The sequence below is a fragment of the Providencia sp. PROV116 genome (assembly GCF_028482485.1).
Classification (GTDB): Bacteria; Pseudomonadota; Gammaproteobacteria; order Enterobacterales; family Enterobacteriaceae; genus Providencia; species Providencia rettgeri.
Genome location: NZ_JAMPQO010000005.1, coordinates 173,015 through 230,685, shown reverse-complemented (window position 1 = coordinate 230,685; position 57,671 = coordinate 173,015). Strand labels below are relative to the sequence as shown.

Annotated in this window: 56 protein-coding genes and 1 other annotated feature (2 of these 57 running past the window's edge); of the genes, 27 read left to right on the top strand and 29 right to left on the bottom strand. The window is 39.7% G+C overall.

What is annotated here, in order from left to right:
- From rlmC to PSE72_RS05300, 3 genes are all read right to left on the bottom strand, one after another.
- Nucleotides 1-258, bottom strand: partial view of a 23S rRNA (uracil(747)-C(5))-methyltransferase RlmC gene (gene rlmC, locus PSE72_RS05310; RefSeq protein WP_115167667.1) — the beginning only. Its footprint begins 876 nt before the window's first position; only the first 258 of its 1,134 coding nucleotides appear in the window; the start codon lies at nucleotides 256-258; its stop codon lies off the left edge, out of view.
- 9 nt (nucleotides 259-267) lie between these two features.
- The gene (locus PSE72_RS05305; RefSeq protein WP_004909366.1) at nucleotides 268-783 is read right to left on the bottom strand and encodes a YbjN domain-containing protein; all 516 of its coding nucleotides are present in this window, start codon (nucleotides 781-783) and stop codon (nucleotides 268-270) included.
- Between the two features lie 139 nt (nucleotides 784-922).
- Nucleotides 923-1,249, bottom strand: coding sequence for a YbjC family protein (locus PSE72_RS05300; RefSeq protein ID WP_115167668.1), 327 nt, complete (start codon nucleotides 1,247-1,249; stop codon nucleotides 923-925).
- 160 nt (nucleotides 1,250-1,409) lie between these two features.
- On the opposite strand from PSE72_RS05300, the gene PSE72_RS05295 reads away from it, so the two are divergent.
- Nucleotides 1,410-1,673 carry a GrxA family glutaredoxin gene (locus PSE72_RS05295; protein ID WP_004256424.1) on the top strand — a complete coding sequence of 88 codons (264 nt, stop codon included), beginning with the start codon at nucleotides 1,410-1,412 and terminating at the stop codon, nucleotides 1,671-1,673.
- 247 nt (nucleotides 1,674-1,920) lie between these two features.
- On the opposite strand, the gene PSE72_RS05290 is transcribed toward PSE72_RS05295, so the two are convergent.
- Nucleotides 1,921-2,349, bottom strand: a complete 429-nt coding sequence (locus tag PSE72_RS05290; protein ID WP_004909357.1) for a secondary thiamine-phosphate synthase enzyme YjbQ — start codon at nucleotides 2,347-2,349, stop codon at nucleotides 1,921-1,923.
- Between the two features lie 200 nt (nucleotides 2,350-2,549).
- Here PSE72_RS05290 and ybjG point away from each other — a divergent pair, with 200 nt between their 5' ends.
- From ybjG to PSE72_RS05275, 3 genes are all read left to right on the top strand, one after another.
- Nucleotides 2,550-3,158: an undecaprenyl-diphosphate phosphatase gene (ybjG, locus tag PSE72_RS05285; RefSeq protein WP_115167669.1), complete on the top strand. Its 609-nt coding sequence runs from the start codon at nucleotides 2,550-2,552 to the stop codon at nucleotides 3,156-3,158.
- A gap of 851 nt (nucleotides 3,159-4,009) precedes the next feature.
- Nucleotides 4,010-5,326 carry a serine/threonine transporter gene (locus PSE72_RS05280; RefSeq protein WP_115167670.1) on the top strand — a complete coding sequence of 439 codons (1,317 nt, stop codon included), beginning with the start codon at nucleotides 4,010-4,012 and terminating at the stop codon, nucleotides 5,324-5,326.
- Nucleotides 5,327-5,401: 75 nt separating this feature from the next.
- On the top strand, nucleotides 5,402-6,769 hold the full coding sequence (locus tag PSE72_RS05275) for an L-serine ammonia-lyase (RefSeq protein WP_115167671.1): 1,368 nt from the start codon (nucleotides 5,402-5,404) through the stop codon (nucleotides 6,767-6,769).
- An 81-nt stretch (nucleotides 6,770-6,850) separates the two neighbouring features.
- On the opposite strand, the gene PSE72_RS05270 is transcribed toward PSE72_RS05275, so the two are convergent.
- A complete protein-coding gene (locus PSE72_RS05270) occupies nucleotides 6,851-8,056 on the bottom strand; it encodes a serine hydrolase (protein WP_115167672.1) in 1,206 nt (401 codons plus the stop codon).
- Nucleotides 8,057-8,273: 217 nt separating this feature from the next.
- Here PSE72_RS05270 and PSE72_RS05265 point away from each other — a divergent pair, with 217 nt between their 5' ends.
- Nucleotides 8,274-8,897, top strand: a complete 624-nt coding sequence (locus PSE72_RS05265; protein ID WP_198641813.1) for a glutathione S-transferase family protein — start codon at nucleotides 8,274-8,276, stop codon at nucleotides 8,895-8,897.
- On the opposite strand, the gene PSE72_RS05260 is transcribed toward PSE72_RS05265, so the two are convergent.
- Nucleotides 8,898-9,725, bottom strand: coding sequence for an SDR family oxidoreductase (locus PSE72_RS05260; protein WP_115167673.1), 828 nt, complete (start codon nucleotides 9,723-9,725; stop codon nucleotides 8,898-8,900). It lies immediately after the preceding gene.
- Between the two features lie 268 nt (nucleotides 9,726-9,993).
- Nucleotides 9,994-10,121 (top strand) — a sequence feature (His leader region).
- A gap of 53 nt (nucleotides 10,122-10,174) precedes the next feature.
- Here PSE72_RS05260 and hisG point away from each other — a divergent pair.
- The 9 genes from hisG (at nucleotide 10,175) to PSE72_RS05215 (ending at nucleotide 17,988) form a co-directional block, all read left to right on the top strand.
- Nucleotides 10,175-11,074, top strand: coding sequence for an ATP phosphoribosyltransferase (gene hisG, locus PSE72_RS05255; RefSeq protein WP_109911005.1), 900 nt, complete (start codon nucleotides 10,175-10,177; stop codon nucleotides 11,072-11,074).
- A gap of 6 nt (nucleotides 11,075-11,080) precedes the next feature.
- Nucleotides 11,081-12,397, top strand: coding sequence for a histidinol dehydrogenase (gene hisD, locus PSE72_RS05250; protein WP_217007777.1), 1,317 nt, complete (start codon nucleotides 11,081-11,083; stop codon nucleotides 12,395-12,397).
- A gap of 3 nt (nucleotides 12,398-12,400) precedes the next feature.
- Nucleotides 12,401-13,471 (top strand): histidinol-phosphate transaminase, encoded by a 1,071-nt coding sequence (gene hisC / locus PSE72_RS05245; RefSeq protein ID WP_217007778.1) that lies wholly within the window; start codon nucleotides 12,401-12,403, stop codon nucleotides 13,469-13,471.
- A gap of 13 nt (nucleotides 13,472-13,484) precedes the next feature.
- Nucleotides 13,485-14,552, top strand: coding sequence for a bifunctional histidinol-phosphatase/imidazoleglycerol-phosphate dehydratase HisB (hisB, locus tag PSE72_RS05240; protein ID WP_115167674.1), 1,068 nt, complete (start codon nucleotides 13,485-13,487; stop codon nucleotides 14,550-14,552).
- Nucleotides 14,552-15,145 (top strand): imidazole glycerol phosphate synthase subunit HisH, encoded by a 594-nt coding sequence (gene hisH / locus PSE72_RS05235; protein WP_115167675.1) that lies wholly within the window; start codon nucleotides 14,552-14,554, stop codon nucleotides 15,143-15,145. Before hisB ends, hisH begins: the two co-directional genes overlap by 1 nt.
- 5 nt (nucleotides 15,146-15,150) lie before the next feature.
- Nucleotides 15,151-15,888 carry a 1-(5-phosphoribosyl)-5-[(5-phosphoribosylamino)methylideneamino]imidazole-4-carboxamide isomerase gene (gene hisA / locus PSE72_RS05230; protein WP_198641808.1) on the top strand — a complete coding sequence of 246 codons (738 nt, stop codon included), beginning with the start codon at nucleotides 15,151-15,153 and terminating at the stop codon, nucleotides 15,886-15,888.
- Complete coding sequence (hisF, locus tag PSE72_RS05225) at nucleotides 15,870-16,646, top strand: imidazole glycerol phosphate synthase subunit HisF (protein ID WP_115167677.1); 777 nt, start codon at nucleotides 15,870-15,872, stop codon at nucleotides 16,644-16,646. Before hisA ends, hisF begins: the two co-directional genes overlap by 19 nt.
- Nucleotides 16,640-17,251 carry a bifunctional phosphoribosyl-AMP cyclohydrolase/phosphoribosyl-ATP diphosphatase HisIE gene (gene hisIE, locus PSE72_RS05220; protein ID WP_115167678.1) on the top strand — a complete coding sequence of 204 codons (612 nt, stop codon included), beginning with the start codon at nucleotides 16,640-16,642 and terminating at the stop codon, nucleotides 17,249-17,251. The genes hisF and hisIE overlap by 7 nt, the downstream gene beginning before the upstream one ends.
- A 260-nt stretch (nucleotides 17,252-17,511) precedes the next feature.
- Nucleotides 17,512-17,988, top strand: coding sequence for a YbaK/prolyl-tRNA synthetase associated domain-containing protein (locus tag PSE72_RS05215; protein WP_109911324.1), 477 nt, complete (start codon nucleotides 17,512-17,514; stop codon nucleotides 17,986-17,988).
- Between the two features lie 54 nt (nucleotides 17,989-18,042).
- Here PSE72_RS05215 and PSE72_RS05210 read toward each other — a convergent pair whose 3' ends face one another.
- Nucleotides 18,043-18,684, bottom strand: coding sequence for a CatB-related O-acetyltransferase (locus PSE72_RS05210; protein ID WP_115167679.1), 642 nt, complete (start codon nucleotides 18,682-18,684; stop codon nucleotides 18,043-18,045).
- Between the two features lie 332 nt (nucleotides 18,685-19,016).
- On the opposite strand from PSE72_RS05210, the gene PSE72_RS05205 reads away from it, so the two are divergent.
- Entirely contained in the window at nucleotides 19,017-22,244 is a 3,228-nt protein-coding gene (locus PSE72_RS05205) for a M66 family metalloprotease (protein ID WP_272690918.1), read from the top strand.
- A 44-nt stretch (nucleotides 22,245-22,288) separates the two neighbouring features.
- Here the strand turns inward: PSE72_RS05205 and PSE72_RS05200 are convergent, their stop codons facing one another.
- Nucleotides 22,289-23,470, bottom strand: a complete 1,182-nt coding sequence (locus tag PSE72_RS05200) for a multidrug effflux MFS transporter (RefSeq protein WP_115167682.1) — start codon at nucleotides 23,468-23,470, stop codon at nucleotides 22,289-22,291.
- A gap of 136 nt (nucleotides 23,471-23,606) precedes the next feature.
- On the bottom strand, nucleotides 23,607-25,013 hold the full coding sequence (gene gndA, locus PSE72_RS05195) for an NADP-dependent phosphogluconate dehydrogenase (RefSeq protein ID WP_004909277.1): 1,407 nt from the start codon (nucleotides 25,011-25,013) through the stop codon (nucleotides 23,607-23,609).
- Between the two features lie 242 nt (nucleotides 25,014-25,255).
- On the opposite strand from gndA, the gene PSE72_RS05190 reads away from it, so the two are divergent.
- The gene (locus tag PSE72_RS05190; RefSeq protein ID WP_115167683.1) at nucleotides 25,256-26,839 is read left to right on the top strand and encodes a TerC family protein; all 1,584 of its coding nucleotides are present in this window, start codon (nucleotides 25,256-25,258) and stop codon (nucleotides 26,837-26,839) included.
- Nucleotides 26,840-27,022: 183 nt separating this feature from the next.
- Nucleotides 27,023-27,688 (top strand): hypothetical protein, encoded by a 666-nt coding sequence (locus PSE72_RS05185; RefSeq protein WP_115167684.1) that lies wholly within the window; start codon nucleotides 27,023-27,025, stop codon nucleotides 27,686-27,688.
- A 91-nt stretch (nucleotides 27,689-27,779) separates the two neighbouring features.
- Here the strand turns inward: PSE72_RS05185 and asmA are convergent, their stop codons facing one another.
- The 6 genes from asmA to apbC all read right to left on the bottom strand — a co-directional run bounded on the left by asmA (nucleotide 27,780) and on the right by apbC (nucleotide 34,117).
- On the bottom strand, nucleotides 27,780-29,618 hold the full coding sequence (gene asmA, locus PSE72_RS05180) for an outer membrane assembly protein AsmA (protein WP_115167685.1): 1,839 nt from the start codon (nucleotides 29,616-29,618) through the stop codon (nucleotides 27,780-27,782).
- A 127-nt stretch (nucleotides 29,619-29,745) separates the two neighbouring features.
- Complete coding sequence (dcd, locus tag PSE72_RS05175; RefSeq protein ID WP_115167686.1) at nucleotides 29,746-30,327, bottom strand: dCTP deaminase; 582 nt, start codon at nucleotides 30,325-30,327, stop codon at nucleotides 29,746-29,748.
- A 38-nt stretch (nucleotides 30,328-30,365) separates the two neighbouring features.
- A complete protein-coding gene (gene udk / locus PSE72_RS05170; RefSeq protein ID WP_004256495.1) occupies nucleotides 30,366-31,010 on the bottom strand; it encodes a uridine kinase in 645 nt (214 codons plus the stop codon).
- Between the two features lie 178 nt (nucleotides 31,011-31,188).
- Nucleotides 31,189-32,145, bottom strand: coding sequence for a zinc metalloprotease HtpX (gene htpX, locus PSE72_RS05165; RefSeq protein WP_115167687.1), 957 nt, complete (start codon nucleotides 32,143-32,145; stop codon nucleotides 31,189-31,191).
- 86 nt (nucleotides 32,146-32,231) lie between these two features.
- Nucleotides 32,232-32,792 carry a LemA family protein gene (locus tag PSE72_RS05160; RefSeq protein WP_115167688.1) on the bottom strand — a complete coding sequence of 187 codons (561 nt, stop codon included), beginning with the start codon at nucleotides 32,790-32,792 and terminating at the stop codon, nucleotides 32,232-32,234.
- Between the two features lie 212 nt (nucleotides 32,793-33,004).
- Nucleotides 33,005-34,117, bottom strand: a complete 1,113-nt coding sequence (gene apbC, locus PSE72_RS05155; protein ID WP_004256506.1) for an iron-sulfur cluster carrier protein ApbC — start codon at nucleotides 34,115-34,117, stop codon at nucleotides 33,005-33,007.
- A gap of 262 nt (nucleotides 34,118-34,379) precedes the next feature.
- Here apbC and metG point away from each other — a divergent pair, with 262 nt between their 5' ends.
- The 4 genes from metG to cdd all read left to right on the top strand — a co-directional run bounded on the left by metG (nucleotide 34,380) and on the right by cdd (nucleotide 38,805).
- Nucleotides 34,380-36,407 carry a methionine--tRNA ligase gene (gene metG / locus PSE72_RS05150; RefSeq protein ID WP_272690917.1) on the top strand — a complete coding sequence of 676 codons (2,028 nt, stop codon included), beginning with the start codon at nucleotides 34,380-34,382 and terminating at the stop codon, nucleotides 36,405-36,407.
- Nucleotides 36,408-36,550: 143 nt separating this feature from the next.
- The gene (locus tag PSE72_RS05145) at nucleotides 36,551-37,018 is read left to right on the top strand and encodes a CidA/LrgA family protein (protein ID WP_004256512.1); all 468 of its coding nucleotides are present in this window, start codon (nucleotides 36,551-36,553) and stop codon (nucleotides 37,016-37,018) included.
- Nucleotides 37,018-37,713 carry a CidB/LrgB family autolysis modulator gene (locus PSE72_RS05140; RefSeq protein WP_004256514.1) on the top strand — a complete coding sequence of 232 codons (696 nt, stop codon included), beginning with the start codon at nucleotides 37,018-37,020 and terminating at the stop codon, nucleotides 37,711-37,713. The genes PSE72_RS05145 and PSE72_RS05140 overlap by 1 nt, the downstream gene beginning before the upstream one ends.
- 204 nt (nucleotides 37,714-37,917) lie before the next feature.
- Nucleotides 37,918-38,805 carry a cytidine deaminase gene (cdd, locus tag PSE72_RS05135; RefSeq protein WP_109910994.1) on the top strand — a complete coding sequence of 296 codons (888 nt, stop codon included), beginning with the start codon at nucleotides 37,918-37,920 and terminating at the stop codon, nucleotides 38,803-38,805.
- 157 nt (nucleotides 38,806-38,962) lie between these two features.
- Here the strand turns inward: cdd and PSE72_RS05130 are convergent, their stop codons facing one another.
- From PSE72_RS05130 to PSE72_RS05105, 6 genes are all read right to left on the bottom strand, one after another.
- Nucleotides 38,963-39,610, bottom strand: coding sequence for a hypothetical protein (locus PSE72_RS05130; RefSeq protein WP_109910993.1), 648 nt, complete (start codon nucleotides 39,608-39,610; stop codon nucleotides 38,963-38,965).
- Nucleotides 39,597-40,265, bottom strand: coding sequence for a hypothetical protein (locus tag PSE72_RS05125; RefSeq protein WP_109910992.1), 669 nt, complete (start codon nucleotides 40,263-40,265; stop codon nucleotides 39,597-39,599). Before PSE72_RS05125 ends, PSE72_RS05130 begins: the two co-directional genes overlap by 14 nt.
- A gap of 155 nt (nucleotides 40,266-40,420) precedes the next feature.
- Nucleotides 40,421-41,377, bottom strand: coding sequence for a hypothetical protein (locus PSE72_RS05120; RefSeq protein WP_147281951.1), 957 nt, complete (start codon nucleotides 41,375-41,377; stop codon nucleotides 40,421-40,423).
- Nucleotides 41,378-41,398: 21 nt separating this feature from the next.
- The gene (locus tag PSE72_RS05115; RefSeq protein ID WP_115167693.1) at nucleotides 41,399-41,806 is read right to left on the bottom strand and encodes a hypothetical protein; all 408 of its coding nucleotides are present in this window, start codon (nucleotides 41,804-41,806) and stop codon (nucleotides 41,399-41,401) included.
- A gap of 8 nt (nucleotides 41,807-41,814) precedes the next feature.
- On the bottom strand, nucleotides 41,815-42,285 hold the full coding sequence (locus PSE72_RS05110; RefSeq protein WP_272690916.1) for a hypothetical protein: 471 nt from the start codon (nucleotides 42,283-42,285) through the stop codon (nucleotides 41,815-41,817).
- Between the two features lie 286 nt (nucleotides 42,286-42,571).
- On the bottom strand, nucleotides 42,572-43,195 hold the full coding sequence (locus PSE72_RS05105; protein WP_115167695.1) for a hypothetical protein: 624 nt from the start codon (nucleotides 43,193-43,195) through the stop codon (nucleotides 42,572-42,574).
- A 425-nt stretch (nucleotides 43,196-43,620) separates the two neighbouring features.
- On the opposite strand from PSE72_RS05105, the gene PSE72_RS05100 reads away from it, so the two are divergent.
- Complete coding sequence (locus PSE72_RS05100; RefSeq protein ID WP_272690915.1) at nucleotides 43,621-45,318, top strand: NAD-dependent malic enzyme; 1,698 nt, start codon at nucleotides 43,621-43,623, stop codon at nucleotides 45,316-45,318.
- A 269-nt stretch (nucleotides 45,319-45,587) separates the two neighbouring features.
- Nucleotides 45,588-46,469 carry a rhomboid family intramembrane serine protease gene (locus tag PSE72_RS05095; protein ID WP_115167697.1) on the top strand — a complete coding sequence of 294 codons (882 nt, stop codon included), beginning with the start codon at nucleotides 45,588-45,590 and terminating at the stop codon, nucleotides 46,467-46,469.
- Nucleotides 46,470-46,533: 64 nt separating this feature from the next.
- Here the strand turns inward: PSE72_RS05095 and PSE72_RS05090 are convergent, their stop codons facing one another.
- The 5 genes from PSE72_RS05090 to PSE72_RS05070 all read right to left on the bottom strand — a co-directional run bounded on the left by PSE72_RS05090 (nucleotide 46,534) and on the right by PSE72_RS05070 (nucleotide 51,379).
- A complete protein-coding gene (locus PSE72_RS05090; RefSeq protein ID WP_004909234.1) occupies nucleotides 46,534-47,316 on the bottom strand; it encodes a sulfite exporter TauE/SafE family protein in 783 nt (260 codons plus the stop codon).
- A complete protein-coding gene (locus PSE72_RS05085; RefSeq protein WP_004909230.1) occupies nucleotides 47,316-48,161 on the bottom strand; it encodes a MurR/RpiR family transcriptional regulator in 846 nt (281 codons plus the stop codon). The genes PSE72_RS05090 and PSE72_RS05085 overlap by 1 nt, the downstream gene beginning before the upstream one ends.
- A 15-nt stretch (nucleotides 48,162-48,176) precedes the next feature.
- A complete protein-coding gene (locus PSE72_RS05080) occupies nucleotides 48,177-49,538 on the bottom strand; it encodes a PTS transporter subunit EIIC (RefSeq protein ID WP_004909226.1) in 1,362 nt (453 codons plus the stop codon).
- Nucleotides 49,539-49,594: 56 nt separating this feature from the next.
- On the bottom strand, nucleotides 49,595-50,515 hold the full coding sequence (gene murQ / locus PSE72_RS05075; RefSeq protein ID WP_198641799.1) for an N-acetylmuramic acid 6-phosphate etherase: 921 nt from the start codon (nucleotides 50,513-50,515) through the stop codon (nucleotides 49,595-49,597).
- A 168-nt stretch (nucleotides 50,516-50,683) separates the two neighbouring features.
- Complete coding sequence (locus PSE72_RS05070; protein WP_109910986.1) at nucleotides 50,684-51,379, bottom strand: sugar-binding protein; 696 nt, start codon at nucleotides 51,377-51,379, stop codon at nucleotides 50,684-50,686.
- Nucleotides 51,380-51,748: 369 nt separating this feature from the next.
- On the opposite strand from PSE72_RS05070, the gene sanA reads away from it, so the two are divergent.
- A complete protein-coding gene (gene sanA, locus PSE72_RS05065; RefSeq protein ID WP_115167698.1) occupies nucleotides 51,749-52,453 on the top strand; it encodes an outer membrane permeability protein SanA in 705 nt (234 codons plus the stop codon).
- Nucleotides 52,454-52,473: 20 nt separating this feature from the next.
- Here the strand turns inward: sanA and yeiB are convergent, their stop codons facing one another.
- Complete coding sequence (gene yeiB / locus PSE72_RS05060) at nucleotides 52,474-53,619, bottom strand: DUF418 domain-containing protein YeiB (RefSeq protein WP_217007780.1); 1,146 nt, start codon at nucleotides 53,617-53,619, stop codon at nucleotides 52,474-52,476.
- 3 nt (nucleotides 53,620-53,622) lie between these two features.
- Nucleotides 53,623-54,282, bottom strand: a complete 660-nt coding sequence (folE, locus tag PSE72_RS05055) for a GTP cyclohydrolase I FolE (protein WP_004256561.1) — start codon at nucleotides 54,280-54,282, stop codon at nucleotides 53,623-53,625.
- A gap of 447 nt (nucleotides 54,283-54,729) precedes the next feature.
- Here folE and moeA point away from each other — a divergent pair, with 447 nt between their 5' ends.
- The 3 genes from moeA to PSE72_RS05040 all read left to right on the top strand — a co-directional run bounded on the left by moeA (nucleotide 54,730) and on the right by PSE72_RS05040 (nucleotide 57,274).
- Nucleotides 54,730-55,971, top strand: coding sequence for a molybdopterin molybdotransferase MoeA (moeA, locus tag PSE72_RS05050; protein WP_115167699.1), 1,242 nt, complete (start codon nucleotides 54,730-54,732; stop codon nucleotides 55,969-55,971).
- A gap of 5 nt (nucleotides 55,972-55,976) precedes the next feature.
- Nucleotides 55,977-56,729: a molybdopterin-synthase adenylyltransferase MoeB gene (moeB, locus tag PSE72_RS05045; protein ID WP_198641797.1), complete on the top strand. Its 753-nt coding sequence runs from the start codon at nucleotides 55,977-55,979 to the stop codon at nucleotides 56,727-56,729.
- Between the two features lie 209 nt (nucleotides 56,730-56,938).
- On the top strand, nucleotides 56,939-57,274 hold the full coding sequence (locus tag PSE72_RS05040) for a zinc ribbon domain-containing protein YjdM (RefSeq protein WP_004909208.1): 336 nt from the start codon (nucleotides 56,939-56,941) through the stop codon (nucleotides 57,272-57,274).
- A 69-nt stretch (nucleotides 57,275-57,343) separates the two neighbouring features.
- Here the strand turns inward: PSE72_RS05040 and PSE72_RS05035 are convergent, their stop codons facing one another.
- Nucleotides 57,344-57,671 carry the end of an ABC-F family ATPase gene (locus tag PSE72_RS05035; RefSeq protein WP_115167701.1) on the bottom strand. 1,271 nt of this gene lie beyond the right edge of the window, so only the last 328 of its 1,599 coding nucleotides appear in the window; its start codon lies beyond the right edge, outside the window; its stop codon occupies nucleotides 57,344-57,346.

Here is a 57,671-nt window from a genome sequence, read left to right as displayed (position 1 = left end):
GTCCGTTAAATCTACACCTTGCCCATCTCGCCCAACAATACCTAAAATTGGCTTCTCAACACTACCACTAACGACCATTTTAGCTTTATTGCGAAAAGCCGTTTGCGGCCCTGTAACTGGAGGCTGAAATAGGGAGGTATCAATAGCAGGTAAAAGAGCCTGTAGTTGGCTCTGCTTTTCAATAATTTGCTGTTCAGGAGTTAGTGTCAGCCATTGGCATGAATGGCATTGCCCAGTGGCATACTTTTCACAATGCATAACAAAGACTTAGTGGAGTATTATCGAAGGTTTGTCGTCAAGAGAATGCTCAGAGTCTTCATCAGAATTGTCATCGTCTTCACTGAAATCATCTTGATTCGCATACAGCAAGTTATTGCTAAAAATTTCAAATACAATAGCTGAAATTTGTTCTTCTGCTTGCTGTAAAAAATGACCGAATTGACGATACGTCATTCCTGCTGCTAATGAAAATGATTGGCTAACAATCAATTTAGGCAAGTTTTCATTATTTATTTCAAGGAAAACTTTTGCCGTTAATGAGCTGGCATTAATTTGGCTGATATTCGCCACTAACGTCACAATCGCTGTCGGTTTGAGCTCAGCTAATGCAGACAACACCAAAACATTATTTAAAATATCGAGCTTCGCATCAAAAATACCGTCAATATTTTGCATATGAGGTAAATGTAATGCAGAGCAGGAATCACACTCGAAATAAGAGGTTTTGAGTTGGTCTAGCCATTCACGTAACTTAGTGATGTCAGGGTAACAAATAGAATCCATGGGCAGTAACCTTCTTCAACTCAAAATAGTCGTGCAATATTGATTTGTTAGGGTTTTGGCACATTTTCCCCCTAACGAAAAAACGAATAATTCTCACATATTGTAGGCCGAAACACCAGTAAAACCGCGTTTAATCTGCTTATTCATCGAGTTTATTATCTGTAGAGTCCAACTTTTTAGAAGCTTTCTTTTCTGGTTGTTTATTATCTATCCCCAAAAAACTCAGGCTATGAATTGCCCGCCAGACAATATTAATCATTGCTGGTACCAAACAGCCAATACCGACCATAATAATGCTGACGATCGCTCCTGGCCGCATTAAAGGCTCCGGCAGCGTGATATAGTCATTTAATGCCAACAACACAATGATAAGCAGAATGATCCCAACACCTTCTAACACGATAATGGGCTTTGGCATATCCGCCAATGAACGCATCGTCCCTTTAGACTGAGGTTTATTACTCATTCTTCTCCTCCTCTCATTATTGTGTCTTTTCCTCAAACTGAGGATTATATGCCATACCTATAGGTATAACAGGAAAATTCGACTTTTATTTCATAATTTATGTAGGCATAGTATTGAGCATTGCAATTAGAATCTGAGTTCAAGATAAAAAGGAGATACTATGTATACTGTTATTTTTGGTCGTCCTGGCTGCCCATACTGCGTTCGTGCAAAAGAACTCGCTGAAAAACTGAAAAATGAGCGTGAAGATTTTGACTACCGCTATGTTGATATTCAAGCAGAAGGTATTTCTAAAGAAGATTTATCTAAAACTGTCGGCAAACCTGTTGAAACCGTTCCACAAATTTTCATTGATGAGCAACACATTGGTGGATGCACAGATTTCGAAGCTTACGCAAAAGAAAATTTAAATCTTTACAAATAGTTAGCCATATCCGTTTTTCATCTCAACAAGCAAAGTTGTTCACTTATTTATAGGTGCTGACACTTTGCTTGTTCTTTTTGTGCTATTTAAGCCAAATTTAATAAAAATATTGCACTTTTTTTCATCTAAGTGAGAACTTTCTTTTTTAGACGGAGTCTTAATTAATGCCACTGCTTTTCTTTGATGTCCCCATATTGAGGAGCCCGATAGCCAACTTTTTGTTTTCCTGCTATCGGGTTTTTTGTTTTTAACGGCTGAGTTCACCCTGTAATGTAATGATTAACCTACGTTTTCCACCATAATTTCGATGCTCACATAAATAAATCCCCTGCCACGTCCCCAAGTTTAAACGCCCTTTAGTAATCGGAATAGTCAAACTTGCACCCAATAAACTGCTTTTTAGGTGAGCTGGCATATCATCACTTCCTTCATAATCATGTTTATAATAAGGCTCATTTTCAGGAACGGCCTGATTAAAAAAACTTTCGAAGTCTTCTCTGACAGTGTAATCCGCATTTTCATTTATCGTTAAAGATGCCGATGTATGTTGAATAAAAATATTGGCTAAACCAACATTGATTAAGCTAAGTTCGGGAAGTTGCTTGAAAATTTCTTCTGTCACTAAATGAAATCCTCTTGCTTTTGCGCTAAGTTGTATCTCTTTTTGCCACCACATCACTTTTTCTTCCTTTTACTTTTCTATGTCTGTTACTGCACTAAATAATTATTGAGTAATAGTTAAACCGCAAGTAAATTTGTCGCACAAAGCTTTCAATAATAAGACAAAGGGACTTTACCTGCGAGGTAAGACACTTTAACCTCCTATCTTTATGTATCTACCCTGTCTTACTCACTATTTGCCCGAGGTACTGAACTGTGCTGGAACAACTGAATCTTGATCTTTTCAATTTGATCAATGCCACACCCGAGACCGCAAGTGGAACCATTGCAATAGCCAATGTGATTGCTAAGCGCTTAATTCTCTTATTTCCACTTTTTACGGTTGCCTGTTGGTTTTGGGGTGCCCAGCCAAATATGACTCGCCAACGTGCCTTTGCCTGTAAAGCCGCTATTGCTATCGTCATTGGTTTAACTATCTCATGGTTAATTGGTTATTTTGCTCCATATGACCGCCCATTTGTCATGGGAATTGGCACCAATTTCTCCGAACATAAGGCCACGCCTTCATTCCCAAGTAACCATGGTACGATTGTGTTTACATTCGCTTTTGCGTTTCTTTTCTGGCTCAGGACTTGGGTAGGGCTTGTAATGATGATCCCTGCGGTTGTGATTGCTTGGTCACGTATTTACCTCGGTGTTCATTGGCCTTTAGATATGGCTGGTGCTTTCATACTTGCAATGGTGGCATGCGGCTTAGCTCAAATTCTCTGGTCTCTTGGTGCGAATAAAATTCAATTACCTATCACGCAACTATATAGCTTTATTTTTGCTCCTCTTATTCGTAAAGGCTGGTTTCAGCCATAACAACGTATATTCAAATACTGGCATTAATTAATGCCAGTATTCTTCGCATTATAAAAATTGCGCTAAATCAAAGTTTCTGTTTATTTTCACTTTCATCATTAAAACTTTTTTTAAGTTATCAATAAAATTATTAAAACAATTAATTAACAAATATTTCGTTACCTTTTTCAATTATTTTTTTCGTTGCGAAAAAAGTGACAAATATAGGTCTGAGAAAAACGTAAAATAATTAATGTATAGTTCTATTCTCTCCAATTTTTAAACTAATTAATCACGCAATAAACCAATCAGCAAATAAAAAATATCCCGTTGTTTTTCATATAAATACAAAAATACACAGCCTAGAAAATCGTACTACCATTACAGTACAGTTCAATATTCACATTGATATAGATGATATTTTAGCCAGCTATATTTCGATCATTAATATAATAATATTTTTCTAACAGAATATTATTCTGCTCATATTCCAGCAAAGCAAAACTTATTTACTCAGTATTTAATTGCTAACAAAAATAAACTTAACGCAAATTTATTTAACAATTTTATAAAATGTGATTATTTTGCGCAATTTTGGGGGATATTTCTCTTTTGAGATAATGATCACGGCATTTTATTCTGGTAAAATATAAATTCACACACTCAAAATCCACTGTTAAAATTAAATGATAAAAATACAAAACTGATTGAAAATCAATTTACCGTAAATTTTAGTTTTATTTCCAATCAGATTGTTACGCAAAAGAAAACAATTGTTATTGAGTAATTGTTCGTACCTAAAGATTAAAAGTTCGTAACGCAATTGCCGTTACGCTAAATGATTTTTTTGACTTATATTTTCGGAGACTATTATGGATGCAACAAAAGTTGGTTCCATCGACAAAACAGCCTCGCAAACAGTAACGAGTAATGCTTGGCGCAAAACTGACACAGTATGGATGCTGGGTTTATATGGTACAGCTATCGGTGCTGGGGTGCTGTTTTTGCCAATCAACGCAGGTATGAGTGGTTTATTACCTGTTTTACTGATGCTGGTATTAGCCTTCCCAATGACATTTTTTGCTCACCGTGGGTTAACACGCTTCGTTCTCTCTGGTTCAAAACCTGACGGTGATATTACTGAAGTCGTCGAGGAACACTTTGGTCGCACAGCAGGTAACTGGATCACCCTACTCTACTTCTTTGCTATTTACCCTATTCTTCTTGTTTATGGTGTTTCCATCACTAATAACGTCAATAAATTCTTAACCGAATTATTGGGCGTTGGCGCACCGCCACGCTGGTTACTTGCCTTAATCCTTGTCGGTGGAGTCATGGCGATTGTGGCATTCGGTGAAAAATACATCGTCAAAGTCATGAGTATGTTAGTGTTTCCATTTATCGCCGTACTGGTTGCATTCTCACTGTATATGATCCCACACTGGTCTGGCGATGTACTAAATACCTTAACTTGGGAAGGTATCACTGAGGCAACAAAAAATACGGGTGGGCAAAGCATTTGGGTCACTATTTGGCTGACAATCCCTGTGATGGTATTCGCATTTAACCACTCACCAATTATTTCTGCTTTCTCTGTGGCAAAACGTGAAGAATACGGTGATGCCGCTGAACAAAAATGCTCACGGATCCTTGCCTCCGCACACATTTTGATGGTGCTGACCGTCATGTTCTTCGTGATCAGCTGTGTATTTACCTTATCTTCAGCGGATCTCGCACAAGCTAAAGCACAAAATATTAGTATCCTTGACTACTTGTCTGGCTATTTTGACCAGCCATTCATCAAATATGCTGCAGCAATCATTGCATTTATCGCAATTATTAAATCTTTCCTCGGCCACTATTTAGGTGCTCGTGAAGGTTTCAATGGCTTAGTTGAACGTGCTTATCGTGCAAAAGGTAAAACCATTGATGTTCGTAAGTTAAACCGCGGTACTGCAATTTTCATGTTAGTCACCACTTGGATAGTAGCAACATTAAACCCGGGTGTATTGGATATTATTGAAAGCCTCGGTGGCCCAGTTATCGCTATCTTACTGTTCTTAATGCCAATGTATGCAATTAGCAAAGTACCTGCGATGCGTAAATACTCAGGTAAAATCAGTAATGTATTTATCGTAATTATGGGTCTGGTCGCTATCTCTGCGGCAACATATAAGTTATTCTTCTAATTGAAGCCACTAGGTAGCAACCAGTAATGGAAGCTACCTAATTTCAATGACTTTCTACAAAAGGAAGCACTGAATATGATTAGTGTATTTGATATCTTCAAAATTGGTATCGGCCCCTCAAGCTCCCATACTGTCGGCCCAATGAAAGCAGGCAAACAGTTTGTTGACGACCTTATCCAGCAAAAATTACTCACTCGCACGACACGAATTTCAGTTGACGTGTATGGCTCACTCTCTTTAACGGGTAAAGGCCATGCAACGGATATGGCGATTATTATGGGCCTTGCAGGTAACTTACCAGACACCATTGATATTGACGCTATTCCTGCTTTTATGCGTAATGTAGAGCAAACTGAAAGGCTCTCCCTTGCACACGGGCAACATGAAGTTGATTTTCCTACTGAAGGTGGCATGAATTTTCATACTACCAACCTACCACTCCATGAAAATGGAATGAGTATTACGGCATTCAGTGGTGATGATGTTATTTACAGCAAAAATTACTATTCTATCGGTGGCGGTTTTATCGTCGATGAAGAGCACTTTGGCCAATCTGATGAAAATGCAGTGCAAGTCCCTTACCCATTTAAATATGCGGCCGACCTGCAAAAACATTGTAAAGACACAGGTTTATCACTTTCCGCACTCGTGATGCAGAATGAATTAGCATTACGTAGTAAAGAAGAAATCCAACAATATCTCTCGTCCGTATGGGATGTCATGAAATCCGGTATTGAACGGGGAGTGACAACCGAAGGTTTACTACCCGGACCATTACGTGTACCACGCCGAGCAGCCGCATTACGCCGTCAACTCGTGACAACGGATAACACCAATATGGACCCAATGGCCGTCATAGATTGGATCAATATGTATGCGCTTGCCGTTAACGAAGAAAATGCAGCGGGTGGTCGTGTTGTCACGGCACCAACTAATGGTGCATGTGGCATCATTCCTGCGGTATTAGCTTATTATGATAAATTTATTCGCCCTGTGAATGAAAATTCCTATACCCGTTACTTTTTAGTTTCTGGCGTGATTGGCGCATTATATAAAATGAATGCGTCAATTTCCGGCGCCGAAGTGGGTTGCCAAGGAGAAGTGGGTGTTGCTTGTTCGATGGCCGCCGCGGGACTCGCCGAATTAATGGGCGGTAGCCCTGAGCAAGTGTGTATCGCAGCAGAAATTGCCATGGAGCATAACTTAGGTCTCACCTGTGACCCTGTTGGAGGACAAGTTCAAGTACCTTGTATTGAACGTAACGCCATCGCTTCCGTTAAAGCCGTGAATGCGGCACGCATGGCACTGCGTCGCGTCAGTGACCCACGTGTTTGCCTCGATAAAGTCATTGAAACCATGTATGAAACTGGTAAAGATATTAACGCTAAGTATCGTGAAACGTCTCAAGGCGGCTTAGCGATTAAATTGGCTCACTGCGAATAGTATTGTTTATCTATCGTCTCTATAAAAATGCCTGCATTCGCAGGCATTTTTTTGTTCACATCATTTTCAACTCAACCATTATTAACCGAAAATGGCACTCCACCAGCCACTAATGGTTTTCATGATATAATCCCAAATACGCCCAAAGAACCCCGCTTCTTCAACCGCATTTTTTGCGACTAAAGGGTGCTGTTCGACAACTTCATCATTAAGAATAAAGTTAATCGTTCCCACTGTTTGGTTCTTAGCAAGAGGCGCTTCAAGTGAATCGTTGGTGAGTTGAATATCCACTTTTAAGTTTTGCAATTGCCCTTTAGGAATAGTAATAGAAACATCATCGGCAACACCTAAATCAACTTCTGAAGTATCACCAAACCAGACACGCTGCTTTTTCAGTGTGGCATCAGCTTTAATTGGCGTGACAGTTTCAAAGAAACGGAAACCCCATGTCAGTAATTTTTCGCTTTCAGAAAAACGCACTCGGTCACTTGGTGCCCCCAACACAACTGAAATTAAACGCATATCACCTTCTGTTGCAGAGGCGACTAGATTATGACCTGCACCACTCGTGTGCCCAGTTTTTACACCATCCACCTTTAAATTTTGGTTCCATAACAAACGATTACGGTTTGGTTGACGAATTTTATTAAAGGTAAATTCCTTTTCCTTGTGCAGTGCGTATTCATCCGGTACATCACGGATCATCGCTTGGGTTAACAATGCCATATCCCGAGCCGTGCTGTATTGCCCTTCAGAATCGAGACCATGAACCGTTTTAAAGTGAGTATTTTTCAAACCAATCTTTTGCACGTATTGATTCATTAAGCTCACAAATGAGTCTTGGCTACCAGCAACATAATCAGCAAGCGCGATACTGGCATCGTTTCCTGACTGGATCACAATCCCTTTATTTAAATCTAATACAGAAACGCGGTCTTTTGGCTTCAAAAACATCAAAGAAGAGCCTTTCAAAACAGGATTACCCGTCGCCCATGCATCTTCCCCTACCGTGACCATGTCTTGTGGGGTAATTTTCCCTGCATTTACTGCCTGACCAATCACATAGCTGGTCATAATTTTGGTTAAACTTGCGGGGTCTAAGCGTTCATCTGGATTCCCAGAAGCTAAAATTTTACCGCTATTATAATCCATCAGAACAAATGCTTTTGCATCGACTTGAGGAGCAACCGGTGTCTGCGCCGCATAAGCACTGGTACTTACGGCAACCAAAAGACTCAACCCAATACCTGCTCGGCGGGTTTTTAAAGACAACATTTTCTTACTCATCGGTTATTCCTTCACTTAATTCTACACATTTAAAATACAGTCATTGACTCAGCGTCACTAAACGAGAACCCATCGCCGTGACAAAATTTGATAACTGGACCTAATATAAGACTTTAATTTCACAGAGGCCACCGCTAACAAATAAACATTTGCCTATGAGTGAATTTAATCTATCTTAACCATGGCCGATACCAAAAAATCAATTTAGGAGACTGCAATGTTAACTGTTTGGGGACGCGTCAACTCTTCCAATGTCAAAAAAGTACTTTGGTGCTTAGAAGAATTAAATATCGCTTACAATCAAAAAGATGTGGGTGGCCCATTTGGTGGACTAGATACACCTGAATATATAAAAATGAATCCAAACAGCACTATTCCAACTCTACAGGATGATGACTTTGCGCTGTGGGAATCAAATACGATTTTACGTTACCTTACGGAAAAATTTGATCATTCTCACTTATTACTCGCACAAGACTTACAAGAGAGAGCTGCCGCCGATAAATGGATGGATTGGAGTGGTGCTAATTTATTCGACCACATTAAGCAAATGATGAACAAAATTGTGCGTGTTCCTGAAGCGGATAGAGACCCAGAACAAGCTAAAATTATATATGGCAATATTAATCGATTACTCACAATTGCTGATAATGCATTAGCCAACCAAGCCTATTTCAGTGGTGCTAAATTTGGTATCGCAGACATTGCTATCGCGCCACTATTTTACCCTTGGCATGAAATTGTGACTGAACGCCCTGAATTTAACAATTTGGAACGCTGGTATCAGCAGCTGACCACGCGTCCTGCGTTCCAAAAAATTGTCATGATCCCAATTAAGTAATCACAAGGTCATACTCATCAAACTTGGGTTTGGGTACTGGTATTCAAACTCAAGTTCTTGGCAAATTTTATTACCGTTAATGACTTTCCCCTCTAATGCATTCCCCTCTTCAATAAATTGTGGTGGAACTAAACCAATAGATTGAGCGGCATGAGTATAAAATTCAGCTCGTGTCGGGTGGATTGGCGCACAAAGGTTATAAATATGCCCTCCCTGTGGCTGCTGGAGCAATAATAAAATGGCGTCAATTACATCGTCTTGATGCACCATATTGACAGGCTGATTTGCCCCCTTCACTCCGGTTTTACCTGCTAAAAAACGCCCTGCATGTCGTTTTTCCCCGACTAATCCTGCTAGTCTCAGAATATCTACCGATATGTTCGGTAATTGATGCAACCACTGTTCTGTCGCCACTAAAGCTTTAGCTGAATCCGTCACTCCATCCAATGGGCTATCTTCGGTCATTTCACCATTTTGCTCCCCATAAACCGCTGTTGATGACGTGAAAATAACTTTGGGTACCTGAAATGCTATTGCGCTATTCACCAGTGTTTCAATCGCTGCCATATAGTATTCGGTATTAATTTTAGAAGGGGGAAGCAAGATGACGATAGCATCGCTTTGCATCATCAATTGCGCTAAATCATCGTTATCACATTCAAGTTCAGGGGTTAATTTCAATGCATAACACTCAATTCCTACCGCTTGAGCGGCTTCAATACCATCTGGTGTTGTTTTAGTTCCAACCACATGAATGCCTTGGGACAATAAAGCTTGGGCAAGGGGCAACCCTACCCACCCTAATCCAATAATGGTGATTTTCTTCATACGATAACTCCTCAATCGACCAACTGACTGAAATTAATCACAGAGTAGCTGAAAACCATAAAACTTCCGAACACAATTTCTGAGAGATTAATCACTATAAAAGCGCATCAACTAATTATTATTGGTTATTTTTTAAAAAAAGGTTGCATTCATAGGGGGAAATCGGATAGGTTGAATACCAATGAGTATTTAGTTAGCACAATGAATGTTTAGTCATTCACTTAAATAACAGAACGGAAGACATTATGAATCGTATTTCACGCAACCATCATCATCACCATCATCCTGACTAGTCTTTCGGGCGATGTGTGCTGGAAGACGTTCAACGAATCTTCCGGTGGCTGAAATGCAAATTGAGAGAACCCTCGGAAGATAATCTTCCGAGGGTTTTTTTATTCTTGAACAAAGAGTTACTAAACAAAAAATTTTAAAGGGATAAGGGTAAAGTCATGTTGGATAAATCACGTTTACGTATTGCAATTCAAAAATCAGGTCGTCTGAGTGAAGAATCAAGAGAACTACTGGCTCGCTGCGGCATCAAAATCAACTTACAACAACAACGTTTGATTGCTTATGCAGAAAATATGCCTATTGATTTACTTCGTGTTCGTGATGACGATATTCCAGGACTGGTCATGGATGGCGTTGTTGATTTAGGGATCATTGGTGAAAACGTTCTTGAAGAAGAGTTATTAAACCGCCGCGCGCAAGGCGAAAACCCACAATACAAAACACTGCGCCGCCTCGATTTTGGTGGATGTCGCTTGTCATTAGCGGCGCCATTGGACTTTAACTACACGGGTGCAGAATGCCTGAATGGTTCACGTGTTGCGACTTCTTATCCACACTTGTTAAAACGCTATTTCGACCAAAAAGGCATTCAGTTTAAATCATGTCTGTTAAATGGTTCGGTTGAAGTTGCCCCGCGTGCTGGGCTTGCGGATGCGATTTGTGACCTTGTTTCTACTGGTGCCACATTAGAAGCAAACGGCCTAAAAGAAGTGGAAGTCATTTACCGTTCGAAAGCATGTTTAATTCAACGTGACGGTGAAATGTCAGCTGATAAACAACAGCTTATCGACCGTATGATGACCCGTATCCAAGGTGTTATCCAAGCGCGCGAATCTAAATACATCATGTTACACGCGCCAAGTGAAACACTAGAAGAAATCATTGCCTTATTACCAGGCGCTGAACGCCCAACTATTTTACCATTAGCAGGTGACAACAACCGCGTCGCTATGCACATGGTGAGCTCAGAAACCTTGTTCTGGGAAACCATGGAAAAACTCAAGGCATTAGGGGCAAGCTCAATCCTTGTATTACCAATTGAAAAAATGATGGAGTAAGCCGCCATGAAAATGGGATTTAACCAACCTGTTCGCTGGTCGGCTTGTAATCAAGAGCAACAAAGTGCTTTGCTGATGCGCCCCGCAATTGCGGCCTCTGGCAGCATTAGTACTGCGGTGAGCCAAATTATTGAGCAAGTCCGTAACGAGGGCGACACCGCCCTCCAAGCACTAAGCCGTCGTTTCGATAAAACTGAAATCGACACAGTGCGAGTACCTGCAAATGCCGTTGACGCGGCAGAGGCTCGTCTTGGCGATGAAATCAAAACAGCAATGAAAACCGCCATTGGCAACATTCGTCGTTTTCACGAAGCCCAAAAACCCACTCCGATTACAGTGGAAACACAGGCAGGCGTAGTGTGTCAACAAGTCACACGCCCAATAGATGCGGTCGGTTTATATATTCCGGGAGGCTCTGCGCCCTTGTTATCAACAGTCATGATGTTAGGAACTCCGGCGAATATCGCAGGCTGTCGCAAAATCATTTTGTGTTCGCCCCCACCTATTGCCGATGAAATTTTGTATGCAGCGAAACTGTGCGGCATCAGTGATATTTTCCAAGTAGGTGGCGCGCAAGCGATTGCTGCAATGGCATTTGGCACCCAAAGCATTCCTACAGTTGATAAAATATTTGGCCCCGGTAATGCCTATGTCACTGAAGCAAAACGCCAAGTGAGTCAAAGCCATGATGGAGCTGCCATTGATATGCCTGCAGGGCCTTCTGAAGTGTTAGTGATTGCGGATAACGGAGCAAACCCTGCATTCACCGCATCTGATTTACTATCACAAGCGGAACATGGCCCTGATTCACAAGTCATTTTATTAACTGACGATGAAAACTTTGCCCAGCGCGTGATAGAAGAAACAGAAAAACAATTAGCGCAGCTTTCTCGTGCAGAAATTGCCAGAAAAGCACTAAGTGCCAGCCGTGTCGTCATCGCTGATTCGATCGAACAATGTGTTGAAATTAGCAATCGCTATGGCCCTGAGCACTTGATTTTACAAACACGCAATGCTGATGATCTAGTCGATTCTATCACTAGCGCAGGCTCCGTGTTTGTCGGAGACTGGTCACCCGAATCTGCAGGAGACTACGCTTCAGGCACCAATCACGTATTACCGACTTACGGGTATACTGCAACCTATTCAAGCCTTGGCCTCGCTGACTTTATGAAGCGAATGACGGTACAAAAACTGTCGCAGCAAGGCTTATTAGGCTTAGCCAACACCATCGAAACTTTAGCGCAAGCAGAGCAACTCACCGCTCACAAAAATGCCGTTACCTTACGCGTTAACGAACTAAAAAAACAAAATCAGGAGTAAGTCATGAGCCAACCATTTAATGCCGCCAGTCTTGCACGTGAAAATGTTAAAACCATGACCCCTTATATGTCGGCGCGCCGCTTAGGGGGAAGTGGAGATGTTTGGCTCAATGCCAACGAGTATCCTATTGCTCCTGATTATCAATTCAGTGAACGTAACCTGAACCGTTACCCTGAATGCCAACCGGTTGCCGTGATCAATAACTATGCGGCTTATGCGCAAATCACACCAGAACAAGTCCTGGTTTGCCGTGGGGCCGATGAGTCTATCGAATTATTGATCCGCGCATTTTGTGAGCCGGGTAAAGATGCGGTGATGTTCTGCCCACCAACCTATGGCATGTACAGCGTCAGTGCGGAGACCTTTGGCGTTGAACAAAAGAAAATCATGGCGTTGCCTGACTGGGCATTAAACGTTAACGCGATCCGTGAAAATTTATCTAATACCAAACTGATTTATATTTGCAGCCCAAATAACCCAACGGGCAATATCATCGATAATAAAGATTTGCGTGAAGTGCTAAATATGGCAGCAGGCCGCGCATTAGTCGTTGTCGATGAAGCTTATATTGAGTTCTGTCCACAATACAGTGTGGCAAGCTGGCTTGCACAATACCCCAATTTGGTGATTTTAAGAACCTTATCTAAAGCCTTTGCATTAGCCGGTTTACGCTGTGGCTTTACCTTAGCTTCTCCTGAAGTGATTGAAGTGCTATTAAAGGTTATCGCCCCTTACCCTTTATCAACCCCTGTTGCGATGATTGCCGCTCAAGCCCTTAAACCACAAGGCATTGAAACAATGAAAAGTCGTGTAGTAGCGGTAACCGAAAACCGTATTGCACTCAGTGAAGCTCTGCGCGACTTGTCTGTGGTTGAACATGTTTATCCGAGTGAAACTAACTATATTTTGGTACGTTTCACCGATGGCAGTAAAGTCTTTAAAGCCCTGTGGGATCAAGGCATTATTTTACGTGACCAAAGCAAACAGCCGGGTCTCATTAATTGCCTGCGTATTACTGTCGGGACAGAAATTGAAAATACCCGTGTTATTGAAGCTATTGCCGCACTTTGCTAATTAGGAATGACTCATGAGCCAGAAAATTTTATTTATCGACCGTGATGGAACATTAATTACCGAGCCGCCAACTGACTTCCAAGTTGATAGCTTAAGTAAACTCGCCTTTGAAAAAGCAGTCATTCCTAGCTTACTTGCCCTGCAAAAAGCCAATTATCGCTTAGTGATGATAACCAATCAAGACGGCTTAGGAACAGATAGCTTTCCGACCGCTGACTTTGAACCACCACACAACCTAATGATGCAAGTTTTTGAATCACAAGGCATAAATTTTGATGACGTGCTGATTTGCCCACATAAGCCTGAAGATAACTGCGCTTGCCGTAAACCTAAACTTCAGTTGGTTGAGCGCTATTTAGATAGCAACGTGCTAGACAGTGAAAATAGCTATGTGATTGGTGACCGCGAAACGGACATTCAACTCGCTAAAAATATGGGAATTAAAGGGTTACGTTATAACCCAACGGAACTAGACTGGGAAGCTATCACCACGCAGTTAACCAAACGCGACCGCCATGCGCTAGTCAAACGCGTGACAAAAGAAACTAATATCCAAGTCGAAGTGTGGCTAGACCAAGAAGGCGGCAGCAAAATTAGCACCGGTGTGGGTTTCTTTGACCACATGTTAGACCAAATCGCGACTCACGGCGGTTTCCGGTTAAACATTGAAGTCAGTGGCGACTTATTTATTGATGACCACCACACTGTCGAAGACACGGGCCTTGCTTTAGGTGAAGCTCTGAAAATCGCGCTTGGTGATAAACGCGGTATCGCACGTTTTGGTTTCGTTCTGCCAATGGACGAATGCCAAGCACGCTGTGCACTGGATATTTCAGGTCGCCCACACCTTGAATATAAAGCAGAATTCAAATACCAACGTGTCGGTGACTTAAGCACTGAAATGATTGAGCACTTCTTTAGCTCACTTTCCTATGCTATGGGTTGTACATTACACCTGAAAACCAAAGGGAAAAACGATCACCACAAAGCCGAAAGCTTGTTTAAAGTTTTCGGCCGCACACTACGCCAAGCGATTCGTGTTGAAGGGGATACGTTACCTAGCTCAAAAGGGGTTCTTTGATGAACGTTGTCATCCTTGATACTGGCTGTGCAAATTTAGCCTCCGTGGCTTATGCGGTGAAACGCCTAGGTTATGACCCTGTGGTGAGCCGGGATACCAATACCATTTTACAAGCCGACAAAGTCTTTTTACCGGGTGTCGGTACGGCTAGCGCGGCCATGGAAAAACTCACTGAACGTGAATTAGTGCCGTTAATTAAAGCCCTGACTCAACCCGTGTTAGGCATCTGTTTAGGTATGCAATTACTCGGTTCTTTCAGTGAAGAAGGTCAATCAACGGTGCCACTACTGGGGTTAATTGATAGCCCTGTACAAAAAATGGATGCCAATGGGCTTCCAGTTCCACATAGCGGCTGGAACCAAGTCAAAGCCCTAGCAGGAAACCCTTTGTTTAGGGATATCCCTGATAACGCCTATTTCTATTTTGTACATAGTTATTCGATGCCAATTTCCAGTAATACCATCGCACAAACTCAGTATGGCAACCCGTTTAGTAGCGCGGTGAATCGCGATAACTTCTACGGTGTCCAATTTCACCCAGAACGTTCTGGCACCGCAGGTTCACGCTTGATTCAAAACTTTTTGGAGATGTAATTACCATGATCATTCCCGCATTAGATTTAATCGATGGCACCGTAGTGCGATTGCACCAAGGGGATTACGCCAAGCAAACTGATTATGGCAATGACCCGCTCCCACGTTTGCAGCAATATGAAAAAGAAGGGGCAAAGCTCCTACACTTAGTGGATTTAACGGGCGCCAAAGATCCACAAAAACGCCAAATTCCACTACTGAAAAAATTATTGGCTGGCGTGAATGTTCCAGTACAAGTTGGTGGGGGTATTCGTACCGAAGAAGATGTTAAGGCCTTACTGGAAGCCGGAGCAGCTCGTGTTGTCATTGGCTCAACTGCGGTGACCAAACCTGAATTGGTTAAAACATGGTTTGAAACCTATGGTGGGGAAGCCATTGTACTTGCGTTAGATGTACGCATTAATAACAAAGGCGTAAAAGAAATCGCCATTAGCGGCTGGCAAGAAAATTCAAATTTAACATTAGAACAAGCCATTGAAATATATCGTCCTTATGGCTTAAAACATGTCCTTTGCACCGATATTTCCAAAGATGGCACCTTAGCGGGTTCTAATGTGAACTTATACCAAGAAGTAAGCCAAAAATTCCCCGACATTGCCTTCCAAGCATCAGGGGGCATTGGCAATTTAGACGATATCGCCGCTATTCCAGCTTCAGGGGCTGCAGGGGTGATTGTTGGTCGCGCATTATTAGAAGGTAAATTCACCGTTACGGAGGCAATCAAATGTTGGCAAAACGCATAATTCCTTGCTTAGACGTCCGTGATGGGCAAGTGGTTAAAGGTGTCCAATTTCGTAATCACGAAATTATCGGTGATATTGTTCCATTAGCACAGCGTTATGCCCAAGAAGGTGCAGACGAACTGGTATTTTATGATATTACCGCCTCTTCTGATGGTCGAGTGGTAGATAAAAGCTGGGTTGCCAAAGTCGCTGAAGTGATTGATATTCCTTTTTGTGTTGCAGGTGGAATTAAAAGTGTCGATGATGCTGCACAAATTCTGTCTTTTGGCGCTGACAAAATTTCCATTAACTCCCCAGCATTATCCGACCCTACATTAATCAGCCGCTTAGCGGAGCGTTTTGGCGTACAATGCATCGTTGTCGGCATTGACACTTGGTTCGATGAAAGTACGGGTGAATATCTCGTTTACCAATTTACCGGTGATGAAAAACGTACCACACAAACTACGTGGAAAACCCTTGATTGGGTAAAAGAAGTTCAACAACGTGGCGCGGGTGAAATTGTGTTAAATATGATGAACCAAGATGGTGTTCGTCAAGGGTATGACCTACAGCAACTAAAAAAAGTTCGCGAAGTATGCCAAGTGCCATTGATTGCCTCAGGTGGTGCAGGCGAAAAAGTACATTTCCTTGATGCCTTCACTGACGCAAGCGTTGATGGTGCTTTAGCCGCTTCTGTATTTCATAAACAAATTATTAATATCGGTGACTTAAAACAATACCTAGCCGAAAATGGAGTTCAAATTAGAGTATGTTAACCACAGAACAATCTAGCCAGCTTGCATGGCAAAAAGTCGATAACCTGATGCCTGTTATCGTGCAACACGCCGTTTCAGGTGATGTGCTAATGCTTGGGTATATGAACCCAGAAGCATTACAAGTCACTTTAGATAGCCGTAAAGTCACCTTTTTCTCTCGCACAAAACAACGTTTGTGGACAAAAGGCGAAACCTCTAATAATTTTTTAAATTTAGTGGATATCTACCCAGATTGTGACAGTGATACGTTGCTAGCTCTCGCACTGCCAGATGGCCCAACTTGCCATAACGGCACACAAAGCTGCTTCGCACCAGCACAAAGCGACTGGGGCTTTTTATTTGAGTTAGAAACGTTACTAAAAGAACGCAAAACTGCCTCTCCTGAAAGCTCCTATACCGCACGTTTATACGCTAGCGGGACTAAACGCATTGCGCAAAAAGTCGGTGAAGAAGGTGTTGAAACTGCATTGGCAGCCACCGTGAATGACCGCGCAGAATTGACCAATGAAGCCGCTGATTTGATGTACCACTTATTAGTCTTACTACAAGACCAAGAGCTGGATTTAAGCAAGATAATCAAACGGTTAAAAGAGCGTCATCAGTAAACAACAGGCTGCCAGTCTCACTGGCAGCTTTATCATAGATGCAAGATGTGTTCAATTTGCTCGTGACTGAATAAATACCCAAGAATATTAGTAATAACAGACACAAAATACATCTGATACTTATTTTTTAATATTTCACCTATTTTAACGCTTTAGCAGCCTTCGGCTCCAAGGTTGTATCTACTTCCAAACTTGTTATCATTCCCTGTTATTGATGTGGTTTTAAAGGGAAAAAAACAGTGTCTGAAAATTCTATTTTTATGCAACTCACACAATTACTTGATAAAAATAATGCCAAATATCGTGTGATGGAACATTCCACTGCGGGGAAATCAGAAGAAGTGGCAAAAATACGTGGCACGCAACTTGGGCAAGGGGCAAAAGGATTAGTATGCCATGTCAAAGGAAATGGTATACGCCAACACGTACTGGCAATTTTACCTGCCGATAAACAAGCTGATTTGAGTAAAATTGCCACAGCAATTGGCGGGACTCGTGCATCTTTAGCAAGCCCAAAAGAAGTCGATGAGCTCACTCAATGCGTATTTGGGGCTATTCCCCCCTTTAGCTTTCATCCCAATTTAAAATTAATTGCTGACCCGCTACTTTTTGAACGTTTTGAGGAACTCGCCTTTAATGCTGGTACATTAGAACGCTCTATTATTTTAAATACAGAAGATTATCAAAGAATAGCAGCGCCTAGTTTAGTTGAATTTATTCGCACAGAAGAAAATTAGTTATATGTAAAAAGGGAGATTCCACAGAATCCCCCTTAACCTTAATAAGAAAAGCTAGCTAATCAATCGCTGGTCATATTTCTGGCTGGCATTTTTTAATGCCACAAAATCTGAGCTACAAATAAACCGCTTTAATGCGGTAAATTTTTCCTCCGACCAATCGTAGATTTTCAGTGCTAATAATTCAGTGATCACTTCAGGTGAAAAACGGTATTTAAGGGTTGTTGCAGGGTTCCCCCCAACAATGGAGTAAGGCTCGACATCTTTGATCACTACACTATTAGCCGCAATTACAGCCCCTTCACCTATTTTAACTCCAGGCATAATAAAGGCACGCATGCCAACCCAGGCTCCATCACCAATCACTGTGTCGCCTTTTCCTACATAAGCTTCTTCAATAAATTCAAGAAAAGGATATAAGCAAAACCAATCCATTCGGTGAGTATGGTTCCCTCCCATTAATATCACAGCTTCGCTACCAATACAGACATAATCACCGATATAAAGTTGGTCAACATCCCATGCTAGCTGCCAATCTCGGCTTTGTTCGTCACCTTGTAAATAACGCACAACTGACTGCTCAAAACCGCTATCCCAACAGCCGCTGTAATAACTATGCTTACCTTTAATATGGATATTGGGATTTTGTACGACCTCATGAAGTAGTTCGTATTTTGACCAATGTTTTTGATTCATGGCACTAAACCTTTTAATTCGTTTATATTTACCATAGAACGCATTCTATGGTGATGTATTCGCGTTCAAAATACATCACCTTTAGCCACTCGGGGTTGTTTTAATAATGGATTCAACATGTTATTCATCCTAACAAAACCGTTATTATTTAAATTACATGTATAAATAATATCATAGAAAATAGTTTTCAAATAATTAATTAATAATTAATAGAAAATAAACGAATAGTATTTAAGACTAACTTTCAAATAAAAAACACATAATTAATAAATTTTATTGTAAATTATATGAAAATTATTTCATAAAATTGTAAAATAGCAGGAAGATAATAAATGATAGAGAAAAACGAAATAATCCAAAATATTATTAAGACCCCTCCTTTTAACTCATTAGCCTCCCCTTATTCAACAAGCTTGGAAAATAATATTTGTGAAATATTTCAAATATTAAATAATGAAAATAGCGAATCAAACGTGGAAATAATTTCCCATGAATATAAAACAAACAATCCGCTTATTCACTTAGATAGAAATGATGAAAAAGGCAGTAGTGGAATACGACCAGATAAAGCTATTTACTTTAATGAAAATAAGTTTATTGACCCAATAACACATAAAGAAATCAGTGATACAAGTGGTGAATTAAAGGGAAGCGTTTATTTTGCTCAAAACTCAATTATTCCTGCTGTTAATCGAATTGAAGGAGATATACAACCAACATTAGTGCCTAATCGAAAAACCTTAATTATGTTTAAGCCACAACATAAAATCCCCGATAACGAAGATGTTTATATAGAAATAACAGATAGTAAGGGAACAGGGTCATATATTAAAAAGCTTTCACCTCCATCAAAACTCCCCCAGCTATCCTATTTAAGCATTTATGAAACAAATCTAAGGCCTCGAGACTTTAAAAAACCTAGCTTTTTTGATTTAGAAGTCAGAAATGTAAATCAACTAAATAAGGTACTAGAAAGCCCCAACTATTTTAATCAACTTATTTCTAAAGCTGATAATATCAAATTTAATTTCAGTGGTATAAAATACGATAATTGGACTAAGCCTATTCATCTTAACTCAAACCCAAAATACCGAGGCAAAAATATAGTTTTTTATAATAGTACCAATTCAAATATTATTATCAGATATAGTAATAAATATCATACAATAGAACAAAATCATTCTATCCAGTTTATTTGTGATAATAGCGGGAGGTGGCAAACAAAACCTGAAACCAAAAAACTAAAGGAACTGTCTGTGAGTAAAAAAATTCCTAAAACTTTTGATTATGAATTACATAATAAAGATAAGATAGAAAACTATGATATAGCGCTCCCCCTTTTGCTAAAAAGATACTCAAGTATAAAAATAAATATTCACGATAATTCTGATGTAAAAAAAATTAAATTAACAAACAATAAACAATACGAATCAAAAATAATACAATTTTCCTCGGAGTCTATGGAGAAGAAAAAAATTAATTTTAATAATAAGGAGATAACTTTAAAAAAAGGAGATTTTCTTTATTTTGTCTGCGATAAAAAAGGCATTTGGAGAAAATTGTCAATCAATACTGATGCATCAAAACTGAGCTTAGGGAAAAGTTTCGAATATGATGAAGTCATAAATGAAAAAGAAAAACTAGAGCAAATGCAAGAAAATACTCAGTTTATGGAAAACTTACTATTACGAAATCAAAGACAAATCAGAATAGACATTAATGATGAAAACTGGGTTGATTCCATCAAATTACCAAATGGCAATCGTTATTGCTATATCACCTTTAATACAACGGCAAGTAAGAACACAAAGATTCATATTAATGGGACCTATTTAGAGCTAAAAAAAGGGGAACATCTCAATCTCGATTTTGTTACTAAGACTAAGAAATGGAGAAATAACCCATTAATAGTCCTTCCTGAACATATGAATAATCTTGAATATATGGAGAATACTTGGTCAACAACAATTCCCGGTGAATATATTCAGCCTAATATAAAAATTGATTTTATACATAAAAATAAAATGGGGATCTTACCGAAGACCACGATAGGTGCACCAACGATGTTAAGATTACATCTTTTGGATATTGGTATTTTTACTGAGCCGAGAGATAAATTCGATTTTAGGGATACTCCCGAGCTTAATCGGCAATATTATCAACAAATTCCAGCCTCAATACTCCTCGTAAACCGCTATGAATCAACACGGGTCGATCAATTTGTCTTCGGTGATGGAACGATTTTAAAAGAGGTTATTCCTGAAAATGGTGGTTGGCATGAAGAGTCAATTTCAAAAATAACTCGCTGGGCATATGGGGAAGGCATTCATATGGCGACGTCTGGTATTAATAGTTCACCAGATGATGGCCCCACCTTTGTACCAACCCCGCAAATAGTCGTCTATAACTCTGTTGGCCAATATCAAAATGGTAGGGTTATCCATGGGGGGATGGGTAGTTATACCGGTGGGCTAGCTTCTGTTGAGGATTCGATAGGCAATGAGTTTAGCCATGAATTAGGTCATAATTTTGATATTATTGACTTTTACGGTGGGCATACAGAACTTGGTATCCATCGCCCTTCTCATCAGAAGAACTCAACGTGGGGCTGGGACGCGGATAACAATATGTTTATCCCAAATTTTGAACGGTCTGGGATAGCAGACCATGATGCAATGAATGGTGGAAGCCCGAAAGATGAAAGCAATAATGCTTATTCACTTTATACGCCAAATACATTAGCCGCCATCCAACAGCGACTAGAAAAACTTCACGCTTTTAATAGTGATTCCTCAACGGGTTATCAAAAATGGAATTCTGAAACAAGCAAAATGGAAGATGCCTATTTAGAATTACCAAGCTTTCTCCAATTTAATGTTCCAGTTAAAAATGGTGAAGATATCTCTCTATACAAATTATGTAAAGCACTCGAAAAGTACGATGTGCTAAAAATAAAATTAGGTAATGACTATCATAGTAAAAATATACATTTACCTGACGCATCGTCTAGAAATGCGGAAGATACCATCATAATAGAAACTTGTACTGACTGGGATACGACTGTTCACCTTAATGGTGAAACTGAAAAAATTAAGAAAAATGAAAAAATAACCTATATTTCCGATGGTAAGTCATGGGTTAAATCTCATCTCCATGGGTTACACAAAAAACCAATAAAACAAGATGTTCCCGTTATTACCGTACTCGGTTTTTATGATCCTGAAGGGCAAATTTTAGTCACCGATCCTGAAAAACAAAAATCAAACCATGTACAAGATATTTTATATGGCTCTTCAGGCATGGTTTATAAAGACAATAAGAAGCTAGATTCTTGTTCTTCTTATTTGGAGTTCGATCTTGAAGATGGAACAACGCGACAATACAAACTTCATGGTACCAATTTCAGAACATCTCATATGAACCGTTTTCATGTAAATATTGAGAGAGACTTAAAGCCCGTTAAAGTTAAAATTTTTATTAAAGGTGAGCTAAAAGAATCTAAAGATATTGAAATTAGAGAACTTAAATTACCCACGACCATTAATGGGCTAACCATTTAAACCAATATGAATAAGAGCAGGCTTATCGTCCTGCTCTTACATCATTAATGGGGCTCTGCTAACCTCAAACTGGCTTTTTTGGCAACTAAACCAAAAATACACCCAACCAACATCACAATCGCCAGTGATAATTTCGGGGCGATTGGCAAACCAATGGCACATAACCCAAGAGCGGCTCCCCCGGTCATTTGTACAAAACCCACTAAGGCAGATGCGGTACCCGCTTCATTACCAAAGGGTTCTAAAGCATAACTGGTTGCCGTTCCCATCATAAAGGCCAGCCCTGTACAAGCACAGGCGACAGGTAACATATAGACTAACCAATGGCTTTGTATTTCTACCGGCAATACGACAAAACCTAGCAATAATCCTAAGCAACCAAATGCCATCATTAAACTACCCACTAATAAACAGGTTGGTCGCCCTATTTTATGAATAAAATAATTAGCAATATAACTGGCAAACATGATCCAAAAACCATTAATGCCGAATACAATAGAAAATGCTAGCGGAGATAACCGCGCATCCCCCATCAGCACTGTTGGTGCAAGTGACACATAAGTTAATGCCATCCCCATCGTGCCTGCATTCACTAAGGCAAAAATAATAAATTGATGATTTCCCAAAATTCGCCAATAGGTTTTCAGCGGAATAACCTTTGCTTTAGGTAAATTAACTGGGCGTGTTTCCGGTAAAAAAGCAACAATTAGCACTAATATAACCAACGCATACAAAGCAAGAAACCAAAACGGTGCCCGCCAGCCCCATGCCTCTGCCAGCAAACCTCCAAGTAGCGGAGCTAATGCTGGAACAATATTTAATGTTCCATTTAAGAAACCAAAAGCGCGAGCGGCTTCCGTACCATTCATCCGGTCACGTACACAACTAAATGCCACTACCGAAGTACAACAAACCGCAACACCTTGCAATAAACGTGATGCAATAAATACAGTAGGTGTTGTTGCTACAATAGCAACACCTGCACCAATGATATATAACAGCATACCCGCAATCGCGACAGGTTTTCGTCCATATCTATCGACTAATGGGCCCGAAATCAATTGCCCTAGCCCCAGAACAAGAATGAACAGTGCTATCGTTGACTGGATCACCGACTCACTGCTACCTAAATCCTTCGCAATATCAGGTATTGTTGGTAAATATAAATCAATCCCTAATGGACCAAGTAAGACTAATAAAAGTAATAAGATAAGAAAATTACGCATAAACCATGCCTAGACTCGATAAAATGTAATTTAGAAAATACTCATTGTTATAAATTAAACATTTTACGGTGCTTAAAAGTCAAAAAAGGCGCTAAACTTAGCGCCTTTCATGTCATCAACAATCAATGATGACGGGTTATTCCATCCATTCAGTATGGAAAACACCGTCTTTATCAGTACGCTTATAAGTGTGAGCACCGAAGTAGTCGCGCTGCGCTTGGATTAAGTTTGCAGGCAATACCGCTGAACGGTAGCTATCATAATAAGAAATAGCAGCTGAGAATGTTGGTGTTGGGATACCATTTTGTACACCATAGCACACCACATCACGCAGTGCTTGCTGGTATTCGTCAGCAATTTGTTTAAAGTATGGCGCTAACAACAAGTTGGCAATTTTTGCATCTTGGTTATACGCATCGGTGATTTTTTGTAGGAACTGCGCACGAATGATACAGCCTGCACGGAATATTTTTGCGATTTCACCGTAGTTTAAATCCCAATTATATTCTTCTGATGCCGCTTTCAGCTGTTGGAAGCCTTGTGCATAAGACACAATTTTACCTAAATACAGTGCGCGGCGAACTTTTTCAATAAACTCTTTTTTATCGCCTTCAACCGCTTTCAGTACTGGACCTGTTAATACTTTAGAAGCTGCAACACGCTGATCTTTTAAGAAAGAAATATAACGTGCAAATACAGATTCAGTAATTAACGTCAGAGGGATACCTAAATCCAGCGCACTCTGGCTAGTCCATTTACCAGTACCTTTATTAGCCGCTTCATCAAGAATCACGTCAACCAGATATTTACCATCTTCATCTTTTTTCTTGAAGATATCTGCTGTGATTTCAATTAAATAGCTACTCAGTTCACCTTTGTTCCACTCAGCAAAGATGCCAGCTAATTCTTCGTTGCTCAGATTCAATGAACCTTTTAATAATGAATAGGCTTCTGCGATTAATTGCATATCACCGTATTCAATACCGTTGTGAACCATTTTAACATAGTGGCCCGCACCATCTGCACCAATATAGGTCACACAAGGTTCGCCTTCTGCTTGTGCTGCAATTTCTTTTAAGATTGGTGCAACTAACTCATAAGCTTCTTTCTGACCACCAGGCATAATTGAAGGACCTTTTAATGCGCCTTCTTCACCACCTGAAACACCAGTACCGATGAAATTAAAACCTTGCTCAGATAATTCACGATTACGACGGATAGTGTCAGTAAATAAGGTATTACCACCGTCAATTAAGATATCCCCTTTGTCCAGATGAGGAGTCAGCGAGGCAATTGTTTTGTCCGTTGCTTCACCCGCTTTTACCATCAACAAGATGCGGCGAGGTTTTTCCAGAGAGTCAACAAACTCTTCAATTGTATAGTTGGGAACTAATTTTTTCCCTGGATTTTCGGCAATCACTTCATCTGTTTTATCTTTAGAACGATTAAAGATAGACACTGAGTAACCACGGCTTTCAATGTTGAGCGCAAGGTTACGCCCCATGACTGCCATTCCGACAACACCAATCTGCTGCTTTGACATGAACAACTCCTGTCTGATTAGGACCAAGTCAGCCTCGACCGTGCTGACATTCTGTTAACGGGATCACATATTAACCTAGGATTGTGTTGCATGGTAGTTATTGATGCAATCGATGACGTATACAAGGCCATTTTTGTCAAGAATTGTCCAACTAACGTTATTTTTTATTGATATTTCGTTCAACAAACCGCATTATTCACTCGTCGGTATAAGCCGTCATATCAGAAGGTAAAACAAACTGTATGGAATGGATCGCAGATCCTTCGATTTGGGCGGGCCTCGCTACCCTTATCGTTCTAGAAATCGTTCTTGGTATTGATAACCTCGTCTTCATCGCCATTCTGGCCGATAAGCTCCCGCCAAAGCTGCGTGATAGAGCCCGTGTAACTGGACTTTTATTAGCCCTGATTATGCGTATTGTGCTTCTATTTAGCCTGTCATGGCTCATTACCCTCACGAAACCGATATTAACCCTCTTTGATCACGCCTTTAGTGCTCGAGACCTAATTATGTTGGTGGGTGGTTTATTCCTCTTGTTTAAAGCCACAATGGAGCTAAACGAGCGGTTGGAGGGGAAAGACGAACACACTAATACCCAAAGAAAGACATCGAATTTCTGGGCTGTTGTTGCGCAAATTATTGTTCTTGATGCCGTGTTTTCACTGGACTCCGTGATCACCGCTGTCGGTATGGTTGACCATATCGGTGTAATGATTGCAGCTGTGACCATTGCAATGGCATTAATGATTTGGGCAAGTAAACCGTTAACGAGCTTTGTTAACCAGCACCCAACCATTGTCATACTGTGTTTGAGCTTCTTACTGATGATTGGTTTCAGCTTAGTTGCCGAAGGGTTTGGCTATGCCATACCGAAAGGTTACTTATACGCTGCAATTGGCTTCTCTATCATGATTGAAGTCCTAAACCAATTTGCCCAATTTAATCGACGTAAATTCCTTAAAGGCTCACGTCCACTACGTGAACGTACAGCAGAGGCGGTATTACGCATTCTTAGTGGTAATAACGAACGTGGAGAATTAGACCCACATACTTCTGATCTTATCGCTGATAATCAATCCGTTTTTGACCCACAAGAGCGTTTAATGATTGCTCGAGTGCTCGGTATGGCACAACGTAACGTAGAAAGCATTATGACTTCACGCCATGATGTGGATTACCTCGACATTAATAAATCATCTTCAGATTTACTGCAATTAATGGAGAAAAACCCACACTCGCGTTTAGTGGTCATTGATGAAACTATCAGCGATGAACCTGTTGGGGTAGTACATGTAATGGATTTGGTTAAACAGCAATTAAAAGGCCAGCCATTAAACTTACGTGCATTGATTACCCAACCATTGATATTCCCAGAAGGGTTGTCTCTGTTAAAAGCGTTAGAGCAGTTTCGTAAGGCGCATACTCACTTTGCCTTTGTTGTGGATGAGTTTGGTTCTATCGAAGGTATCGTGACATTGACCGATGTAATGGAAACCATCGCAGGTAACTTGCCGGTTGGTGATGAAGAAAATGACTCTCGCCACGACATTCAAAAACTGGATGATGGTACTTGGATTGCCAACGGCTTTATGCCACTTGAAGACCTGATCATGTTTATCCCTATGGAATTAGACGATAAACGTGAGTATGAAACGATTGCGGGTCTTTTAATGGAACACTTACAACGTGTTCCTGAAGTGGGTGAACAAGTGACAATTAACGGTTGTATATTCCAACCTCTTGAGGTTAACAGCCACCGAGTCAATAAAGTGTTAATCACCCCACCAGCCCCTGAGGGGGATGGATATGAATTTGAAGATGACTAACCTTTAATGCTAATACAAGAATGCCGACCTCTGTGTCGGTATTTTTTTGTCTTAATTTTAGTGAAAATGGCGATTTAATCGCTTAAATAAAAAACCGACATCGTTTTTTAAAAGAAATAAACATTGAAAAACTGAATAATTCATAGCAATTAAATACACCCAAACTCTAATAAAGGTCATGCTATGCGAGTAAATACCCAGCCTCTAAATGTAAATACATTAAAAACATCAAATATTAATAAAAGTGCTGATAAATCACCAGGAAAAATTGCAGTTACAGCAAGTCGCATTCAAAATAATGCGGAGCAATGCCCAGTAACCTCTAAAAAGAAAGTCTGCTTTTCAGACGTCAGCCAAATGAAAGAGTTTTCTAGTAAAGACGCTCACATTGAAGTTTCAAAAAACCAGTCTATTAGTACTCTCACTAAAACAGATGAAAAAACCGTACACAATCAAGATATTAAAAAATTGAGAAATGAAATATCTAAGAATTTATCAACAATCGCAAAAAAAATAAAAAGTATCGGCACCTCAGATGGACGAGGATGTAAGGTCATCTTATCTAAAAATACAATGACTACATTGAATAATCAGCTCTCAAAATTAAAAGATAACATTCAAAGCTATAAGAAAGATTTAGAACGTTCAACTTATCAACACAATAGTAATAAAGAAAAAACACTCAATAAATTAGAAGATAAACTAACTAATGCAACCGCAGCGTTTCAAAGAGGCCAAGACAAAAATGACTTTTTATCTGGAGACTATGCGATTGATAAAACGTCAAGGACCTCTGCAGATAAACTGCAAAGGCGAAAAGATTATGGTCTCGGAAATGGCTACTATTGATTTTCGGCTGATAACACAAAGCGGGAAAAACTACGCTTTTATCCCGCTTTGCCAACAACCTCAAACGCCCATTTAAGGGCGTTTTGTTGTCTTAAAGGGCATTCAATAAATCGTTGAGCCCTTTATTTTCTTCTTTCTTTAAAAAATTACCAAGGGCTTCTTTAGCTTGTGTACGTAACTCACTACGCAGTAATTTTTCAACATCTAATTGGTATTTCAAATTATGCCAATTACCATAAATTCGCAGTGGAATGGTCATAGCTTGCAATTGTTGAACTAAACGTGAATCCCCACCCCAGCCATTCGCAATATTAACCCCTAAATTGACATCAATGGTTTCATTAGGGATATTCATACGACCTTGCCCACTGATGTTAACTAAGGATGACATCGCATTCATAGAGGAAATGTTCAACGTACCTTTATTCAATTTACCTGCCACCGTGAAGGAATCAACCTCAGTGACGTTCCCCGTATTCACGGGCGCATTAATTTTATTCGTTACTCTGGAAACCGATTGCTGAATTAATAACGGAATATTCAACCCCTGTAGTTTGGCATTTCTTAACTCAAAATTAACAGGCCCTTGCCACTGGTTTTTTACTGCATTGTCATCATAACCCACACCAGATAACGCCGCATTTAACGAAATTATTCCACTTAATTTTTGTGGCATATCGAAGGCTTTTAATAGCGGTGTTAAGTCGATATTTTTTAAATCTGGCTTTGCTGAAACATAAGTAGGAGTTGAACTATAATTAAATGTCACCGGTAATGAAAAATCACCACCAAATGCCTTACCTTGTAGTTTTGAAACAGTTAAACGAGGTGTTTGGTTTTGTGCCTCAAAAACTACGTCACTAACCGTCATTCCACGATAGATTAACTGGTTAATGGCTAAATTGATATTGGCCGAAAATGCCTGCAAGCCTGATAAATCATACTGTTGAGGATTTGCACCAGAAATAACTGGTTTAACACCGACACGGTTATTATTCGTCTCTGATTCTACACGGGTACTGGCAGGCGCTGTTCCTAATAGATTATCTAAATCTAATTTCTCGGCGACTAAATTAACCCTAATTTCTGGGGTATTCGTTAATTGGATACTGCCATTACCTGATAGGCCACTTTCGTTAGCTGTTATTAACAAATTGCTTAAACTCGCACTTTCCACTTTCCCTTTGGTATATAGGAAATCACTTGTTATTTGCCCTTCAATTCCACTTTCAGGTAAATCAACACCACTCAATTTATAGTCAAACTGAGTTAATTTGCCACTAATCCTTTGATTAATATCTGATAAATCGATATCTGCGCGTAGATTAAATACAAACTCTTGTTGGTTTTTATTTAGATTTCCACTGAATTTAACTGCGACCTGTTTTTTATCACTTTTCTTCAGTGATAAATCAATGTTGCGCAGGTTAAATTCATCTTTAGCAGTTTGCCAAATAACTAAGCTATTAGAAATATTAATTTTTTCTATATCTAATAACCAGTCATTTTTCTCTTGTGCAGAGGTTGATGTTGGCACACCACCAGGCGCTACAGGGGCGTTACGGTGAGTTTGGATTTCGCTATCGGGTGTCTTGCGGATAACAGCACCATCAATAACAATTTGCTCAACAGAGAGTTTATGGGAAATGAGAGGCCATAATTCAACATCTAAGCGCATATTATCTGCACTTAGGATGGGTTTAGCGGCATTCGGTGCAGTAAGGGAAACAGGCCCAGTAATAATGCTTAAGGTTGGCCACACATGCCAACGCATATCACCGTTGAATTCAAGTTGATAACCACTTTTTTTCTCTACTTGTTCAACAATATAATGACGGAAATCATTCGGGTTCACTAACATTACAAGTGTTGTTAACCCTGCAACAATCACCACAAGTAAAATAATCAGTGTCGTCAAAAAACGTTTCATCCTTCCCTCTCTTAAATTCCGCTTGCGCTCGCCACAAAAATGAACTCACACCTATCCCTGAAAATGGGCGGAAATTACCGGTTTAATCTCCATTAAACACAACAACTTCCGCAAAGTTCACCGGTTATCAGTCTTCACTGATACGGCTACCAACAGCACCTTGTTGGTTTTTATATTTAGCATCTTGTCGGCTATTATAAGGGCGATCGGCACGACCAGATAATGGCTCAAAGCTTAATGCGCCAATCACCATGCCAGGACGCAATGCTAACGGTAATTTACCTGAATTATAAAATTCTAGCACGATTTGCCCATGCCAACCGGGGTCAATTCGATGTGCTGTTACATGCACCATCAAACCTAATCTCGCTAATGAAGAGCGCCCGTCTAACCAACCAACAAGGTCATCAGGGAGCGTAACAGACTCAAGCGTCACTGCAAGTGCTAATTCTCCTGGGTGCAGGAAAAATGGCTCATCCTCATCAAGAACAATTTCATCGCTCATGACGCGTTCTAATGCGGCATTAACCTCATCTTTAGGGCCACTCAGGTCAATAAATGCAGCCGTGTGTCCACGAAAAACACGGAATTGATTTCCTAAACGAACATCTGCAGTTGCACCATTGATTCGTTCAACTGGTGGGCGTGGGCTAATAACTAATTTACCATCATCCATCCATTGAATAATATCGCGGTCACAAAGACGCATGGTTGTTTCCCCCTTCATTATTTTAATTTCTGCGCGGTTTAATCTTGACAGAATTCGCCAATTTTCGCTTTCAAGATATCAATCGCTACACGGTTTTTCCCACCGCGAGGAACAATGATATCGGCATATTGCTTTGATGGCTCAATAAATTGCAAAAACATTGGGCGAACCGTTTTATTATATTGGTCAATAACGGAATCAAGTGTTCTGCCCCTTTCATTTACATCACGTTTAATACGGCGCATCAAGCAAATATCAAGTGGTGTATCGACAAAAATAGAAAAATCCATTTCACCACGTAAGCGTTTATCTGTTAATAATAAAATACCTTCAATGATAATGACTTTTTTAGGTTTGAACGTGATGGTTTTTTGTTTACGTGTATGAGCGACATAGTCGTATTGCGGGATTTCTACTGCTTGGCCACTTTTCAGTGATTTGAGATGTTCATAAAGCAAGCTGTGGTCCATCGAGTTAGGATGGTCATAATTTACTTTAAGACGTTCTTCCATTGGGACATCGGCTTGGTCTTTATAATAACAATCTTCTGGAATAACACCGATATTATGATCACCGACCTGTTCTCTTAATTCACGGTATAACGTGCTTGCAATTAAGCTTTTGCCAGATGCAGAGGCTCCCGATATACCTACAATGGTACAGTGATGCGCTATGTCAGTCATAAAATGATAACCTGGTTAAATATTTAGAAATGAGATACACAACAGAAAAATGTTATGTTGGCGGAATTATAGGGGGTAATGGCGTGTTGTTCCAGCATACCTCAACAAAGTTCGCTAAAAAAACACCCATTGGATAGGAAATGCCGTAAATCGGAGCGTACAAAATGTCATTTATACACTAAAATTGTTTTTTTCCTTCTAATACCGCAATGCGATTTTCAATCGAAGGGTGAGTAGAAAATACAGAATCGCCTTTATTAAAAATATAAGCGGCCTTGCGGTAAGCTTGCCCTGTGGTACTGTTATCATATTCATGGGTTTCATGATTACCGGAGATTTTTTTCAACGCACTTATCATGGCTTGGTTATCTGAAGTCAAATCCACTGCCGCGGCGTCAGCCATATATTCACGGGTACGAGATAAATAAAAATAGAGTATTTGGGTTATCCACGGTAAAACAAAATTTAGAACCAATAGGATCATTTGCGCTTTATTAGCAGCATTATTGCGGCTGCGCCCTGCTGTTCGGATAAAAATCTGACTAAATAAATTCGTTACCGTTAAAATCACGTTTGCCAAAATCCCCACATACAGCGTTAATTTTGAATCGCCGTGAATAATGTGCCCAACTTCATGAGCGAGAACGGCTTGAACTTCTTGCCGATTAAGTGTTTGTAACAAACCTCTGGTTACCCCCACAAGTGCATTACGCTTATTCCACCCTGCTGCAAAAGCATTCGGCTCATCCGTTTCTAAAATATATAAACGGGGAATATAACCTAAACTAGCACTTAAGCTTAATTCTTCAATAATATTAAAAAGTTGCTTTTCTTGAGGGCTACTCGCATTTTCTTGGGTGATTTCTCTGGCATTCATCCCAGCTAACATCATTTTATGGCCTCTAAAATGAATATAAATCAGCCCAAGAAAGGTTAAACCTAAAACAATAAAAGTGGCGATAGGTAATTCATGAAATGTCACAAACATCATCGCATTATCGACTAAGTCCAATTGCTCATTTGGATGTGTTGCAATATCTGCCAATAAGCCAATAATTAGCATTAAAAAAATATAGCTCATCACCACCAAACGCGTGCGAAGATTATTTTTACGAATGACATTTCTAAAATCCATAATGTGACCTGTTATCTACCACTCATATAATATCGGAACACCATAAGGCATTCCGATGATTGATAACTTCAACGGTTAAGCGGTTTTTAATCAAAATTAATGCGACGTGATTCCTCAGTCTTGATGGTTTCTTCATCAAGACGCCAATATTCCTTGGAAATTTTTAAGCTAGGAATAATGCCAACAATTAGTACCGCAGGCATAGACGCAATATACGCATTATAAGTTTCTAATGAGCGGTTATAACCACGTTTAGCAAATGACAATTTATTTTCTGAAGAAACGATTTCTTCTTGTAAATTTGCCATAATTGCATCGGATTTTAGCTCCGGATAAGCTTCAACTGCGACATTAATCGCCCCACTGGTCACCATTTTTGATAATGCATCTTCGGCTTCGCGGGCTTTATCCCCTGTCGCATTTTGTGCTTGTGTCCGTAGTTCAGTAATTTTGCTGAACACCTCGGTTTCATGGCTTAAATATTTTTTAACTGTTGCCAATAAGCTATCAAATACTTTTCCACGACGGTCTAATTGAACTGAAATCTCTGTTTCGCTCGAAATAACAGCTTCTCGCAATGCAACGATACGGTTATAAAAATAGATAACGATCAGCACCACGACAACAATAAAAATTAAAAATTTCATAGTCACCTTTTCGGGTTACCCGCAGGTAGAAAGAAAACTGATTAAATAACAGATGCAGCTATTCTACGCGAACATGACGCAATAAAGAAATATTCCGAGAACAATTCAGAAAAATAGAAGGTTAAAGTAGGCGTGTTTAGTAAAGAAAGGGGTCAACAATAAATAAGGCTATTTAGAGATAATACTAAATAGCCTTTTTGCTCTATAACCGATTAAACTGCACGGAAAGAAATTTCTGTTGGGATTTTATCCCCTTCCCAATACATCAAGGCTGAAATTCCTGAAGCAATTTCACGGTAGATATCGGCAAATTCACCTTCTGGATCACGCATAACAGTAGGCTGGCCACGGTCAAGGTCTTCACGTAAAGAGATATGCAGAGGAACCTGTCCCAATAATTTAGTATGGTATTTTTCTGCTAATTTCTCAGCACCACCGGTACCAAAAATCGGTTCTACATGCCCACAATTGCTGCAAATATGTGCACTCATGTTTTCAACAACACCCAGTACTGGGACATTGACTTTCTTAAACATCACTATGCCTTTCATAGCATCAACCAAGGCGATATCTTGTGGTGTTGTCACTACCACCGCCCCAGTAACAGGAATATTTTGAGAAAGCGTCAGCTGGATGTCACCTGTTCCCGGTGGCATATCGATAACTAAGTAATCCAAATCCGGCCATAACGTGTCTTGCAGCATCTGCATCAATGCTTTGCTTGCCATTGGGCCACGCCAAACCATAGCGTTGTCATCCGTCACTAAGTAACCGATTGAGTTTGTTGCCAAGCCATACGCCATGATTGGGGCCATATGCTGACCATCTGGGGAGGTTGGGCGCTCTAATGTTGTGCCTAACATATTTGGAATTGATGGGCCGTAAATATCCGCATCAAGGATCCCCACTTTCGCTCCTTCTTGTGCCAGCGCAAGCGCTAAGTTCACAGAAGTACTGGATTTACCAACACCACCTTTACCCGAACTGACGGCTAAGATATTACGAACACCATTAATGCCCGGCAAATCATTTGCACGTTTTAATGTGGTGATGTCATGGCGCAGTTTCCATTCAACAGCATGAGCGCCTGTTTGTTGCTTCAATTCAGCGGTCTTTTCGCTAATTAAAGTTTGAAACGGCCCTTTCCAAACGAATGGCATAACTAATTCGACATGCAGCACGTTGTCCAACATTGCGCAATGATGTAACGCTTTGATAGAAATCAAATTACGTTGCAGTGTTGGGTGTGTAAATGAAGCCAAAACTTTGGAGACTTGTTCAGTCAGCAGTTCTGGTTTGTTCTGCTCGGGGGATTTATCGTTCATCCCGGCTCCTTTATTTATATTTTTGAACTAGGTACATCCTGAATAATAAGCTACATAAAATTAAACAGATATACTTTGACTGAGATTAATCATAACAGAGAACACAAAAAATAGTGATTACCCCGCATAGTAAAAACCACAAAGAGGTAAAAATTTCTTTTTCGAACAAATTGCCAATTAATATTTTATACCCCTAGCAGCGATGGTTTTGATCGGTTAACATCAAAGACCCTTTTCAAATAATGGAAGTAAGAAAGTTACTATGTCTCAAGTCGCGAATAAATTACTGGTAACCTGTGCGTTACCCTATGCTAACGGTTCAATCCATCTTGGTCATATCCTGGAACATATTCAGGCTGATATTTGGGTCCGTTATCAGCGAATGCGCGGCAAAGAGGTTCACTTTATCTGTGCCGATGACGCGCACGGAACTCCAATCATGCTTAAAGCTCAACAACTTGGCGTAACGCCAGAAGAGATGATTGCGGCAGTGAACCAAGAGCATCAGAACGATTTTGCTGGTTTCGCCATTAGTTATGACAACTATCACTCCACACACAGTGAAGAAAACAAAGTCTTATCAGAGCTAATTTACGGGAAACTGAAAAATAACGGTTTTATTAAAAACCGCACTATCTCACAGCTTTTCGACCCAGAAAAAGGCATGTTCTTACCAGATCGCTTCGTTAAAGGCACTTGTCCAAAATGTAAAGCCGAAGACCAATATGGTGATAACTGTGAAGTCTGTAGCGCAACCTATAGCCCAACAGAGCTGATTAACCCACGTTCAGTGATTTCTGGCGCTACACCTGTCATGCGTGATTCAGAACACTTTTTCTTTGATCTTCCTGCATTTAGCGACATGCTTCAAGCGTGGACTCGCTCAGGCGCATTACAAGAACAAGTCGCCAACAAAATGCAAGAATGGTTCGAATCAGGCCTACAACAATGGGATATTACCCGTGATGCACCTTATTTCGGTTTTGAAATTCCTGATGCGCCGGGTAAATATTTCTATGTTTGGTTAGATGCGCCTATCGGTTACATGGGCTCCTTTAAAAACCTGTGTAATAAACGCGGTGACCTCGACTTTGACGAGTTTTGGAATAAAGATTCAAAAACCGATCTTTACCATTTCATTGGTAAAGATATCGTCTATTTCCACAGCCTGTTCTGGCCTGCCATGTTAGAAGGTAGCCAGTATCGTAAACCAACAAACCTGTTTGTTCATGGTTATGTCACGGTTAATGGGGCAAAAATGTCGAAGTCGCGCGGTACATTTATTACTGCCCGCTCTTACTTAGATCACCTAGATGCCGACTGCTTGCGCTATTACTATGCAGCAAAACTGTCTTCGCGTATTGATGACATCGATTTTAATTTGGAAGATTTCGTCCAGCGTGTGAATAGCGACATCGTCAATAAAGTGGTTAACTTGGCATCACGTAATGCGGGCTTTATTGCTAAACGCTTTGGCGGTCAATTATCAGCAAACCTTGCTGAGCCAGAGTTATACCAACAATTTGTTGATGCCGCTAAAGTTATCGGTGAGGATTATAACAACCGTGAATATAACAAAGCGATCCGTGAAATCATGGCATTAGCCGATATCGCAAACCGCTATGTTGATGAAAAAGCCCCTTGGGTTGTGGCAAAACAAGAAGGTAAAGATCAAGAGCTGCAAGATATTTGCTCGATGGGCATCAACTTGTTCCGCGTTCTAATGACTTACCTAAAACCTGTTTTACCAGGGCTCACTAAGCGTGCTGAAGCTTTCTTAAATAGTGAATTATCATGGGATACGATTAACACCCCATTATTGAACCACAACGTCGCACCATTTAAGGCATTGTTTAACCGCATTGAAATGGCAAAAGTGGATGCAATGGTCGAAGCCTCAAAAGAGAGTATCAAACCCGTTCAGCAACTTACGGGGCCGCTAGCCGATGACCCAATTCAAGATACCATCACCTTTGATGACTTTGCGAAAATTGACCTGCGAATTGCATTAATCAAGCAAGCTGATTTTGTTGAAGGCTCAGACAAGCTACTGAAATTACAATTAGATATTGGCGGTGAAACTCGCCAAGTATTTTCTGGTATTCGCTCAGCTTACCCAGACCCTAAAGCTTTAGAAGGACGTTTAACCGTGATGGTTGCCAACCTCGCACCTCGTAAAATGCGTTTTGGTATTTCGGAAGGTATGGTAATGGCTGCTGGCCCTGGCGGTAAAGATATCTTCTTACTCAGCCCAGACAGTGGTGCACAACCCGGTATGCAAGTTAAATAACCCATACTTGCTCTAGTCTGTTATTCATTAAAAGTGGGAAGCTAAATACTTCCCACTTTTTTATTGGCTTTTTATTGTGATCGGTAGCACAATAATAAAGTTAATTGTATGATGAATAGATATTACATTACAGGACCAGTCTCATGTCATTTAAACAGGTACTGATAACGGGATGGCAATATTTGCGAGCTTTCGCAATACTCTACCTTTGCCTGATTATTGGAAACCTTATCTCAACACTACTTCCATTCTCCATCCCTGGCAGCATTGTCGGCATGTTAATTTTATTCATACTGCTTGCGTTACAAATTATTCCCGCGAAGTGGGCACAACCCGGTTGCAGCATTTTGTTGAAAAATATGACCATCCTGTTTGTTCCTATTGGTGTTGGCATAATGAATTACTATGAATTACTCAGCCAACAAATGGTTCCTATCATCGTTTCCTGCGTGGTTAGTACCTTAATCGTTATGGTCGTTGTCGCCATCAGTTCCAACTATATTCATAAGGAACGCCCTGTCGTTGGGGCTCAACCTGATGACGTTCCTTTACCCCCCGAAGACCCAATTTCTTCGGTCATTAATAATGATAAAACTAAGGGGAATGAATAATGTTAGAACATATTTGGTGGTCATTGCCGTTGACCATTGTGGTGTTTTATTTGGCTCGTAAGCTGTCGACCACATTTAAGTTACCGATTTTAAACCCACTATTAATTACTATTGCGGTATTGATTGCACTACTAGTGATCACGAATACCTCTTATGAGCACTATTTTGCAGGTAGCAAAATACTCAATGATTTACTACAGCCTGCAGTCGTCGCGCTCGCTTTTCCACTTTACGAACAAATGCACCAAATTCGAGCCCAGTGGAAATCTTTATTAAGTATTTGTTTTGCAGGTAGTTTAGTGGCCATGTTTAGCGGTGCCGCCATCGCGTTATGGTTGGGGGCAACCCCTGATATCGCGGGTTCTATTTTGCCTAAATCGGTTACTACCCCTATCGCGATGGCTGTTGCTGATTCGGTTGGTGGGATCCCTGCGATTAGTGCCGCCTGCGTGTTATTTGTTGGGATCTTAGGCGCCATGTTTGGCCATAGCTTATTTGATGTGCTGCGTGTACGAACCCACGCATCAAGGGGACTCGCGATGGGAACCGCTTCCCACGCCCTAGGCACTGCCCGCTGTGCCGAAGTGAATTACATTGAAGGTGCTTACAGTTCCCTTGCATTGATGACCTGTGGGGTTATCACCTCACTTATAGCCCCGTTTATCTTTCCTGTTATTTTACATCTTTTTAGCTAAGCTTAATTCACTAAGCCAATATCCAAGCAAATGAGTAAGAGGAATTTATTAGCCTCTTACTCACTAACACACGGAGAAAACATGAGATATATCTCTCAATTAAAGAATTTGTTTCATATGTTTCATTTAAAATGGTGACTTAAGTCACATATTGTTGAGCGCATTATTGAATAGAATAAAAATAATTAATTAGGGAGGTAACACATGCATTCACGATTTAAGGCCGCTTGGGCCGAACTTCCAGAAAAGTTACAGTCGGTACTTAGACCAATCATTGATAATTCTGATTTCCGAGGTATGTTAACAGCGGAACAAGTCAAACAGATTAAAGCTGAAGCAGGTGTAAGCGACGCTGAATTAGCCTTTGCGTTGTTGCCTTTCGCTGCGGCTTATGCAATTACTCCAATCTCCCATTTTCACGTTGGTGCAATCGCTTGCGGCGCAAGTGGTAATTTATATTTCGGCGCCAATATGGAATTTAGCCATGTTTCAATGGGGCAAGTGATCCATGCAGAACAGTGTGCAGTGACACACTCTTGGATGAAAGGTGAAACGCAGATTACCTCAATTACCGTGAATTACACACCTTGTGGGCACTGCCGCCAATTTATGAATGAATTGCGTGAAGGCGGTAAAATTATGGTGAATTTACCGGGCCGCACACCCGCAGTACTACACCACTATTTACCCGACTCATTTGGGCCGTCTGACTTAAACATTACTACTTTACTACTCGACCCGGTTGACCATGGCTATAAAAACCAAAGCCGTGACCGGTTATTAAGTGCAGCAATCGAGGCAGCAAACCAATCCCATGCGCCTTATAGCCAATCTCATTCAGGTATTGCGTTACAGTTAAAAGATGGTTCATTATTTACAGGCCGCTACGCAGAAAATGCCGCATTCAACCCAAGTTTACCACCACTGCAAGCCGCTTTAATTATGATTAACCTTGCAGGTAAAGATATTCACGCCATCGACCAAGCTAAGTTTGTTGAAAAACAAGATGCAATTATCAAACATTGGTATGTTACCGAAAATACATTACAGGCACTAGGTTGCCAAAATATTGAATTAGCTTATTTGGATTAATTTTATATTTATTTAAATATAACGGTTATTGCTGGGAGCTTGAATAAATAGCAATAACCGTATAGTTGTTATTAGAACTTTAATCTTGTTCACAAAACTATTTACCTGCAAAGTGGCCATTCATAATAGGACTCACTAGTTTTGATTAATATATGCCCTAGTAAGTAAATTCATTAAACAATTTTTCTGTTTCATTTATCGTGTCTTCTAATGTAATAACTAAAGGGATCTTTCGCATTTTTTCTAGCCAAGCTTGGCTTTGTTGCTGTTTTATCGATACAGATTGCGCGGCTTCTTCTTTCATGTCTAGCCAAATGCTAGCAAATAACGCTGATTCACCATTAAGTGATTTATTAGAAAAGCTATTTAATAGTTTCCCTATAATTTTATTCTTTTTATCTATAGATAATACTTCAAATACATCTTTAAACAACCAACCTTCATAAGGAATCCCTGAATTTAACATCGCTTCTTTTTTTATTTTAATAAATTCTTGATGTGTAATATCACCAATTGGGATGTTATCACTTTCTTTGCGATTTTTCATAATTCGTCCATATGCTAATTTGACTTCTTTTTGATACCGACTCCGTTTTTCACTGGTGAATGACTCACCCCGTGCCTTCATATGATTATTTAAAAACTCTTTTTCTAGATAAATAAAAATACTGAAATATTTATCACTTGAATCATTTACCTTTTGAGGGTTATATTTTTCATTAAAAGAGTAACCTTTATTTATGAGAATTAAACATGATAAAATTATAAAAATTAATTTAGAAATAATAAATTTAGAAACCATCATTAGAACTCCTTTTATTCTTATTAAAATTCATTGAATTATTAATCATTTCTTCAAACATAAAGTCTAATTCTTTTTCTATATTTTTAACTAAAGTAATCCGCCTCATTTTCTCCAGCCATCTTTTGCTTTTAATTTGCTTGTCTGATGGTGGTTTGGAAGCTTCTCTTACCATTGCATACCAAAGCATCATGAATAATTTAGCTTCCTTCGCAGGATCGTTGTTATTCATCACAAAAACGAACTGTTGCCATAGTGCCTCTCGGTTTCTCTCATTAATAATATCTAAAACATCTGCTAAAATCCAAGCATGATAAGACATTCCCATTTCATTTAAATTCTCACGATAAAAATCCATTGCCTGTTCATGGCTTAATTTTTTAATAAATGCTTCTTTTGGATACTTTAAAAATTCTAACATTGGGTTATTATCTTTTCCCCCCTTGAAAATAACTAATTTTTTTCTATCAAATATTAAATCCTTAGATTCAGAAAAGTATAACATCTGTAGCATAAAGAAAAGACGTGGCGTTTTAACACCTTTTTTTTCACAAAAATTAGTTGTATTTTTTTTATTATATTTTACATTATTTCCTTGAGGATTTTGGCAAGCACCGAGAAGAAAAACTGAAAGCACAACTATTAATTTATAATTCATATACATCCTTGTGATTCATAAAGTTAGAAACCAATAATCTTAAAAATAAATTATGTAAAAAACACATTGCCCACATAAAAAGAAACATCAGTAATCACCATTCGTTTACTAATAACTAAAATAATTTATTTTATTATAAGTAGACTTTTTAAATATTAATTAAAACTAAAAGATCCTCCAGAAGAATAACCACTATAACTAAATTCAGGTATACTTGGCATTGAGGGTATTGAGTATTTATCTTCAAATGAGTCCATTGAATTGTTCATTGATGACATATTGTCTCTTAACTGGCCAATCATATTTTCAAAATGATGGTTATTTCTTATGGTATCTGTAGGGAAGTCTTTAAATCCTGGCGTTCCCGGAAGAACAACACTCGGGCGTTCTAGATAATAATTTGTTGGTGTTTCATTATCCTTAAACCTATCAAGTAGGTTTGTTGTACGAGGTGCTAATTGTCTATTCGGTTCGGATTTTGGATAAGTGCTTTCCAATATCGATTTATCTACCATATTGTGTGGATACTTAATTGGAGGTGTTGACTTGTTGTTTATTGATGGCATATTTCCCCTTAAATCATCAATCATACGATCATAATGAGCAACATCTGGTTGATAATTAACTGATGGTGAATCAAATAAGCCTGTTTCTGGTAATATATAGTCAGGTCTTTCTAAATAATATTCAGACAATAGATTTTTATGTGTAAATTCCGTTTGGCCACGCCAATCTGTTTGTACTTGAAATGATTCTAAATGTTGTGAAGGATAATCCCAAAATGAAAAACGCTCTGTTCCTCTATCAATTAAAGGGTTTCCTGTATTATAAATAATTGTATTTATTCTATCCATATTATCTTCTTCTATATGAGATATAATATTTTGATAAGATTTCTTGGCTGTAACCACCACGCCATCTACTACATTATCAATATCCAGAACTCGTTTAGTCCAACTATGTATTTTAGGCTGCATATGCGCTGGAGCTTCATATAATGCTCTAAACATTATATCTTTAGTATTTATACTTAATAATATTTCACTTTCTATATCACCTACAGAATTTAAAGCTCTCTGCCAATAACTCTCTCTTTGTTCTCTAGGTAACACAAAAAATACAGGTTCTAAAGTTCATGCATCAGAAGGAAGATTATAATAAGAAAATACACTACTATGAAATAATTTAGCCTCTATGTGATTTATATCACCATAGATTACATCCTTTCCATCTTCAAATCTATTTTTCAGGGTTTGAACATAAGCTATTGCCATATCATAGCGAATACGCTCAATTATAAACTCATCTTGCACTCCAATATGCTCTAAAATAGCTTCATCTAAATAATTAAGCGCAAAAGCACCTGAAAGAGAATCACCTTTAACCACACTATTAGCTAATTTAGCATATCGGTCTCCTTTACTTTCCAAATATTCATACATCAACTTTGGTTCTTTGGTTACGTATAAAATTTTAATTGCATTAGAAACATCACTACGAGTTAACTTTAAATCACCCTTTCTAATTTCTTGAGTTCTCATATTATCTCCTAATTTTTAACATGGTCGAGTAAAAAAATGCGTATTTTTTCCCTAATTATATTGCTATTAGATAATTCTTTAGCATCAAAATAAAATTTAACCTTAGTTCCTATTTCTGGAATCAAAAAATATTGAAAACACTTATGATACTTCTCATCAATTGGTAACCATTCACACTCAATTAAAAAAATTACTTCATTATTAATTTCCTTCCAATAATATCCTTTTTTATTAAAATACATATCATCTTTATGACCAATACTTCTTCGTATTGTTACAGTCACTTCAGTAAAATAAAGATCCAACTCTTCATCATAATATAACTCCCCCTTTCTTTTGAGGTACCCCATATCTAAATACACGTGTTTTCTATAACTCAAATATTTTTCAGGGTTTCCTTTTAATGGTTCAGCATAAACTTCTATAATTTTAACATCATTACTTACCTCATTAGATGGTTTCAAATCAGACCAAGACATTCGCATTGGCAGCACTCTAAAATTAGCCTCACACCCTTTTTTATTTTCAATAAACCTTGGGTCAAAATAGCTATACCCTTCATATTCAGCAAATGGAAAAACATACTCGCCAGGAACTTCTATAATATTCTTATTAAACTGCCCACAGACAAAACCGGGGCGGTTCTCGCCATTTACAATGCAGGAAAATAATAATAACGGTAGAATTAAAAAAAATATAATTTCATAATAATTGACACCTTAATACTTATATAACATTTAGTTTTCAAACTTATTTAAATGAAAACTATGATTTAGCAGAAGCTAATGTTTTACTCATACGTTCATACCATTTATTAATAATTATTTTCTGTTTTTTAGTGGCCTTCTTTTCCTTTTCTGACATCACTTTCATCAAGCTGTATATTACCGATAATTCATGGCCACGGTCTCCAGAAGCTGCCATAATTTTTTGCCAATAAAATTCTTTTTCTTTTTCATCTAATACAGAAAATACCACACCTAAAACCCAAGCTTCTTCGGGTATTTTATTACGTAACATGACCAGATAGTGTATTTCATCTGCTTCTTTATAAGTCATATCATGAGAGACTTTTTCACCTGTACTCTGTTTCTTCGCTTTTCGCTTCAATACTTGAAGCATTTCTAATGCATGGTCATAATTTATTTTGTCTATCAATGTTTTATTAATTGTTTTGTTTTTTTCTTTCATCACCAAATAAAAATAATCTGTTATAACTCGACCAAAAATTGATGAGCCATATTTGTTTTCATAGAAATAGCTGTCAATATTCCTTAGTGTTTCGATTGGGTTATAGTCTGCTCTTGAATGATTCATTCCTCCTAGAAATGCCATAATAATTAATATATAAATACGCTTATTTCTTAACACCCCATTAATTAAATTCATAAAACTCCTTAGTGAAAAATGAAATATAAAATAAAATTTAACTTATATAAATTTAAAACTTGCAGCAATATATGATATTTAAAAATATAATTTAACTTTCATTGAATCCGTTTTTTCTCTCTGTAACTGACTAAAAATAAGAAAAAACATGAAAAAATTGAACCCGCAGAAAAGCTAAACTAACGTTTGAAAACGTAAAAATAACGATGAGACATTCATTATTTGCCTAAGCGTGATCTACCTACCGTAATGCGTATGCCGTTATCGGCTTTCATTCCCTTCCGCGCATAAACTCCTTATCATATGCACAATATTTTTCAGTAAATTTTTTAACGCTTTTTTATCATTATTTACTGTACATATTTGCTGTTTAGCTTAGGATCTACCCTGACTTTGTTGATTAATCGTCCGAAGAGTGATATTTCATGGAACATGAATACGAAACAAAACGCCCTCTCTATATACCCTACGCTGGCCCAATTTTGCTTGAATTCCCTTTACTGAATAAAGGAAGCGCCTTCACAGAAGAAGAGCGCGCAAATTTCAACTTACATGGTTTGCTCCCTGAGCAAGTTGAAACCATCGAAGAACAAGTTGAACGCGCCTATCGCCAGTTAATTGATTTTAAATCAGATATTGATAAACACATTTACCTGCGTAATATTCAAGACACCAACGAAACCTTATTTTATCGCCTTATAGATGCCCACCTGACAGAAGTAATGCCAATTATCTATACCCCAACCGTGGGGGAAGCTTGTGAGCATTTCTCTGATATTTATCGCCGTGCACGTGGTTTATTTATTTCTTATCCAAACCGTGAATACATCGACGACATGCTGCAAAACGCCACTAAACAAAATGTGAAAGTGATTGTGGTCACTGATGGTGAACGTATTTTAGGCCTTGGTGACCAAGGTATCGGTGGTATGGGCATCCCAATTGGGAAACTCTCTCTCTATACCGCGTGCGGGGGTATCAGCCCTGCTTATACCTTACCTATTGTTATTGACGTAGGAACCAACAACCCACAGCGTCTGAATGACCCTCTGTATATGGGATGGCGTCACCCACGTATTACTGGTGATGAATACAACGAGTTCCTTGATGAATTTGTTCAGGCAGTTAAACGCCGCTGGCCAAACGTATTATTGCAATTTGAAGATTTCGCACAGAAAAATGCGATGCCTTTATTAACCCGTTACCGTGATGAACTATGCTGTTTCAATGATGATATTCAAGGCACCGCGTCAGTTGCATTAGGTAGTTTAATTGCCGCCAGCCATGCCGCAGGCAGTAAGCTAAGTGACCAACGCGTGACTTTCTTAGGTGCAGGCTCAGCGGGTTGCGGTATCGCAGAACAAATTATCGCTCAAATGAAATCTGAAGGGTTAAGCGACGAAGAAGCGCGTTCTCGCATTTATATGGTTGATCGTTTTGGTTTATTAACCGATAAACTGCCTAATTTACTCGATTTCCAAGCCAAATTAACCCAAAGCAGTGGAAATTTAACCGACTGGGATGTTAACAGTGACTCAATTTCACTGTTAGATGTCGTACGCAATGCCGAACCAACCATATTGATTGGTGTGTCTGGCCAAGCTGGGTTATTCACAGAAGAAATCATTAAAGAGATGCATAAGCACTGTGAACGCCCTATTGTGATGCCGTTATCTAACCCAACATCACGTGTTGAAGCTCGCCCTGAAGACATTATCAATTGGACTGATGGCAAGGCCTTAGTCGCAACAGGAAGTCCATTTAGCCCAGTGTCTTACAAAGACCAAGTGTTCCCAATTGCACAATGTAACAACTCCTATATCTTCCCGGGTATTGGTCTTGGTGTGATTGCCTCTGGTGCTAAACGTGTCACTGATGGCATGTTAATGGCTGCCAGCCGTGCTCTCGCCAGCTGTTCGCCACTAGCCAAAAATGGCGAAGGTGCGCTATTGCCTCTACTGTCTGATATCCAAGATGTTTCACGCATTATTGCTAAACAAGTGGCAAAAGAAGCACAAGTTCAAGGTGTGGCAACGGTCACTTCGGATAGCGCGCTTGATGAAGCTATTGAACGCAATTTCTGGAAGCCTGAGTACCGTACCTATAAACGAACTTCGTTTTAATTTGTCATAATGACGTTGAAAGGAGCTCTTAGAGCTCCTGAGGTTGTTGACAAAGCGGGATAAAAGCGTGGTTTTTCCCGCTTTGTGTTATCAGCCGAAAATCAATAAATTGATTTTCAAAACCTATCAGACTTGCTGCTCTTTAGAGCTCTTTTTTTGTTTTTTATGACCCCTACAAAATGATATCTGCATTCTCAGATAATGATAAATTGCGCTAAACAAATCACTTATTTAAGATAACGGCCATGACTGATTAATAGGACATTTACATGACTGGCGACCTCAATACTGCTATTCCACAGAAACCTAAGTTTTCCCTATGGGCAATAGCCCTAACGCTTTTTATTGCAGTACTGAATATTGTTATTTATTTTTACCAGCTCAATTATGCCGCCCCACTCGATTCCCAAGAAAATAACTTATTGTTATTTGGTGCCAATGTTTACCAACTTTCATTAACGGGGGATTGGTGGCGTTATCCAGTCAGTATGGTATTGCACTCAGGTGGTATGCACCTTGCTTTAAATACATTGGCCTTGTTTGTTATTGGGATTGAATGCGAACGTACCTATGGAAAATTTAGAATGCTCGCGATATACCTATTTTCAGGTATTGGCGCCGCATTTTTTAGTGCTTATTGGCAATATAGCGAAGCCATTAAGGAAACAGCAAGTCGAGCATCAATGAATGCATGGAACAGTTTATATTTACCTGATAACACAGTGTATATTACTGTTGGCATTGGTGCATCTGGTGCCATTATGGGGTTAGCTGCGGCTTCTGTCATTGATTTATTAAAAAGAATTAATCACCCCAACCTTTCTCTTGAAGAACGAAACCAATTAAAACGCCCGCTATATAATATTATTGGGATGATTGCGTTAACTCTTATCAATGGTTTGCAGTCAGGTATTGATAACGCAGCTCATATTGGTGGCGCAATACTCGGTGCGGTTATCAGTGGCGCTTTTGTACTTGCCCCCCATGCAACAGCTCGAGCAAAACTGCTGTCTAGTGGCTTAATTGTACTTATAGCCGCCGCCTTACTCACTATTACACTCAGCCAGTTTTCTTCCTTACAAGACGAAGACCTAAACTATGAGCGCCAATTTATTTACCAAGAAATGACAAAAGAGCTTAATCAGCGATAAACACACCGTTTTTAGTGAAGAGTCAGTCCTATTATTAACAACATCAATAATAGGACTCATGACCCTAGAAGGTGAATAAATTCATTGTCATCATTACTGCACTACAGGTAATTAATAACAATGTAATGTATTGAAAGGTGCGTTCAGATAAACGGATCAGTAAATATTTAGCCAGTGGCATCACAATCAATGCCCCTGCACACAATATCAGCGCCAATTTTAAATCCGTATAGCCATCTTGCGCATAAGCTAAAGCAGAGGAACCGGATAACACGGTTGTTACAAAAATCGATGTGCCAATTGCTTGCTTAATATTTAGTTGCATATAGCGCAATAACATAGGGAGAACAACCACCCCACCACCAACACCCGTTGCACCAAGTACAACACCCGCCAAGATAGCTGGCACAGCCATGGATTTTAGCTGGTCCCCTTTCGCCGTTTCTTGTTTGATGATCGAAACAAAAAACATTCGCTGAATAAATAAATAGAGCGAAAAAATAATGGCAGCAGCCACTAAGAGATTAATCCCCCACTCAACTTGTTTTTCATACCCCGGTAACCCCCCCAGCCATGTCACAAACAAACTAGAGAGAAAGGTGCTCGGTAACATAATCGCTAACACAATCATTGCCCCTTTAAAGGGAATATTGCCTAGTCGAAAATGCATATAAGAAGAAGAAACCTTCATTAACATCGAAAGAAAATTGGCAGTGGCTACTGCCGCTAATGCATTTAGCCCAAAAAAATAGGTCAGTATCGGTAATACAATCACACCACCACCGACACCCGTTGTGCTAATAATCAGCCCAATCAGTGCACCTATCGCTAACTCCGTTACAATCATTAACTCTTGCCTTGTATCAGTGCTCGTCGCCCTTTTTGTAATGCTTCATTTGCATCACTATCTGCTAACGTGAGGTATTTAAAAAATAATGTATCGAAAGTAATCATCTGTAACACTTGGGGGGTGATGATGCCTAATTGGGAGTGTTGCTCATCATAAAAATAAGGCAAGGCGAAGTCCGCTAACTTCATCGCTTCATCTTGGCCAAAACGCGTCAGTGCGACTGTCGGGCATCCGGTTTCTTTTGCAGAACGAAGCATACTATTGATTTCTTGAGTATTTCCGCGTGCCGTTACCGCAATAGCAAGGTCTTCTGGCCCCAAATTTGCCGAGTAACTTAGCTGAACATGCAAATCATAACTAAACAGTGCATGTTTATTAATGCGAATTAATTTATGGAAAATATCACTGGCAACAATAGCTGAAGACCCGACACCAAACAGCACAATACGTTTGGCCTGGTACATTTTTTGCGCAATCGTATCCACAACTGGTGGTTCAAGCAGATCCAGTGATTTTTCAATAGCCGAAATAAACATGTGCCCCGTTTTAGCGATAATCTGAGAAGTATCATCGTGGCGACTCAGATTACCGTATAGGCTTTCGGCTTTGTGTTGTTTCTCATCCGACAAATAATCGACTTTAAATTCAGGATAGCCACGGTACCCCATTTGACGTGAAAAGCGGATAACAGATGCACTACTTACCCCAGCCGCCTGCGCCAACTCCGCTGCATTCATCGCGATAAGACTTTCGCGGTTATCCAGCAAAAAGGTGGCAATACGTTGTTCTGTGCCTTTACCGCGTGTCTGCAAGCTTTCCAGTTTTACCGTCAGTGTCGACATGGCTTTTCCTTCTAATTATTTTTCTGGATCAGTGAAGCCTATTATCATACTGGCAATGAACCCGACAATCCATGCACCTGCAACAGCAATTAAGAAATCCAATATTTGGCCATCACCCACTAATGGAATTAATGATAACCCGGCAGTACCAAATGGAATGATGATCCCGACATGGAAGAACGCCATTAATGCGCCGCCAGCTGCGCCACCAATACAACCTGCAATGAATGGTTTACCTAATGGTAATGACACACCAAATAAAAGTGGTTCACCGACACCAAAAATACCCACAGGTAACGCACCGACTAATGTTTTCTTCAAGCGTTGGTTTTTGGTTTTTAAATAAACCCAGAAACATGAACCCACTTGCCCCATTCCCCCCATAGCTAAAATTGGGAACAAGTAATTCAGACCAAAAGTTTGTAAAATTTCAGCGTGAATTGGGATCAAACCTTGATGTAAACCCGTTAGTAATAAAAATAAGAAGCTTCCCCCCAAGATACCGCCAGTCGCCACGGCACCACCGCCACTATTTAATAAAGCGACAGAAACACCTTGCGCTAAAATTTGATTTAAGTAATGCCCTGCAGGTTGGAACACTACAATTGCCACCATCGCTGAGACTAAAATGGTCACAAATGGCGTCACGATGAGGTCTAAGCTTTCTTTAATGATACTTCTAAACCACACTTCAAATTTAGAAGAGAAAACGACCACCATAAGCACTGCAAAAATTCCCCCACTACCCGGGACTAACTTCGAGCCAAATAAGGTGATATCCGCTAAACCTGGCATTGAAAGTAATCCAGCCATGACCGCACCAATTGAGGTAGATGCACCAAGCTCTTTCGCAGTATTCACCCCAATCATAATTGAAAGATAAACAAAGACTGCACTACCAATCAATTTTAATAACTTAAATAATTCAGGGAATTGTTCAACAACGCCTGGTGCCACTAAACGCACAATATTGATCAGCCCCATAATCAAACCACAACCAATCAGTGCAGGAATGGTTGGAACAAAAATGGCGGCCAACGTATTTAGCATACGTCGTATGGAAAATGCTTTTTTCTCTGCTGGTGCTGCACTTTCCGTTGTTGCAGAGGTACTACCTTGCATGCGTTTGTTCATCACCGAAAAGACTTTCGCTGCGGTTCCCATTCCAACAATCACTTGTTGTTGCTCACCATTGAAAATAACGCCTTTTACACCCTCAATTTGTTTCAAAGCTTCAGCATCGAATTTACTGTTATCTTTTAAAACTAAACGGATACGCGTCATACAGTGAGTTAATGTTGCCACGTTCTCAAAGCCGCCCGCATATTTTTCTATTTCTCTGGCGAGTACTTCCAGATGTTCTATCTTATTAGCCATATGATTCCCCTGATGTTGACTGAGCCAGTAAACCCGCTCTTCATCACGCTATCCCATTACTTAACGGTGATTGCTAACATGCTGTCCAAGGTGGTGTTTGGATGCTGTTGAACGATATCCGTTGCTTGCTGTGCATTAATCTGTAGCTCATGCATTAAAATTGCGCGTCGTGGATGATAATCCACTTGTGCCAATAACCCTGCCGCGGTGTGTTCATCAATACCGCAGACTTCACTAACAATCCGTTCTGCGCGGCGCAGTAATTTGATATTACTGGCAACGACATCAACCATTAAATTAGTATGAATACGACCTAATCGCCCCATTACACAGGTACTTAGCATGCCTAAAATCATTTTTTGTGCAGTACCGCTTTTCATGCGAGTTGAACCCGATAACACTTCAGGACCAACATCGGGTGCAATAGCTAATTTTGCGACATCACTGACTAATCCCCAGCCTCGCGTGGTAATAGCCACCGTTAACGCACCGATTTCATTGGCGTATTCAATACCTGCTAAAGTAAATGGTGTACGTCCACTGGCAGCAATCCCCACCACGACATCTTTTGCACAAAGCTGGCGCTTTTTAAGCTCATCAATCGCTGATTCCGCTGAATCCTCAATATTTTCAACCGCTTTTAACATTGCATCTTGGCCACCCGCAATAATCGACTGTACCATTTCAGGCGAAGTACCAAATGTTGGTGGGCATTCTGCACTGTCTAATACAGCTAGCCTGCCACTGGTACCCGCCCCAATGTAAAACAAGCGTCCACCTTGCTTTAAGCACTCAGCAACAGCATCAACCACTTGGGCAATCGCAGGTAGAACGGCCTGAATAGCACCTGCAACCGTACTATCTTCTTGGTTAATAACGTTCACCATAGAGAGTGTATCCAAACGTGAAAACTGTTGCGTTTCCTGATTGAATTCATTGTGTAGACAGTCACTCAGAGTATTTTCGGCTAGAGACATTCAAACGCCCTCATGAAATTTAATTTCATTAAAAAATACATTAAATGAATTTTTATTTCAATTTAAATCACTGCGATTTCATACAACTTAATTGCAGGTTATGATCTTTCTCACAATATTACGTTTGTATTGAAAAGCTACCGGTGACGAAAGCCACCGGCGATAACGCTATTTTACGAACTTGCAGGTTCCGAAGGCTGATGGGATGTGAAAATCAGGTTTAACGGAATCAGGTTTGATCCAGCTAATCCATTTACGCACTTGCTTTGGCTCACCTGCACTAAACTCTCCGCGCAAAATGGCACACATTAGTGTCTGTTTGTCCGCATCTTGCCATAAATCGAGTTTAGTAAATTCATCTAAATCAATTTTTCCTGTTAATACATAACCATTTGGCGTTATTTCACCCACCGTTTGTAATGTTTCCCAGTTCCAACTTGGGTCAACTTCACGATAATAATTAGCTTTTGCATCGAAAGTACGCCCTTTCGGGTCCATTTCCGCCGTGTAATACGGTTTTAATTCAGGACTAGTCGCGAAAAAGAGTTCAACTCGGTCAGAATCTAACACCGCCTGGTCTTTATCTGAGTTATCACCTAGCTGAATATCTTTATCATCTGCAATAAATCGGAAATATAATGTGTCATCACTCCACAGGGCACGAAAATCTGTTTTAGGAGCCGCTTCCTTTTCCCATGGGTAAGTAAAATCGGTTAATACTTCTGCTTTTTCCCAGACTTCCGTACTTTTTGTCGCATCATTGAGTGATTTTAACTGATCGGTATGATTGATTTGGTATTCTTTCGCCGCCACACTTGCTGTAACAAGTACAGCACTTGTGGCTAATAATGTCGTTAGTTTCATACTTTCCTCACTTTCCTGATTAAAAATCTGTTATTCACAAAAAACCATTAAAGAAACAATATTTCACAATCAACTAAAAATATAGAATTAAAATTTCATAATATATAGCTTCATTCTATAAAAACTATCATGATGTGAAGCTGCTCACTCTTTGATGAGAATGTGATTTATCTTTTTCATCCAATGTCTGATTAATTTTGATTCAATTAATAGGCTTAATATTAGTTAACCCCCGATTGTAATGTAGACATTGACATGATTTTACGTTGCGCGACTTGCGTCACTAATTTAAGTCAAGTAGCCTAGAGATACTGGCCTATTGAGGCTAACAATTTCTAAATTATGACTCTTTATTATCAAGGCTAGGACATGAGGAAACGTCTGTTTTTTGGTCTTATTATTCTTGCAGGGATCGCATTTACGACCATAATGTTGCTTGATCGCTGGATAAGCTGGGATACCGCCCCCTATATCTATGAAGATGTAGAAAAATTGCCTGCGCGCGATGTCGGGATGGTACTTGGCACATCCAAATATTATGCCTCTGGCGTTAATAACCTCTACTATACCTATCGTATTAAAGGCGCAGCTGAGGCATACCACAGTGGAAAAGTTAAGTATTTACTTCTTAGTGGTGATAATGGCGCACATAATTACAATGAGCCAATTAACATGCGCAAAGATTTAATTAAAGAAGGGGTTCCAGCCTCTAAAATTGTGCTCGATTTCGCTGGCTTTAGGACATTAGACTCAGTGGTGCGCACTAAAAAAGTGTTTGATACAGATAATTTTACGATTATTACCCAGCGTTTTCATTGTGAACGAGCAGTCTTTATCGCCAAACATAAAGGTATTGATGCACAATGTTTAGCAGTTCCGACACCTTCTGGGATGTATAAAGTGAGAATACGAGAAGTGTTTGCACGGCTAGGAGCTCTGGCCGATTTATATATTTTAAAACGCGAACCTAAATTTTTAGGTGAGCAAGAATCTATCCCTGCTCCCATTAAAATGCCTGCAGGAATTAAAGGCTATCCGGCTGTTTCACCGGATGAAGTCAATAAATTGAATTAGACCTATAAGTAGATGAACCTTCATCTACTTATTAACTTTCCGGTCAATTTGCGCCAACACCATTCAAGAGGCCCCTGCCTAAAAAACATTAACCAATAATAAGAAAACAATAAATTTACCCCCCAAATAACGGGAACCAAAACAAGTAATTCAACCCGTGTAAATTGCCCAAAATAGCCTAAGTGGTAAAACAGTGTGGTACAAATTAGCGTTTGCAAAATATAGTTACTCAACGCCATACGACCCACATATTGCAGTCCATGAATGACTTTGTTGTTTACCACTATTCCCCAAAAGCCATACACCAGAGCTATATATCCTAAAGATTGAAATGGAATAACTAGCTCATTAATAATATAACCAATAATTGATGTTGAAAAATAGCTCCAATTGAATTGGCTTTGTGTGTATAGCGAAACTATTTGAATCAATAACGATGGCAAGATAAATATGCAGGCTATTTTGCGATAATGTTGAGCGGTGAATTGCCCTCGTAACCAACCATTTTTCATTAACAACGCGCCAATAATCATCAACGCAGATAATTGCCAGCCATATTGGATAACTAGCATTTCAACCATCTTGAGCATCTCTGATGCTCGATAATACACACCATCCATTCCCCCAGAGGTATGTATAGTATATTCAAATGCTAATTGCTTATCCGAGGTTTGCCAAAAACCTGAGGGATCTACACCACTTCCCAACACGAGCAAGATGACTAGCCCAATCAAATATAGTGACAATGCTATTTTCAATAAAAAACCATCATCATATTGATTAAGCAAATAGGTTACCAACAAGCCCGTTAATGCATAGGCCAAAAGAATATCACCGTCCCAAAAGCCAACCCCATGAATCATCCCGAACAGAGCTAAAACAAATAAACGGCACTGATTCCAACGAAGAGAACGAGGCTGCAACAACACGAGAGTTGCCCCAAAAAGGATGGAAAAAATAGCGAGAACTTTACCTTGAAAAAGGACATTGAAAACACCCCAGAGGTAAGCCTCTGACTCGGGTGTTGTATTGGTGTAATAAGGGTTTAAATACGCCGCTTGTGGTAAAGCAAAAGCAAAGATATTCATTAAAAGAATACCTAAAATCGCTATACCACGGACGGCGTCAAGCGCGTCAATACGACTTGACGGTGTCGTTGTTGTCATAAATTATAAATGGCGAACTGCACGTAAAAATTCTTGCCGTGTGTTTTGGCTTGATTTAAACAATCCGCCTAATGACGTTGTTGTTGTTGCACTTGTCGCGTCACGAATACCACGTGCTTTCACGCAATAATGCACGGCATCTATGCAAACAGCCACATTCGTAGTTCCCAGTAATGTTTGCAAAGCAACCAAAATTTGCTGTGTTAAACGCTCTTGCACTTGTGGGCGTTGTGAAAAAAATTGCACAATCCGGTTAATTTTCGATAAACCAATAACTTTATCTTTTGGAATATAGGCAACCGTTGCTTTTCCATCGATCGTAACAAAGTGGTGTTCACAGGTGCTTGTTAGCGTAATATCACGCACGGTGACCATTTCATCCACTTTCATTTTATTTTCAATCAGAGTGATTTTTGGAAAGTTCGCGTAATCTAGCCCTGAAAAAATTTCATCAACATACATTTTTGCGATGCGACGAGGGGTATCAGCTAAACTGTCATCGGTTAAATCCAAATTCAGCAGCGTCATGATCTCTGTCATGTGCCCTTCAATCAGTTTCTTGCGTTCGTCGCCTGATTTTGGCTGGATACGCAAAGGCGTTTCTAAGCCTCTTGCCTCCAGTGCGGCATGAACTAATTCGGCCTCTTTACTCAGAGATGACATGTGATCCTCCACAAATGGTATAACTATTTTTATAAAATGCAGGTGTGCGGTACTCTAAAACAGCAGGTACAGATAATCCAGTACAACATGGATAATTACCGTGAAATATTTGCATTTATTCATGCAATTCATTCACCCTGTCAATCTATTCTTTAAAAGGTTTTACACCTTATATACGGTGATTAATAGCACATTTTTTATTGATACATTAATTTTGAAAGATAAATATAAAGTGCCTAGAATATTTAACATGATTATAGCAGCAACAGTTTTGTTATTTTGTGCATAATTTTCTCTGTGCTAATACCAGCTGATTGACTAAATCTCACTAAAAGCTATCTGTAATCAATTTCTATTCATTCACCCACTAATGGATTTCTGCCATAATATGCATTACGAACACATTTTAAGCCTCAAGGCAGATAACGATAATGAGGGTCATTATTTATGGATCAGTGTCATACTAACGATTTGATTTCTCTAGATGTTGCATTGGAAAAATTACTATCTCAAACAAAAACCGTCACAGATACCGAAATCATTCCATTGACCTCCTCTGCACAGCGCATCATTGCGACAGACCTGATTTCCCCTATCAATGTCCCACCATTTGATAATTCTGCTATGGATGGCTATGGCTTACGTTTTGCCGATTGGGATGGGGAAACACCAATGCCAGTGGCAGGTAAATCATTTGCCGGCAACCCAATGGAAGGCGAATTAAAAGCAGGTTGCTGCGTGCGTATTATGACGGGCGCCCCAATCCCACAAGGTGTGGATACGGTTGTGATGCAAGAGTCTACAGAGCAAACGAGCCAAGGTATTGTATTTACCCAACCTATTAAACAAGGTAGTAACGTTCGTAAAGCAGGGGAAGATATTGCCCAAGGCAATGCAGTGTTCCCAGCAGGAACGTTACTCACAACAGCCCAACTGCCGTTAATTGCTTCACTAGGGATTGCAGATGTCACCGTATATCGTCGCCTTAAAGTTGCCGTTTTTTCAACGGGCGATGAGCTACAAGCCGTTGGCCTTCCTTTAGCAGATGGGCAAATTTATGATACTAACCGTTTCACCGTTCGCCTGATGCTTGAAAAACTTAACTGCGAAGTACTTGATCTAGGTGTGATACCGGACTCGCCAGAAAAACTCAAACAAACCTTTATCGAAGCTAACCAACACGCTGATTTGGTCATCAGTAGTGGCGGCGTTTCCGTGGGTGAAGCTGACTATACTAAACAAATTTTGGATGAATTAGGCACGATTGGTTTTTGGAAGTTAGCCATTAAACCAGGAAAACCCTTTGCATTTGGTAAGTTAAGTGACGCTTGGTTTTGTGGGCTACCGGGGAACCCTGTTTCTGCCGCACTCACCTTCTACCAATTGGTTCAACCACTGATTGCACGCCTTTCAGGACACAGCCAATGGCGTGCCCCGCTACGCTTCAAAGTTCCGGTTACCACCGCGTTGAAGAAAAGCCCTGGTCGTTTAGATTTTCAACGAGGAATTCTAAGCGCTAATGAACAAGGACAATTGCAAGTCGCCACGACGGGTCACCAAGGCTCACACGTGTTTAGTTCATTTAGTTTAGCTAACTGCTTTATTGTCCTTGAAAGAGAACGTGGCCGTGTTGAGGCGGGTGAAATGGTTGAAGTCGAAATGTTTAACTATTTATTAAAAAGTGAATAATAACTGTGCAAGAGCTTAGCGATCCGGAAATGTTGCGGTACAACCGCCAAATTATCCTCCGTGGGTTTGATTTCGATGGGCAGGAAAAGCTTAAAGCTGGCAAAGTGCTGGTTATTGGCCTTGGTGGTTTAGGCTGCGCTGCCACTCAATACCTTGCCGCAGCAGGTGTCGGTCACCTGACATTGGTGGATTTCGACACCGTGTCATTATCTAACTTACAACGGCAAGTGTTGCATCGTGATGCGACCATTGATATGCCAAAAGTTGATTCAGCAAAAACACAGCTTGCAGCCATTAACCCACATATCCAAATTGATACCGTCAATGCACAGCTAGATGATGCACAACTTGATGAATTAATCACACATCATGATGTGATCTTAGATTGCACTGATAACGTCGCCATTCGTGAACAGCTCAACCGGTTGTGTTTACCGCATAAAAAACCATTGGTTTCAGGTGCAGCTATCCGCATGGAAGGACAATTATCTGTTTTCACTTATGAAGAAAGTACTCCTTGCTATCACTGTTTAAGCCGTTTATTTGGTGACAATAACTTAACTTGCGTTGAAGCTGGGGTCATGTCCCCTTTAGTCGGGACTATTGGTACGCTAGAAGCGATGGAAGCAATTAAATTATTAGCTAATTATGGGAAGGTTAATTCAGGAAAAGTATTGCTATTTGATGCAATGACTATGGATTTCCGTCAATTTAAACTTAGCAAAGACCCGCATTGTGAAGTCTGCGCTAAAGGCTAAAGGCTATATTTTCGAGCAAGTTGGCTTTTCTCATCATTCAGGCGAGACTTTTCTCGCCTTTTCACCATTTTCATCACACCAAAATTAAGAATAATCCGAAAAAATAATTTAATTGCCCTTTCACCTTATACTATCCCCCTTTTGTGGTGCTTGATGGTTTAAATATCACCACTGTTTATTCTTTTGATAAAGTTACTGAGAGTATGAATATGCAATTCCCTCCTTGCCCGAAATGCCAGTCTGAATACACCTATACTGATAACGATATGTATATCTGCCCTGAGTGCGCGCATGAATGGAATGATGCCGAGCCTGTAGCTGATATTGATGAATTAATTGTAAAAGATGCCAATGGCAACCTGCTAGCTGATGGCGATACCATCACCGTGATTAAAGATCTCAAAGTCAAAGGCAGCTCTTCAATGCTAAAAATCGGTACCCGCGTTAAAGGTATCCGTTTGGTCGAGGGCGACCACAATATCGACTGTAAGATTGATGGTTTCGGTCAAATGAAATTGAAATCTGAGTTTGTGAAGAAAAACTAAGTTTACTTCGCCCATTAAAAAGCCCTCAATCAAAACTGAGGGCTTTTTGTTTCTAATCCAAAACGATATTTAAAGCACTACACCTTGGCTTGTCAGGTATTCATCATAACTACCTTTGAAATCAATTACTTTATCTTCTTTGATTTCTAAAATACGGCTCGCCAACGAGCTAACAAACTCACGGTCATGGGAAACGAAAATTAACGTTCCTTTGTATAATTCGAGGGCTAAGTTTAATGACTCGATGGATTCCATATCCAAGTGGTTGGTTGGTTCATCCATAATCAAAATATTTGGCTGTTGCATCATTAACTTGCCAAATAACATACGCCCTTGTTCACCACCGGATAACACTTTAACTTTCTTTTTAATGTCATCTTGAGAAAACAGTAAACGG

Coding starts and splice junctions, on each gene's coding strand:
- PSE72_RS05305 (WP_004909366.1), bottom strand. CDS start 783: ATGGATTCTATTTGTTACCCTGACATCACTAAGTTACGTGAATGGCTA.
- PSE72_RS05300 (WP_115167668.1), bottom strand. CDS start 1,249: ATGAGTAATAAACCTCAGTCTAAAGGGACGATGCGTTCATTGGCGGAT.
- PSE72_RS05295 (WP_004256424.1), top strand. CDS start 1,410: ATGTATACTGTTATTTTTGGTCGTCCTGGCTGCCCATACTGCGTTCGT.
- PSE72_RS05290 (WP_004909357.1), bottom strand. CDS start 2,349: ATGTGGTGGCAAAAAGAGATACAACTTAGCGCAAAAGCAAGAGGATTT.
- PSE72_RS05280 (WP_115167670.1), top strand. CDS start 4,010: ATGGATGCAACAAAAGTTGGTTCCATCGACAAAACAGCCTCGCAAACA.
- PSE72_RS05275 (WP_115167671.1), top strand. CDS start 5,402: ATGATTAGTGTATTTGATATCTTCAAAATTGGTATCGGCCCCTCAAGC.
- PSE72_RS05270 (WP_115167672.1), bottom strand. CDS start 8,056: ATGAGTAAGAAAATGTTGTCTTTAAAAACCCGCCGAGCAGGTATTGGG.
- PSE72_RS05265 (WP_198641813.1), top strand. CDS start 8,274: ATGTTAACTGTTTGGGGACGCGTCAACTCTTCCAATGTCAAAAAAGTA.
- PSE72_RS05260 (WP_115167673.1), bottom strand. CDS start 9,725: ATGAAGAAAATCACCATTATTGGATTAGGGTGGGTAGGGTTGCCCCTT.
- hisG (WP_109911005.1), top strand. CDS start 10,175: ATGTTGGATAAATCACGTTTACGTATTGCAATTCAAAAATCAGGTCGT.
- hisD (WP_217007777.1), top strand. CDS start 11,081: ATGAAAATGGGATTTAACCAACCTGTTCGCTGGTCGGCTTGTAATCAA.
- hisC (WP_217007778.1), top strand. CDS start 12,401: ATGAGCCAACCATTTAATGCCGCCAGTCTTGCACGTGAAAATGTTAAA.
- hisB (WP_115167674.1), top strand. CDS start 13,485: ATGAGCCAGAAAATTTTATTTATCGACCGTGATGGAACATTAATTACC.
- hisH (WP_115167675.1), top strand. CDS start 14,552: ATGAACGTTGTCATCCTTGATACTGGCTGTGCAAATTTAGCCTCCGTG.
- hisA (WP_198641808.1), top strand. CDS start 15,151: ATGATCATTCCCGCATTAGATTTAATCGATGGCACCGTAGTGCGATTG.
- hisF (WP_115167677.1), top strand. CDS start 15,870: ATGTTGGCAAAACGCATAATTCCTTGCTTAGACGTCCGTGATGGGCAA.
- hisIE (WP_115167678.1), top strand. CDS start 16,640: ATGTTAACCACAGAACAATCTAGCCAGCTTGCATGGCAAAAAGTCGAT.
- PSE72_RS05215 (WP_109911324.1), top strand. CDS start 17,512: ATGCAACTCACACAATTACTTGATAAAAATAATGCCAAATATCGTGTG.
- PSE72_RS05210 (WP_115167679.1), bottom strand. CDS start 18,684: ATGAATCAAAAACATTGGTCAAAATACGAACTACTTCATGAGGTCGTA.
- PSE72_RS05205 (WP_272690918.1), top strand. CDS start 19,017: ATGATAGAGAAAAACGAAATAATCCAAAATATTATTAAGACCCCTCCT.
- PSE72_RS05200 (WP_115167682.1), bottom strand. CDS start 23,470: ATGCGTAATTTTCTTATCTTATTACTTTTATTAGTCTTACTTGGTCCA.
- gndA (WP_004909277.1), bottom strand. CDS start 25,013: ATGTCAAAGCAGCAGATTGGTGTTGTCGGAATGGCAGTCATGGGGCGT.
- PSE72_RS05190 (WP_115167683.1), top strand. CDS start 25,256: ATGGAATGGATCGCAGATCCTTCGATTTGGGCGGGCCTCGCTACCCTT.
- PSE72_RS05185 (WP_115167684.1), top strand. CDS start 27,023: ATGCGAGTAAATACCCAGCCTCTAAATGTAAATACATTAAAAACATCA.
- asmA (WP_115167685.1), bottom strand. CDS start 29,618: ATGAAACGTTTTTTGACGACACTGATTATTTTACTTGTGGTGATTGTT.
- dcd (WP_115167686.1), bottom strand. CDS start 30,327: ATGCGTCTTTGTGACCGCGATATTATTCAATGGATGGATGATGGTAAA.
- udk (WP_004256495.1), bottom strand. CDS start 31,010: ATGACTGACATAGCGCATCACTGTACCATTGTAGGTATATCGGGAGCC.
- htpX (WP_115167687.1), bottom strand. CDS start 32,145: ATGGATTTTAGAAATGTCATTCGTAAAAATAATCTTCGCACGCGTTTG.
- PSE72_RS05160 (WP_115167688.1), bottom strand. CDS start 32,792: ATGAAATTTTTAATTTTTATTGTTGTCGTGGTGCTGATCGTTATCTAT.
- apbC (WP_004256506.1), bottom strand. CDS start 34,117: ATGAACGATAAATCCCCCGAGCAGAACAAACCAGAACTGCTGACTGAA.
- metG (WP_272690917.1), top strand. CDS start 34,380: ATGTCTCAAGTCGCGAATAAATTACTGGTAACCTGTGCGTTACCCTAT.
- PSE72_RS05145 (WP_004256512.1), top strand. CDS start 36,551: ATGTCATTTAAACAGGTACTGATAACGGGATGGCAATATTTGCGAGCT.
- PSE72_RS05140 (WP_004256514.1), top strand. CDS start 37,018: ATGTTAGAACATATTTGGTGGTCATTGCCGTTGACCATTGTGGTGTTT.
- cdd (WP_109910994.1), top strand. CDS start 37,918: ATGCATTCACGATTTAAGGCCGCTTGGGCCGAACTTCCAGAAAAGTTA.
- PSE72_RS05130 (WP_109910993.1), bottom strand. CDS start 39,610: ATGATGGTTTCTAAATTTATTATTTCTAAATTAATTTTTATAATTTTA.
- PSE72_RS05125 (WP_109910992.1), bottom strand. CDS start 40,265: ATGAATTATAAATTAATAGTTGTGCTTTCAGTTTTTCTTCTCGGTGCT.
- PSE72_RS05115 (WP_115167693.1), bottom strand. CDS start 41,806: ATGAGAACTCAAGAAATTAGAAAGGGTGATTTAAAGTTAACTCGTAGT.
- PSE72_RS05110 (WP_272690916.1), bottom strand. CDS start 42,285: ATGTCTTGGTCTGATTTGAAACCATCTAATGAGGTAAGTAATGATGTT.
- PSE72_RS05105 (WP_115167695.1), bottom strand. CDS start 43,195: ATGAATTTAATTAATGGGGTGTTAAGAAATAAGCGTATTTATATATTA.
- PSE72_RS05100 (WP_272690915.1), top strand. CDS start 43,621: ATGGAACATGAATACGAAACAAAACGCCCTCTCTATATACCCTACGCT.
- PSE72_RS05095 (WP_115167697.1), top strand. CDS start 45,588: ATGACTGGCGACCTCAATACTGCTATTCCACAGAAACCTAAGTTTTCC.
- PSE72_RS05090 (WP_004909234.1), bottom strand. CDS start 47,316: ATGATTGTAACGGAGTTAGCGATAGGTGCACTGATTGGGCTGATTATT.
- PSE72_RS05085 (WP_004909230.1), bottom strand. CDS start 48,161: ATGTCGACACTGACGGTAAAACTGGAAAGCTTGCAGACACGCGGTAAA.
- PSE72_RS05080 (WP_004909226.1), bottom strand. CDS start 49,538: ATGGCTAATAAGATAGAACATCTGGAAGTACTCGCCAGAGAAATAGAA.
- murQ (WP_198641799.1), bottom strand. CDS start 50,515: ATGTCTCTAGCCGAAAATACTCTGAGTGACTGTCTACACAATGAATTC.
- PSE72_RS05070 (WP_109910986.1), bottom strand. CDS start 51,379: ATGAAACTAACGACATTATTAGCCACAAGTGCTGTACTTGTTACAGCA.
- sanA (WP_115167698.1), top strand. CDS start 51,749: ATGAGGAAACGTCTGTTTTTTGGTCTTATTATTCTTGCAGGGATCGCA.
- yeiB (WP_217007780.1), bottom strand. CDS start 53,619: ATGACAACAACGACACCGTCAAGTCGTATTGACGCGCTTGACGCCGTC.
- folE (WP_004256561.1), bottom strand. CDS start 54,282: ATGTCATCTCTGAGTAAAGAGGCCGAATTAGTTCATGCCGCACTGGAG.
- moeA (WP_115167699.1), top strand. CDS start 54,730: ATGGATCAGTGTCATACTAACGATTTGATTTCTCTAGATGTTGCATTG.
- PSE72_RS05040 (WP_004909208.1), top strand. CDS start 56,939: ATGCAATTCCCTCCTTGCCCGAAATGCCAGTCTGAATACACCTATACT.